General features: G+C 56.6%; 53 protein-coding genes and 1 tRNA gene (1 of these 54 running past the window's edge). 25 read left to right on the top strand and 29 right to left on the bottom strand.

The genetic code is table 11. The features are described from left to right. The 5 genes from clpS to HEQ34_RS09595 form a co-directional block, all read left to right on the top strand. Window positions 1-111: the final stretch of an ATP-dependent Clp protease adapter ClpS gene (clpS, locus tag HEQ34_RS09615; protein ID WP_296200004.1), read on the top strand. Its footprint begins 231 nt before the window's first position; the window shows 111 of its 342 coding nt (coding positions 232-342); its start codon lies off the left edge, out of view; it ends in the stop codon at window positions 109-111. Beyond that, window positions 108-836 (top strand): SDR family oxidoreductase, encoded by a 729-nt coding sequence (locus HEQ34_RS09610; protein WP_296199981.1) that lies wholly within the window; start codon window positions 108-110, stop codon window positions 834-836. Before clpS ends, HEQ34_RS09610 begins: the two co-directional genes overlap by 4 nt. Then, the gene (locus HEQ34_RS09605) at window positions 837-1,439 is read left to right on the top strand and encodes a 2-hydroxychromene-2-carboxylate isomerase (protein WP_296199980.1); all 603 of its coding nucleotides are present in this window, start codon (window positions 837-839) and stop codon (window positions 1,437-1,439) included. Between the two features lie 36 nt (window positions 1,440-1,475). Then, window positions 1,476-2,756: a UDP-N-acetylglucosamine 1-carboxyvinyltransferase gene (gene murA / locus HEQ34_RS09600; protein WP_296199979.1), complete on the top strand. Its 1,281-nt coding sequence runs from the start codon at window positions 1,476-1,478 to the stop codon at window positions 2,754-2,756. Between the two features lie 78 nt (window positions 2,757-2,834). Then, complete coding sequence (locus tag HEQ34_RS09595) at window positions 2,835-3,467, top strand: LuxR C-terminal-related transcriptional regulator (RefSeq protein WP_296199978.1); 633 nt, start codon at window positions 2,835-2,837, stop codon at window positions 3,465-3,467. A 102-nt stretch (window positions 3,468-3,569) separates the two neighbouring features. Here HEQ34_RS09595 and HEQ34_RS09590 read toward each other — a convergent pair whose 3' ends face one another. From HEQ34_RS09590 to HEQ34_RS09570, 5 genes are all read right to left on the bottom strand, one after another. Further along, window positions 3,570-3,797, bottom strand: a complete 228-nt coding sequence (locus tag HEQ34_RS09590; protein ID WP_296199977.1) for a ribbon-helix-helix domain-containing protein — start codon at window positions 3,795-3,797, stop codon at window positions 3,570-3,572. Between the two features lie 13 nt (window positions 3,798-3,810). After that, entirely contained in the window at window positions 3,811-4,533 is a 723-nt protein-coding gene (phbB, locus tag HEQ34_RS09585) for an acetoacetyl-CoA reductase (protein WP_296199976.1), read from the bottom strand. Window positions 4,534-4,658: 125 nt separating this feature from the next. Next, complete coding sequence (hemH, locus tag HEQ34_RS09580; RefSeq protein WP_296200003.1) at window positions 4,659-5,657, bottom strand: ferrochelatase; 999 nt, start codon at window positions 5,655-5,657, stop codon at window positions 4,659-4,661. Then, window positions 5,657-7,933, bottom strand: coding sequence for a molybdopterin cofactor-binding domain-containing protein (locus HEQ34_RS09575; RefSeq protein WP_296199975.1), 2,277 nt, complete (start codon window positions 7,931-7,933; stop codon window positions 5,657-5,659). Before HEQ34_RS09575 ends, hemH begins: the two co-directional genes overlap by 1 nt. After that, window positions 7,930-8,904, bottom strand: a complete 975-nt coding sequence (locus tag HEQ34_RS09570) for an Mrp/NBP35 family ATP-binding protein (protein ID WP_296199974.1) — start codon at window positions 8,902-8,904, stop codon at window positions 7,930-7,932. The genes HEQ34_RS09575 and HEQ34_RS09570 overlap by 4 nt, the downstream gene beginning before the upstream one ends. A gap of 71 nt (window positions 8,905-8,975) precedes the next feature. Here HEQ34_RS09570 and HEQ34_RS09565 point away from each other — a divergent pair, with 71 nt between their 5' ends. The 4 genes from HEQ34_RS09565 (at window position 8,976) to HEQ34_RS09550 (ending at window position 13,793) form a co-directional block, all read left to right on the top strand. Continuing rightward, complete coding sequence (locus HEQ34_RS09565) at window positions 8,976-10,094, top strand: protease modulator HflK (protein ID WP_296199973.1); 1,119 nt, start codon at window positions 8,976-8,978, stop codon at window positions 10,092-10,094. Continuing rightward, a complete protein-coding gene (locus HEQ34_RS09560; protein ID WP_296199972.1) occupies window positions 10,091-10,936 on the top strand; it encodes a protease modulator HflC in 846 nt (281 codons plus the stop codon). Before HEQ34_RS09565 ends, HEQ34_RS09560 begins: the two co-directional genes overlap by 4 nt. A 117-nt stretch (window positions 10,937-11,053) precedes the next feature. Further along, on the top strand, window positions 11,054-12,550 hold the full coding sequence (locus HEQ34_RS09555) for a trypsin-like peptidase domain-containing protein (protein ID WP_366934858.1): 1,497 nt from the start codon (window positions 11,054-11,056) through the stop codon (window positions 12,548-12,550). Between the two features lie 40 nt (window positions 12,551-12,590). Continuing rightward, window positions 12,591-13,793, top strand: a complete 1,203-nt coding sequence (locus HEQ34_RS09550) for a M20 family metallopeptidase (RefSeq protein ID WP_296199970.1) — start codon at window positions 12,591-12,593, stop codon at window positions 13,791-13,793. Between the two features lie 527 nt (window positions 13,794-14,320). Here HEQ34_RS09550 and HEQ34_RS09545 read toward each other — a convergent pair. The 5 genes from HEQ34_RS09545 to HEQ34_RS09525 form a co-directional block, all read right to left on the bottom strand. Then, window positions 14,321-14,716 (bottom strand): GxxExxY protein, encoded by a 396-nt coding sequence (locus HEQ34_RS09545; protein ID WP_296199969.1) that lies wholly within the window; start codon window positions 14,714-14,716, stop codon window positions 14,321-14,323. Window positions 14,717-14,754: 38 nt separating this feature from the next. Continuing rightward, window positions 14,755-16,002 carry a dipeptidase gene (locus HEQ34_RS09540; protein WP_296199968.1) on the bottom strand — a complete coding sequence of 416 codons (1,248 nt, stop codon included), beginning with the start codon at window positions 16,000-16,002 and terminating at the stop codon, window positions 14,755-14,757. 66 nt (window positions 16,003-16,068) lie between these two features. Further along, on the bottom strand, window positions 16,069-17,643 hold the full coding sequence (gene nadB / locus HEQ34_RS09535) for an L-aspartate oxidase (RefSeq protein ID WP_296199967.1): 1,575 nt from the start codon (window positions 17,641-17,643) through the stop codon (window positions 16,069-16,071). Beyond that, the gene (locus HEQ34_RS09530) at window positions 17,643-18,035 is read right to left on the bottom strand and encodes a DUF559 domain-containing protein (RefSeq protein WP_296199966.1); all 393 of its coding nucleotides are present in this window, start codon (window positions 18,033-18,035) and stop codon (window positions 17,643-17,645) included. The genes nadB and HEQ34_RS09530 overlap by 1 nt, the downstream gene beginning before the upstream one ends. Before the next feature lie 65 nt (window positions 18,036-18,100). Further along, window positions 18,101-19,018, bottom strand: a complete 918-nt coding sequence (locus HEQ34_RS09525; protein WP_296199965.1) for an ABC transporter ATP-binding protein — start codon at window positions 19,016-19,018, stop codon at window positions 18,101-18,103. A gap of 138 nt (window positions 19,019-19,156) precedes the next feature. Between HEQ34_RS09525 and HEQ34_RS09520 the strand changes: the two genes are divergently transcribed. Further along, window positions 19,157-19,351: a zinc-finger domain-containing protein gene (locus HEQ34_RS09520; RefSeq protein ID WP_296199964.1), complete on the top strand. Its 195-nt coding sequence runs from the start codon at window positions 19,157-19,159 to the stop codon at window positions 19,349-19,351. 30 nt (window positions 19,352-19,381) lie between these two features. Here the strand turns inward: HEQ34_RS09520 and HEQ34_RS09515 are convergent, their stop codons facing one another. The 7 genes from HEQ34_RS09515 to HEQ34_RS09485 all read right to left on the bottom strand — a co-directional run bounded on the left by HEQ34_RS09515 (window position 19,382) and on the right by HEQ34_RS09485 (window position 24,176). After that, window positions 19,382-20,083: a Crp/Fnr family transcriptional regulator gene (locus HEQ34_RS09515; protein WP_296199963.1), complete on the bottom strand. Its 702-nt coding sequence runs from the start codon at window positions 20,081-20,083 to the stop codon at window positions 19,382-19,384. Window positions 20,084-20,210: 127 nt separating this feature from the next. Further along, window positions 20,211-20,287 (bottom strand) — tRNA-Met (locus HEQ34_RS09510). Between the two features lie 76 nt (window positions 20,288-20,363). Further along, window positions 20,364-20,870, bottom strand: coding sequence for a 2'-5' RNA ligase family protein (locus HEQ34_RS09505; RefSeq protein ID WP_296199962.1), 507 nt, complete (start codon window positions 20,868-20,870; stop codon window positions 20,364-20,366). Between the two features lie 215 nt (window positions 20,871-21,085). Then, window positions 21,086-21,763: a 50S ribosomal protein L9 gene (gene rplI, locus HEQ34_RS09500; protein WP_296199961.1), complete on the bottom strand. Its 678-nt coding sequence runs from the start codon at window positions 21,761-21,763 to the stop codon at window positions 21,086-21,088. Between the two features lie 11 nt (window positions 21,764-21,774). Further along, entirely contained in the window at window positions 21,775-21,999 is a 225-nt protein-coding gene (gene rpsR, locus HEQ34_RS09495) for a 30S ribosomal protein S18 (RefSeq protein ID WP_125229746.1), read from the bottom strand. 3 nt (window positions 22,000-22,002) lie between these two features. Continuing rightward, a complete protein-coding gene (gene rpsF / locus HEQ34_RS09490) occupies window positions 22,003-22,452 on the bottom strand; it encodes a 30S ribosomal protein S6 (protein ID WP_296199960.1) in 450 nt (149 codons plus the stop codon). Between the two features lie 161 nt (window positions 22,453-22,613). Further along, window positions 22,614-24,176, bottom strand: coding sequence for a Mur ligase family protein (locus tag HEQ34_RS09485; RefSeq protein ID WP_296199959.1), 1,563 nt, complete (start codon window positions 24,174-24,176; stop codon window positions 22,614-22,616). A 168-nt stretch (window positions 24,177-24,344) separates the two neighbouring features. On the opposite strand from HEQ34_RS09485, the gene HEQ34_RS09480 reads away from it, so the two are divergent. From HEQ34_RS09480 to mltG, 7 genes are all read left to right on the top strand, one after another. Then, the gene (locus HEQ34_RS09480; RefSeq protein ID WP_296199958.1) at window positions 24,345-25,181 is read left to right on the top strand and encodes an LD-carboxypeptidase; all 837 of its coding nucleotides are present in this window, start codon (window positions 24,345-24,347) and stop codon (window positions 25,179-25,181) included. A gap of 35 nt (window positions 25,182-25,216) precedes the next feature. Beyond that, the gene (gene fabD, locus HEQ34_RS09475; protein WP_296199957.1) at window positions 25,217-26,155 is read left to right on the top strand and encodes an ACP S-malonyltransferase; all 939 of its coding nucleotides are present in this window, start codon (window positions 25,217-25,219) and stop codon (window positions 26,153-26,155) included. Continuing rightward, window positions 26,155-26,958 (top strand): crotonase/enoyl-CoA hydratase family protein, encoded by an 804-nt coding sequence (locus HEQ34_RS09470; protein ID WP_296199956.1) that lies wholly within the window; start codon window positions 26,155-26,157, stop codon window positions 26,956-26,958. Before fabD ends, HEQ34_RS09470 begins: the two co-directional genes overlap by 1 nt. Window position 26,959: 1 nt before the next feature. Next, window positions 26,960-27,697: a 3-oxoacyl-[acyl-carrier-protein] reductase gene (fabG, locus tag HEQ34_RS09465; protein WP_296199955.1), complete on the top strand. Its 738-nt coding sequence runs from the start codon at window positions 26,960-26,962 to the stop codon at window positions 27,695-27,697. Between the two features lie 92 nt (window positions 27,698-27,789). Then, complete coding sequence (locus tag HEQ34_RS09460) at window positions 27,790-28,023, top strand: acyl carrier protein (RefSeq protein WP_125229739.1); 234 nt, start codon at window positions 27,790-27,792, stop codon at window positions 28,021-28,023. A gap of 146 nt (window positions 28,024-28,169) precedes the next feature. Next, window positions 28,170-29,429, top strand: a complete 1,260-nt coding sequence (fabF, locus tag HEQ34_RS09455; RefSeq protein WP_296199954.1) for a beta-ketoacyl-ACP synthase II — start codon at window positions 28,170-28,172, stop codon at window positions 29,427-29,429. Between the two features lie 155 nt (window positions 29,430-29,584). Next, window positions 29,585-30,514 (top strand): endolytic transglycosylase MltG, encoded by a 930-nt coding sequence (gene mltG / locus HEQ34_RS09450; RefSeq protein WP_296200002.1) that lies wholly within the window; start codon window positions 29,585-29,587, stop codon window positions 30,512-30,514. Window positions 30,515-30,769: 255 nt separating this feature from the next. On the opposite strand, the gene HEQ34_RS09445 is transcribed toward mltG, so the two are convergent. Both HEQ34_RS09445 and HEQ34_RS09440 read right to left on the bottom strand, forming a co-directional pair. Further along, on the bottom strand, window positions 30,770-32,716 hold the full coding sequence (locus HEQ34_RS09445; protein ID WP_296199953.1) for an alkyl sulfatase dimerization domain-containing protein: 1,947 nt from the start codon (window positions 32,714-32,716) through the stop codon (window positions 30,770-30,772). Window positions 32,717-32,798: 82 nt separating this feature from the next. Then, window positions 32,799-34,976, bottom strand: coding sequence for a primosomal protein N' (locus HEQ34_RS09440; protein WP_296200001.1), 2,178 nt, complete (start codon window positions 34,974-34,976; stop codon window positions 32,799-32,801). Window positions 34,977-35,123: 147 nt separating this feature from the next. On the opposite strand from HEQ34_RS09440, the gene fsa reads away from it, so the two are divergent. From fsa to HEQ34_RS09420, 4 genes are all read left to right on the top strand, one after another. Further along, complete coding sequence (gene fsa / locus HEQ34_RS09435) at window positions 35,124-35,777, top strand: fructose-6-phosphate aldolase (RefSeq protein ID WP_296199952.1); 654 nt, start codon at window positions 35,124-35,126, stop codon at window positions 35,775-35,777. Between the two features lie 196 nt (window positions 35,778-35,973). Continuing rightward, window positions 35,974-36,582, top strand: coding sequence for a GTP cyclohydrolase I FolE (gene folE / locus HEQ34_RS09430; RefSeq protein WP_296200000.1), 609 nt, complete (start codon window positions 35,974-35,976; stop codon window positions 36,580-36,582). A 97-nt stretch (window positions 36,583-36,679) separates the two neighbouring features. Next, window positions 36,680-37,528, top strand: a complete 849-nt coding sequence (nadC, locus tag HEQ34_RS09425; RefSeq protein ID WP_296199951.1) for a carboxylating nicotinate-nucleotide diphosphorylase — start codon at window positions 36,680-36,682, stop codon at window positions 37,526-37,528. Window positions 37,529-37,679: 151 nt separating this feature from the next. Then, on the top strand, window positions 37,680-38,246 hold the full coding sequence (locus HEQ34_RS09420) for a ribonuclease T (protein ID WP_296199950.1): 567 nt from the start codon (window positions 37,680-37,682) through the stop codon (window positions 38,244-38,246). Between the two features lie 2 nt (window positions 38,247-38,248). Here the strand turns inward: HEQ34_RS09420 and HEQ34_RS09415 are convergent, their stop codons facing one another. The 9 genes from HEQ34_RS09415 to HEQ34_RS09375 all read right to left on the bottom strand — a co-directional run bounded on the left by HEQ34_RS09415 (window position 38,249) and on the right by HEQ34_RS09375 (window position 50,998). Next, window positions 38,249-38,671: a DUF4112 domain-containing protein gene (locus HEQ34_RS09415; RefSeq protein ID WP_296199949.1), complete on the bottom strand. Its 423-nt coding sequence runs from the start codon at window positions 38,669-38,671 to the stop codon at window positions 38,249-38,251. 19 nt (window positions 38,672-38,690) lie between these two features. Continuing rightward, window positions 38,691-40,151: an ABC transporter substrate-binding protein gene (locus HEQ34_RS09410; RefSeq protein WP_296199948.1), complete on the bottom strand. Its 1,461-nt coding sequence runs from the start codon at window positions 40,149-40,151 to the stop codon at window positions 38,691-38,693. A 42-nt stretch (window positions 40,152-40,193) separates the two neighbouring features. Then, the gene (locus HEQ34_RS09405) at window positions 40,194-41,762 is read right to left on the bottom strand and encodes a serine protease (RefSeq protein WP_296199947.1); all 1,569 of its coding nucleotides are present in this window, start codon (window positions 41,760-41,762) and stop codon (window positions 40,194-40,196) included. Further along, window positions 41,759-43,864 (bottom strand): transglycosylase domain-containing protein, encoded by a 2,106-nt coding sequence (locus HEQ34_RS09400; protein WP_296199946.1) that lies wholly within the window; start codon window positions 43,862-43,864, stop codon window positions 41,759-41,761. Before HEQ34_RS09400 ends, HEQ34_RS09405 begins: the two co-directional genes overlap by 4 nt. Before the next feature lie 70 nt (window positions 43,865-43,934). Continuing rightward, window positions 43,935-44,927: a quinolinate synthase NadA gene (gene nadA, locus HEQ34_RS09395; RefSeq protein WP_296199945.1), complete on the bottom strand. Its 993-nt coding sequence runs from the start codon at window positions 44,925-44,927 to the stop codon at window positions 43,935-43,937. A gap of 152 nt (window positions 44,928-45,079) precedes the next feature. Then, a complete protein-coding gene (locus HEQ34_RS09390) occupies window positions 45,080-45,994 on the bottom strand; it encodes an MBL fold metallo-hydrolase (protein ID WP_296199999.1) in 915 nt (304 codons plus the stop codon). A gap of 105 nt (window positions 45,995-46,099) precedes the next feature. Continuing rightward, a complete protein-coding gene (locus HEQ34_RS09385) occupies window positions 46,100-47,728 on the bottom strand; it encodes a M56 family metallopeptidase (protein WP_296199944.1) in 1,629 nt (542 codons plus the stop codon). Continuing rightward, window positions 47,725-48,096: a BlaI/MecI/CopY family transcriptional regulator gene (locus HEQ34_RS09380; RefSeq protein ID WP_296199943.1), complete on the bottom strand. Its 372-nt coding sequence runs from the start codon at window positions 48,094-48,096 to the stop codon at window positions 47,725-47,727. Before HEQ34_RS09380 ends, HEQ34_RS09385 begins: the two co-directional genes overlap by 4 nt. A gap of 508 nt (window positions 48,097-48,604) precedes the next feature. Then, the gene (locus HEQ34_RS09375; protein ID WP_296199942.1) at window positions 48,605-50,998 is read right to left on the bottom strand and encodes a TonB-dependent receptor; all 2,394 of its coding nucleotides are present in this window, start codon (window positions 50,996-50,998) and stop codon (window positions 48,605-48,607) included. A 212-nt stretch (window positions 50,999-51,210) separates the two neighbouring features. On the opposite strand from HEQ34_RS09375, the gene HEQ34_RS09370 reads away from it, so the two are divergent. The 4 genes from HEQ34_RS09370 to HEQ34_RS09355 are packed head-to-tail and all read left to right on the top strand — an operon-like array spanning window position 51,211 to window position 56,214. Further along, a complete protein-coding gene (locus tag HEQ34_RS09370) occupies window positions 51,211-53,223 on the top strand; it encodes an alpha-glucosidase (protein WP_296199941.1) in 2,013 nt (670 codons plus the stop codon). Next, window positions 53,220-54,251, top strand: coding sequence for a LacI family DNA-binding transcriptional regulator (locus HEQ34_RS09365; protein ID WP_296199940.1), 1,032 nt, complete (start codon window positions 53,220-53,222; stop codon window positions 54,249-54,251). The genes HEQ34_RS09370 and HEQ34_RS09365 overlap by 4 nt, the downstream gene beginning before the upstream one ends. After that, complete coding sequence (locus HEQ34_RS09360) at window positions 54,248-55,150, top strand: aldo/keto reductase (protein WP_296199939.1); 903 nt, start codon at window positions 54,248-54,250, stop codon at window positions 55,148-55,150. The genes HEQ34_RS09365 and HEQ34_RS09360 overlap by 4 nt, the downstream gene beginning before the upstream one ends. Next, window positions 55,147-56,214 carry an LLM class flavin-dependent oxidoreductase gene (locus tag HEQ34_RS09355; RefSeq protein WP_296199938.1) on the top strand — a complete coding sequence of 356 codons (1,068 nt, stop codon included), beginning with the start codon at window positions 55,147-55,149 and terminating at the stop codon, window positions 56,212-56,214. Before HEQ34_RS09360 ends, HEQ34_RS09355 begins: the two co-directional genes overlap by 4 nt. A 234-nt stretch (window positions 56,215-56,448) precedes the next feature. On the opposite strand, the gene prfA is transcribed toward HEQ34_RS09355, so the two are convergent. Next, window positions 56,449-57,525: a peptide chain release factor 1 gene (gene prfA / locus HEQ34_RS09350; RefSeq protein WP_296199937.1), complete on the bottom strand. Its 1,077-nt coding sequence runs from the start codon at window positions 57,523-57,525 to the stop codon at window positions 56,449-56,451. Window positions 57,526-57,671: the final 146 nt, after the last annotated feature.

Raw genomic sequence — 57,671 nt, 5'->3', positions numbered from 1 at the left:
GGCGTTTGTGGCATTTTCACCTATGAAGTGGCCGAAACCAAGGTCACGCAAGTCATGGACTTCGCGCAGAAGAATCAGCATCCGCTGCAATGCACGCTTGAGAAAGATTGAGTAAGGCAGCCCTGATCGTGGGCGCAGGTGACGCCACAGGCGGCGCCGTCGCCAAGGCCTTTGCGCGTGAAGGTTATGTGGCCTGCGTCAATCGCCGCCCGCGCCATGCGGATCAGTTGGAGGCGCTCGTGCAATCGATTCGCGCTGAGGGAAATGAAGCCCGCGCTTACCCTGCGGACGCCCGTATCGAAGACGAAGTCGTGGCGATAGTCGATGCGATTGAGCGCGACGTCGGGCCAATAGAGGTCGCAGTTTTTAACATCGGCGCGAACGTCAATTTTTCCATACTCGATATGACCGCGCAAGTGTACCGCAAGGTATGGGAAATGGCGGCATTCGCTGGCTTCCTTATGGGGCGTGAGGCCGCGCGCCGAATGGTCGCGCGCCAATCGGGTACCATCATCTTCACAGGCGCAACGGCAAGTATGCGCGGCGGCAAAGGCTTCTCCGCCTTTGCCAGTGCAAAGGGCGCGTTGCGGATGCTGGCGCAGTCTATGGCGCGCGAGCTGGGGCCGCAAAACATTCATGTCGCGCACGTCATCATCGACGGCGGCATCGATACGGCCTTCATCCGCGGTATCCGCCCGGATTTCGAGGCGGCAAAGGCAGCAGATGGCATATTGTCGCCCGACGCAATTGCGCTGCAATATGTTGCCTTGCACAAGCAACACCGAAGCGCGTGGACGCATGAAATGGATTTGCGCCCCTGGACGGAGCATTTTTAGATGGCCAAAATTTTCGAATTTCTCTTCGATTTTGGCGGACCGAATAGCTATTTGGCGCACAAAATGTTGCCGGACCTGTGTGCCCGAACTGGCGCGGAAGTTGTGTATGTACCGATCCTGCTCGGTGGCCTGTTCAAGCTGACAAACAACCAAGCGCCAATGATGCGCTATGCCGAAACGCCCGCTAAACAGAAATACGAAATGCTCGAATTTGACCGCTTCGTAAAAGCGCACGCGATACCGTTTAAGATGAACCCACGTTTTCCCCTCAACACACTTCACGTGATGCGCGGCGCAATTGCGGCCCAGCGCCTTGCTTGCCTCGCGTCTTATGCCGACGCGGTCATGGCGGCGATGTGGCATGACGGGGCGGACATAAGCGATCCGGATGTTGTGCGCGATGTCTTGGACAAGGCGAGCCTCGACAGCGCTGCTTTGCTTGCATTGGCCGATGATCCACAGGTGAAGGCAGAGTTGATAGCCAATACCGAAGCCGCCGCAAAACGGGGCGCATTTGGCGTACCGACCTTCTTTGTGGGTGAAGAGATGTTCTGGGGAAAGGAACGGCTTGGGCAGGTTGAGGCGGCGCTCACCAAATCCTAAGTTGCGCCGCATCCAATTCCCGCTAAATACGCTGCGATGGATAAGATAATCGTACGTGGCGGCAACGCACTCAAAGGCAAAATTCCGATTTCAGGTGCGAAGAACAGCGCATTGACGCTGATCCCCTGCGCGCTGTTGACGGATGAACCGCTGACGTTGCGTAATTTACCCCGCTTGGCCGACATTGACGGGTTTCAGCATTTGATGAACCAGTTCGGCATTTCGACAACGGTTGCAGGGTCGCGCCCCGAAGATTTCGGCCGCGTTATGACCTTGGAAGCTACGCGGATTACCAGCAACGTCGCGCCTTATGACCTTGTGCGTAAAATGCGCGCCTCCATCCTGGTACTTGGCCCAATGCTGGCACGCGCTGGTGAAGCGACCGTTTCGCTGCCCGGCGGATGCGCGATCGGCAACCGGCCGATTGACCTTCACCTAAAGGCGCTGGAGGCCTTTGGCGTCGAGATCGAGGTCGCTGCGGGCTATGTCAAAGCCATTGCCAAAAAGGGCATTCCGGGCGGCACATATACCTTCCCCGTCGTTTCCGTCGGTGCGACCGAAAACGCCCTGATGGCGGCCAGTCTGGCCAAAGGCACGTGCGTATTGCACAATGCCGCGCGGGAGCCGGAAATTGTTGATCTGTGTAATATGCTCGTGGCCATGGGCGCTCAGATCGAAGGCATCGGCACATCCGATCTCATCATTCAGGGTAAGGACCGCTTGCATGGCGCGACTTACCGCGTGATGAGCGACCGAATCGAGGCAGGTAGCTACGCCTGTGCCGCCGCTATCACTGGCGGTGATGTCGAGCTTGTAGGCGCAAAGGCCAGCGAGATGGACGCGACGCTTGATGCATTGCGTCAGGCGGGCGTGAAGGTCGAAGATACCGGAACCGGTATTCGCGTAGCTTCAGACGGCAAGCTTAAGCCGCTTACCATTTCCACCGCGCCTTATCCCGGCTTTGCCACCGATATGCAGGCGCAGTTCATGGCAATGCTCTGCATGGCAGATGGCGCTAGCGTGCTTACCGAGACCATATTTGAAAACCGCTATATGCATGTGCCCGAACTCAATCGGATGGGCGCGCATATCGAGACGAAGGGCCGCACGGCAATTGTCCATGGCGTCAAAAAACTTACTGGCGCGCCTGTCATGGCAACCGACCTGCGCGCGTCGATGAGCCTTGTGATCGCTGGATTGGTCGCAGAGGGCGAGACGCATGTCAGCCGACTCTATCACCTTGACCGTGGCTATGAACGGCTGGAGGAGAAGCTTCAGTTGGTCGGCGCGGACGTCGAACGCGTCGGAACCGAATGAGATATAATCGGCATATATTGGCGCATGTAACGCCGGAACAGTTGCCAACTGTCGATTTGTGCGACATCTTAAAGCCCAGTGAAATCTGAACTTTTCTCGAAGGCACATAAAGCCAGCAACCATCCGGTTTTGGATTCGATTCGTTTTAGCCCGATTGCAACAGTCGTCAGCGATCCCACTCGAACCGACAATCCCCTGATTGCTGTTAACGCTGCGTTCTGCGCACTTACGGGATATACTGAGTCAGAAGTGATTGGGCGAAACTGCCGGTTTTTGCGTGGTCCTGACACGGAAAATGGTCAGACCGAGAAATTGCGCTCGGCGGTCTATGAACAACGCCCTGCTTTGGCTGAGCTTATCAACTATCGCAAAGACGGGTCACCCTTTCGCAACGCGGTAATTATTGCGCCATTATTTGATGAAGACGGAAAGCTGGAGCTTTTCGTCGGATCGCAAATTGAGGTTCTGCCGGAAGAAGAAAGCATTGGCCTCGTGCGGCAGCAGAAAGCGGCACAAATTGTCGATCGCCTTTCACCACGCCAGCGCGAAATATTGCAGCAAATGGCGCGTGGTTTCCGCACAAAGGAAATAGCCTACCGTCTTTCACTCAGTGAAAAAACGGTTCAAATGCACCGCATGTTGATGTTTAAGAAGCTTGCAACTTCAAACGCCGCAGACGCGGTGAGAATTGCTGTCGAAGCAGGTCTTTGAACTGACCTTATTGGTCCAAACTACCAGCCATATTTGCGCTAACAACGCAGGCCCTAAGACGCAGTCTGTTTCAACCCGTCACATCACGCATGTGGCGGTTCTTTATGCCCGCGCCATAAGCCAGAGGCGGATGGCGCTTGCAAGACCACAGGGCGTTCGCGATTCAAGCCGCGCGACATCAATCCGCGCGACCAAAGCATTGACCGGCAGGCCATCGGCCTCCGCAACCGTCCGAAGCCGGTCCCAAAATAAGGGCTCAAGACTGATTGACGTCTGATGCCCGGCTACGGTCATGCTGCGTTTGACAGGTGGGTGATACAACTCGCTCAAGCTCAAATGGCCATCAATACATGTGCTGGCCACCATTGATCGACAAGGTCGATCCGGTGATAAACCCTGCATTGTCGCTGGTGAGAAATTCAACGCCACGCGCAATTTCTTCGGGTTGACCGAGGCGGCCAACGGGAATTTGCGCGACAATCTTCTCCATCACATTTTCAGGAATGGTCGACAGCATTTCCGTGCCAATATATCCCGGCGCGATGGCATTCGCGGTCACGCCATGTCGTGCGCCCTCCGCCGCAAGGGATTTTGTAAAGCCATGAATGCCCGATTTGGCCGCGGCATAGTTCACCTGGCCGATTTGCCCTCCTTGGCCGTTGACGGAGCCGATGTTGACGATGCGTCCCCATTTGCGCTCACGCATGCCCGCAAACACTGCCTTGGCCATGTTGAAGCAGCCAGTCAGGTCAACGCGGATAACCTCATCCCATTGTTCAAACGTCATTTTAACCATTGTCGCGTCCCGCGTAATGCCCGCATTGTTGACCATGATGTCAATCTGGCCATATTCGGCCTCAATAGCGGCGCAGGCATCAATGCAACTTTTATGGTCGCCTACGTCCCATTTTCGAACGGCGATACCATTACGCTCTGCAAAGGCGTGGGCTGCGGCATCATTGCCGCCGTAATTGGCTATGACCAAGCGGCCTTTTTCTTTCAACTTTAGGCTAATCGCCTCCCCAATGCCTCTGGTCCCCCCTGTAACCACTGCCACTCTTGTCATGTGCCGCTCTCCTCGTTCAATATTCTTGACGATGATTACCGCTCATGTCCGCAAGCGCAAGTTGCCGTTAACGTTAGTCAAAAGAATTCATAAGCCGCTGGATCAGATGTTAGGATCAGGACCACTTAAATCCAGCCAGCCAGTTCACGACGGATGATGCGTTCTACCATGTCCATGCCGACATCACTGTCGTTCAGGCATGGCAGATAAGCGTAATGCGTGCCGCCTGCTTCTTCGAACTGCTCATGGCCCTGCATGGCTAATTCTTCGAGCGTTTCGAGGCAATCGACGGAAAAACCGGGCGCGAAAATTGCGACCTTTTTGGTGCCTTCGCGCGCCAACCGCATCAGCGTGTCGTCGGTTGCGGGTTCAAGCCATTTTGCACGACCGAAACGTGACTGGAAACTGACGACCAATGCGCGCCCCATAGCCTCAGACAGCAAACGCGCCGTTTTCTGGCAATGGCAATGATAGGGGTCCCCCAATTGCAACGTGCGTTCGGGCATTCCGTGGAAGCTGATGACGATAGCGTCGGGTTCGAAATCAAGCCCGGCGAGCGAAGCCTCAATCGACGTTTTCAGTGCAATGATATAGGCCGCATCATCATGATAGGCCGGCAACGTCCGTATCGCCGGGTGCCAGCGCATAGCGGTCAGCGCGGCATAGGCCTCATCCAAAACAGTCCCCGTCGTTGCGCCGGAATATTGCGGATACATCGGCGCGATCAAGATGCGGTTGCAACCGGCTGCCTTCATGGCGGCAAGCTGATCAGAAACCGACGGGTTGCCATAGCGCATAGCGTAGCGGACATCGGCACTATCGCCCATGCGCGCCTGAAGCGCGTCAGCCTGTCCGGCGGTAAAAAACGCCAGAGGCGAACCCTTGTCAGTCCACACCTTTGCATAAGCCTTGGCAGATTTCTGGGGACGCGTATTCAAAATGATGCCGCGCAAGATCGGCTGCCAGATGATCGGCGGAATTTCGACGACGCGGCGGTCGGATAGAAACTGCTTAAGGTAGCGTTTCACAGCAGACGTCGTCGGCGCGTCCGGCGTCCCCAAATTTACAAGCAACACCCCTATTTTTGGCGTTGCCACAGGGGGGTGATCAATCGGTAATGTCATCATAGTCCTCTGGACAATAAGGGTAATTCACGCAGCCTGATACCGGCTGCGGAGAAAAGGGCATTGGCAATCGCGGGTGCCACGGCGGGAACGCCCAATTCGGAAACGCCGCCCGGCGCTTCATCATTGCGCGCAAGTTCCACCGTAATTTCGGGCACATCAGACAATTTGGGCAGGTCGATATCGCGCAACCGCCGCGCGGTGGGAAGCCCACTTTCAAAGTTCGTAGCAGATCCCAAGGCTTGCGCCAATCCAAACAGTATGCCGCCTTCAATCTGCTGGCGCGCAAGGTCTGGGTTAATCAAGCGGCCACAATCGGCCATCGCGTGAATGCGGTCAACACGCACGCCGGTCTCACTATTGCGCGCAGTCACAATGACGGCAATATGGCTGCCGCGCATGCTATGACAAGCGATGCCACGCCCGCTGCCCGACACGCCGCCATCCCAGCCAGCCATGGTTGCCACACCTGTTAAGCATCGCGCCAAGCGCGTCTGACCAACCAGCATCTGCATACGGAACGACAATGGTTCAACCCCTGCCTTATGCGCCAGTTCATCGATAAATCCTTCAACGAAGAAGCAGTTATAGCTGTTGGCAAGGCCGCGCCATGGGCCGGTCGGCATGGGCATGGACACTGGGAAATGGTCGATACTGATATTTGGTATGGCATAAGGAATTTGCGCGCCTTCCAGCGCAAGCACATCATATTGGCCGGATGCCGATTTACGCGCCTTGTCGGCCTTCTGTCCATCGATCCGGTAGGCCAACTCACGCATACTGGACGCTGCGGCGACACGAACCGCAAGGCCCGTCACCGCGCCATCCGCATTCATGGCCGCCGAAAGCCTGCCCAAAGCGGGGCTACGGACGTGATCGCGGACGAAATCTTCTGGCCGGGACCACGTCAATTGGACGGGTCTGCCAACTGTCTTGGCAATCACCGCCACTTGCGCGGATATGCTGTTGTCGAAATTGCGGTCAAAGCTGCCACCGGCCATCACGGGATAGTGAACAACATCATCCGCACTAATCCCAATGGCCTGCGCAGCAGCCAGTCGCGCGGCAGATGGCGCTTGGGTCGCGAGCCATAATTGCAAGCGCTGATCGTGAAAATATGCGGTTGCCGAGCGTGTCTCAATCGGTGCGTGCACGGCAGCGCCGACGGTATATTCCGCTTTGAATATGCGCGCGCCCGCCTCCGGTGCCATGGCGGCATCAACATCCCCCAATTTGGTCGCGCGAAAACCGGGACCTTCGGCAATTGCGTTGGACAAAGACTGCGCAATTTCGGTGCTGTCTGCCATCTGGCCCTTGGTGCGGAACACGGGTGCCATGGCATCAAGGGCATTGTTTGCCGCCCACCAATTGCTTGCGACCGCCGCGACCCAGCTATCGGTCTTCACCACCTGAACGACGCCACGCATGTTCAGCGCAGCCTTCTCATCCACAGACAACAGGCTGGTGTTACCGGCTGGACCGGCGCGAACCGACGCAAACAACATATCGGGCAAACGGACATCGCCTGCAAAACTCACACTGCCGTCAACCTTAGCCGAAAGGTCAAGGCGCGGTGCATCGCGTCCGGAAAGGCGGTTGCGCGCCGACGGGTTGAGTGGAATGGGCGACGGCGCATCAAGCGCCGATGCCTCAACCACCAATTCTGCAAAGGGCAAGCGCCGTTTGCCGGCAATGACAAAGCCACGTTCGGTCCGGCATTGCTCCCATGCAATGCCCCAGCGGGCTGCTGCTGCCTGACACAATATAGTCCGCGCCGCAGCGCCAGCTTCGCGGCACGGTCTTTCGAACTGCCGGATCGAGGACGACCCGCCAGTCACCACGAAGGTGTCGCGACGGGCGATTTCGTTTATGCTGCTGGCAACGGGACCAACATCCACATCGAGCGCGATATTTTCTGGCAAGAATGCAGTCGCCCACGCGCGCGCCAAAAGCGTATTGGCAAAGATCGGGCTAGCCGAAACCGGCTGCACCGCGACCGAGCGCCAGTCCGCCCCCAATTCACCAGCCACGATCTGCGCCAGCGCGGTGTATACCCCTTGGCCAGACTCGCTCTGCGGGATAGCGATAATGACTTTGCCATCCTCCGCAATTTTGAGCCATGGGCCGAAAAGATGCTCACCATCCGCCGCACGCATGTTTGGCGCATAGCGACGCGGCCACAGGCCCCATGCCACCAAAAGTCCCACGCCTGCGCCGCCGCCAACCAGCAGTTTCCGGCGGCTTAATCCGTCCTTTGCTGCTGGCGCTTCATTCATGCAGCGGTCTCTTTCGGCGAATCGATCCAAGTGGCGACCTGCCGCGCTATCGCAGCATAAGCGTTGCTGATCGGGCCTTCACCTAATGCAGGCGGCGTGCCAGCGTCGCTTTCGACGCGAATTTTGATGTCGAGTGGTATCCGCCCCAAGAACGGAATGCCCAATTCCTTCGCCGCCGCCTCTGCGCCACCCGAACCGAAAGGATCGCTCATCTCTCCGCAATGTGGACACAGATATCCGGCCATGTTTTCAACAAGTCCAATGATGGGCACTTTTGCGGTGTCGAAAAAGCTGATGGCGCGCATCGCGTCAATCAGGGCAAGGTCCTGCGGCGTGGAGATAATCACAGCACCGATGGGCTTGTGCTTTTGGACCATCGACAATTGAATGTCGCCTGTGCCGGGCGGCATATCGACGACGATGTCGCGGACATTGCCCCATTTGGCATCGACAAGTTGCGACAGCGCATTACCCGCCATTGGCCCGCGCCACGCAATGGCCTGGCCCGGATTAACCAATTGCCCCATCGACAGAAACGGCACGCCGCCTGCGCCCATGACAGGGATCATCATCTTGCCTTCCGCTTCGGGCTTCACCCCCTCCACACCCATCAACCTCGGCTGCGACGGGCCATAGATATCTGCGTCCACCAGACCAACCGAACGGCCAGCGCGCGCCATGGCAATGGCAAGGTTTGTCGACAGCGTAGATTTGCCCACCCCGCCTTTGCCGCTCGCAACCGCAATTAGGCGCGGCGTGATGCGTTCGGCGGTTAGCATGATACGCACCGATTGCGCGCCGGCCTGCGTGGCTGCCGTGCGGACATCGGCTTCGATCTCCACACGCTGCTCTGCATTTAGGCCGGACACGTCAAGCATCAGCGAAGTGGCTTTATCTGCGACCTTCAAACCGCTTGCGCGGCTTCCTACGACAGCAAAAATGGCATCGGAAATTATAGCAAAATCGGACATGACTTGCGGAATAGATTCAGAATTGCGGGATTGACACTGTTTTTCTGAAAAACCGTTCTTATAAAGGTTTTATGAGCACCAAATTTGACAAGCAGGGACCCGTAATTTTGGCAGCAGATGGCAAAGGACCGTGGGATTCGCCCGATACCGGGGAAACAAGCGGCACAAGCAACCCAACCGGACGTGGAGGCGGATCGAAGCCCGATCCCGTTAACCCGTGGGACCCAACACCCGAACCCGCCGGACGCACCCGTTCGCGCGGCCCATCGCTTGAGGATCTGCTGCGCAGAAAAGGCGGCGGATTTGGTGGCTTGCCGCAACGCCCCGATGGCAAAAGCTGGTTCCCGCTTATCATTGGCGCCTTGGTGGCGCTGTGGCTGGTGTGGACAAGTATTCATCGCATTGGCCCCGAACAAGAAGGCGTCGTGACGCAATTAGGTAAATATTCGCGTACATTGCCACCTGGAATCCAGTTCACTTTACCTGCGCCACTGCAAAGCGTGACGAAAATTGACACCCAACAGATTCAGACAACATCTGTAGGCTCGCCAAAGGCAAGCAGCGAGAATCTGGTTCTGACGAAGGACCAAAGCATCATCGACATGGCTTATGACGTCCGCTGGTCAATTAAAGAGCCGGAGCTGTACCTGTTCCAACTCGACAGCCCGCAGGAAACAGTCAAAGAAGTCGCCGAAAGCGCGATGCGCGCTGCGGTTGCCAATTATGATCTGACGCAGGCCATAGGCCCGGGCCGAGGTGCAATCGAGATTGAGGTGCGTCGCCGGATGCAGCAGGTGCTCGATGAATATCGGGCTGGTGTGCTGATCCAGAGTATCTCGATTCGCCAATCGGACCCACCAGCGGAGGTTAATGACGCCTTCCGTGAAGTGAACGCGGCGCAACAACGGCGCGAAAGCTATCTGAACGATGCCCGCGCTTATGCCAGCCGCGTGACCGAGCTTGCATTGGGTGAAACCGCCGAATTTGACAAAATTTATGTGCAATATCGTGAAGCGCCCGAAGTGACCAAAAGGCGGCTTTATTATGAAACGATGGAGCAAGTACTTGGGAAGGTCGACAAGACGATTGTCGAAACGGGCGGTGTCACGCCTTACCTTCCCATTCCCGAATTTCAGAAAAGAACGGCTCCAAAGGCCGAGCCCGTGACCGTGACAGGGACCAAGCAATGACCAGCAGCCTTCTTCGCAATCCGATTTATCTCGCGATTGGCGCGATCGGTGCGCTCATATTGATGAGCATGTCGGTGAACGTCGTACCCGAAACGCAACAGGCCATTATCAGCAGCTATGGTAAGGTCGACCGGATCGTAAACCCCTATAAACCCGGCGAAAAATTCGGCGAAACACGTGCTGGGCTTACCTTCCGCATACCCCTTGTCGAACAAATCCAGATGATCGACAAGCGCGTCTTGAGCGTTCAGATGGAGCAACAAGAAGTGCTCTCGACGGACCAATTGCGCCTTCAGGTTGATGCCTTTGCCCGTTTCCGTATCACCAAGCCCGCCGTGATGTACCGCACAATCCGCACCGAAGATCGCCTGCGTGACCAATTGCGGACGATTTTGGGTTCATCGCTGCGCAACGAACTTGGTAAGCGGACCTTTGTCGCCTTGCTGAGCGCGGAACGCGGCGAAGTCATGGAGAATATCCAAACAGCGCTTAATCGCGAAGCCAAAAAATATGGCGCAGAAGTCATTGACGTGCGCATCAAGCGTGCCGACTTGCCGGCTGCAACGTTGCAATCGGCGTATAACCGCATGCGCAGCGCCCGAAATCAGGAGGCGATCGCCATCGACGCCGAAGGCCAAAAGGAAGCACAAATTATCCGTGCTGACGCTGAGGCCGAGGCCGCCCGCATCTACGCCATAAGCTATGGCAAGGATCCGGCATTCTACGATTTCTACCGTGCGATGCAAAGCTATCGTCAGACGTTCCAGAATGGTGAAGGCGCAACCAATATCATCCTGTCGCCGCAAAACGCCTATCTGGAAAAATTCCGTAAAGGCATTTAATCGACGGATATATGATGTTGGTCGGTTGGATGGCGTCCATTCAATCGGCGTTCAGCTTTGCCACGCCAACGATGAACAGATTTTTAGGGCGCTTGCCCAGTTGAATAGACGAGAGGAATGTTATCCGTGCGTTACGCTTATGCAGTTACCACCGCGCTTTTGATGGCTGGCGGCACAGTTGCTTTAGTCAATGGCAACCCCGTCACCGCGCAAACCGGACTGGCGGTTTCCGAACAGATCAACCTCGCCCCCGGCGGCGCGCCATCGAGCTTTGCGGATCTTGCCGCGCAATTGCAGCCAGCGGTCGTCAACATCGCGACACGTCAAAAGGTGCAGGTTGCCACCAGCCTGAACCCGCTGACGGGCGAACGCCGCCCCGTCACGCAGGAACAAGCCAGTGGCGGTTCAGGCTTTCTTATTTCAAGCGACGGTTACATCGTGACGAACAATCATGTTGTGGCCGGTGGCCCGGCTGGCGAAGCCGTTGACCGTGTGACGGTGACGCTTTTCGACGGCAAAGAGTATCAAGCCGAAATCGTTGGCCGCGATCCATCATCGGATATTGCTTTGCTCAAGATCCGCGCTTCCGACCTGCCCTTTGTCAAAATGGCAGATTCCAAGAAAAGCCGCGTGGGTGACTGGGTCATCGCAATCGGCAACCCGCTTGGCCTTGGCAACACGGTGACTGCGGGAATCATCTCCGCGCTTCAGCGTAACATCGGCGCTGGCGGCGCCTATGACCGCTTCATTCAGACCGACACCGCAATTAACCCCGGCAATTCCGGTGGCCCTTTGTTTAACCTGAAGGGTGAAGTTGTTGGCATCAATAACCGCCTGATTTCGCCCGTCGGCGCGAATATTGGTGTCGGATTTGCAATTCCAGCCGATGAAGCCATCCCCGTTGTTGAGTCCTTGAAAAAAGGCGTTCGTCCAGAGCGTGGCTATCTTGGTATAAGCATCCAGCCGGTTAGCGAAGAAGTTGCCGATGCTCTTGGTCTTGAAAAGAACCGTGGCGAGTTTGTTGCACGTATTGTTGCGGGTGAGGCCGCAGACAAGGCTGGCCTGAAAGAAGGCGACATTGTGCTGCGCGTTAATGACCGTGAAGTGACGCCTGAAGCGACATTGTCCTACATCGTCGCCAACATCAAACCCGGCACGCGTATTCCGCTCGACATCTTGCGCGAAGGCAAGCCTATGAAGCTGACCGCTACGGTAGGCGCGCGTCCACCGGAAGAGAAGCTGGCGCAGGCGAACTTCAACCCAGAAGAAAATAAAGACTTCGATAAGCAAACCGATACGCCCGACGCCAAAGTCATTCGTGACGCGCTCGGCCTTAGCGTCATCCCGCTCGACGCCGAAATCGGACGTGCGCTTGGCATGACAGCCGACGTAAAGGGCGTTGTCATCGACGTTCCGGGCGCTGGCACTGGTGTGCAGGTTGGTTTGCGGCGCGGTGACGTGATCGTGTCCGCAAATTACCGGGCCTTGAGCACAGCGGCCGGACTCGCCGCTGCCGTTAAGGATGCAAAGGCAGCCGGTCGCAGCGCGATCCTGCTGGGCGTCAAACGGCGTGGAGCAGCCACGCAATATGTGGCGGTCCGTTTGGAAGACTAAAGACTGTTGTCGGGCGCGCCAGGCTGGTGCTAGTTAAGCTATGGACTTAATCAGCACCGACTGGCGCGCCGACGCCGAACATATCCTTCCCGACCTTATCGACCTACGCCGCGATATTCATCGCGAGCCTGAGCTTGGCCTGCAAAATCCCAAGACATTGGCAAAAATAAAGGCCGCGCTTGCTGGCCTTCCGCTGGAGCTGCGTGAGGGGCCATCGACCACGGGCCTCATTGCGACCCTCAAAGGCCCTGCAAATGGCCGCACGGTGTTGCTGCGCGGCGATATGGATGCACTGCCGCTGCATGAGGATACCGGCCTTGCATATAGCTCGCTGACCGAAGGCGCGATGCATGCGTGCGGGCATGACACCCATGTCGCGATGCTGGTGGGTGCAGCCAAAATGCTATGTGCCAAACGCGATCAACTGTCGGGTACGGTGCAGTTCATGTTCCAACCGGGCGAAGAAGGCCATCATGGCGCACGCTTCATGCTGGATGACGGCCTGATTGACCCCCTACCCGATGCCGCCTTTGCCTTGCACATCATGCCCAACGCGCCGCGCGGGGTGTTTAGTGGGCGAAGTGGTCCGTTACTGGCATCGTCCGATGTGCTGACCATCACCGTCAAGGGCGCTGGCGGTCACGCCTCCATGCCGCATGACGCCATCGACCCCATCCCCGTCGCTTGCGAAATCGTTTCGGCTATCCAGACAATGGTGACGCGCAAGATTTCGGTATTCAATCCTGCCGTTGTCACCATCGCCAAAATATCGGCGGGCACCACCGACAATATCATTCCCGAAACCGCAGTTTTGCTAGGCACCATCCGCACATTGTCGGCACAATCTCGCGCACGCGTGGCCGAGGAATTGCACCGCCTTGCCCCCGGCATCGCCGCCGCCCATGGTTGCAGCGCGCAGGTGCATATTGAACAGGGCTTCCCCGTCACCGTCTGCGACGACCGCGCCGTTCAGTTTGGCAAGGCGGTGGTCGAGGATATGTTCGGCCCCGAAAGCTGGATCACGCTCGACACGCCCATCATGGGTGCAGAGGATTTTGCCTATGTCCTCGAAAAAGTCCCCGGCGCGATGTTCTTCTTAGGCGCGTCACACGAAGGCGACGACTGGCGCACCTGCTGCGGCCTGCACTCCAACCGCATGGTCCTCGACGACAGCGTCATGGCCAAAGGCGCCGCCCTCCACGCCGCCATCGCGGAGCGGTACCTGGCCGACGGGTTTGCCTAGGTTTTTGCTTAGGGTCAGGACCTATTAAATCCACCTTCGCGGCGTCAAAATGGCAAAGATATCGAAGTAAAATGGCCGCCGCAGGCAGTTATTCTGCCTGCAAGGGCATTTTCCTTTGAGATCGAAGCCATTTTGACGTCCTTCGGATTTGACCCATTTTGTCCATTGCCACGTTGGCAAGCTTGGACTTAGAACCACTAAGTCCTACGCTTTGCCGCCTTGCACTGAACAAAATGGCCTCAAACCGCGAAGGTGGATTTAATAGGTCCTGACCCTAGAAAGTCGGCGTTGTCGCCTGACAATAAGATGGGGCATTTAAATAGTTTTTTATCACGCGAAGCCGCAAAGGCGCAAAGAAGAAGTCGTTACGGTCGACCTGTAATCTTGAACACAGCGGAAGCCGGTGCGTTTTTTCTTTTTTACTTCCTTTGCGCCTTTGCGGCTTTGCGTGATAAAAATTATGAATCTGCGCTTCGGTTTTTTGTCCGCACGAAGGGAATAGCAAGGACAGAAATACAAAGAAGGAGCTAAGCATCGGCTGGCCGGTAATTGTTAACAACGCGTTTTGCGCCTTCTTTGAAGGTTGCACCGCCGAAGTTCATGAGCAGCCCAAGAGGCAAGTCTAACAATTTGAGATAAGTCAAAACTTGGCGACCGTGAACCGCAAGCAATCGCTCAGTAGATTTCAACTCGATCAGCAGCCTATCCTCGACAAGCAAATCCGCCTTGAAACCTTCATCAAAATATCGACCGTTGAAATGAATTGCGATTGGCTTCTGCCGTTGCACCGAAAGACCACGCTCTGCCAGCGAGTCTGCTAAGATCACTTCATAAACGCTCTCAAGAAGTCCAGGGCCCAAGCTACTGTGGATTTGAAAGCCACAATCCACTGCAATGCGCGCCAAGTCCTCAAGATCACGCATTCTTATGTCCCTTCTTTGCGCCTTTGCGTCTTTGCGTGCTAAAATGACTTACCCGCCGCTTTCTCCACGCCGCGCATCACGCGCAGGACATTGCCTTGGGCAATTTTGGCGAGGTCCGTCTTCGCATAGCCACGGCGGACGAGTTCGGCGAATAAGGCGGGATAGGTTGAGACATTTTCTAGGCCAACCGGCAGTTCGTCCACGCCGCCAAAGTCACCGCCAATGCCGATATGGTCGATGCCTGCCACCTTGCGGATATGGTCGATATGGTCGGCCACTTGCGCCAGCGTAGCCTTGGGCTGCGGGTTGGCGGCAATCCATGCGTCAACAGCCGCCTTTTCGTCGGCGGGATTGCCGGAAAATTCGGTCTTGGCCCTCCCTGCAACGGCGGAACGTTCATATTCCCACTGACGCCGGGCCGCCGAGGTGAAGCCCGGCACGAAGGTGACCATCACCACGCCGCCATTTTGCGGCAGACGCTTCAGGATCGAATCGGGCACGTTGCGCGGGTGCGGTGTGATTGCGCGGGCGTTGCTGTGCGTGAACAAGACCGGCGCAGTGCTCTTATCCAACACATCGTGCATCGTTGCCTCTGACACATGGCTGATGTCGGCAATCATCCCCAGACGGTTCATTTCCGCGAGCACTTCAAAGCCAAAGGGCGACAATCCGTCATGCTTTGGCGCGTCCGTTGCGCTGTCCGCCCAATCGGTGGTCAGGCTGTGTGTGAGGGTCATGTAACGCGCGCCAAGCGCATAGGTCTGCCGCAGGATTTCCAGAGAACTGCCAATGGAATGCCCACCCTCCATACCAATAAGCGAGGCGATTTTGCCCTTTTTCATCGCCGCCTCAACCTCTGCAGCCGTTGCGGCATACGTGAATGTTTCGGGATATCGCGCCATCATTTGCCGGACGACATCGATCTGCTGAATATTGCGGGTCACCGCCTCATGCTTGGGCAAAGCGGCATCAACATAGACCGACCAATATTGCCCGCCCAAATATCCTGCGCGCGCATTTTTTATGTCGGTATGGGTTTTGGCGAGCACGTCCGCCGGCAATGCAGTCAGGTCGAATTTCGAAAAATCACGCGCAAACAGTTCGGCAATCTGGTGCGGTGTGTCATTATGGCCGTCGATGATGGGCGATTTGGCGAGCACTTCGCGCGCGGTTTCCTCTGGCGTTGCGGCGGCGGCAGGGACCGCCATTGCCGCCAGCAGCGCCAGGACAGACACATGCAAGAATTTACGGACGTGAAAAGCTGCGACTTGATTTCGAACGATCATAATAGCCTCCAAATAACAAGATGAGACACTGCCTGAAGTTTCTATCGGCAGGAAAGTGTTTTGTGCCTATGGCATCAAAATCGTGTCGACCGCTTCGTCTGCCATTTTGGGATAATCGAGCGTAAAGTGCAGCCCCCGGCTTTCATGCCGTGCCAGCGCAGACCGGATAATCAAGGCGGCAACCTCGACCAAGTTGCGCAGTTCAATCAGGTCCGGCGTGACGCGGAAATGGCTGTAATAATCCTCAACCTCACTGCGCAGCAAATCAATGCGATGCTGCGCGCGCTCCAACCTTTTTGTCGTACGGACGATGCCCACAAAGTTCCACATGAACTGCCGGATTTCGCGCCAGCATTGTGCAATCACGACCTCTTCGTCGCTGTCGGTAACGCGGCTTTCATCCCATTGCCGAATTTTTGGCGGGGGCGGCAGGCTGTCCCAATTGGCGTCGATATGGCGGGCGCAAGCATCACCGAAGACGAAGCATTCAAGTAAGGAGTTAGATGCCAGACGGTTTGCACCATGCAGGCCGCTTTGCGTCACTTCGCCTGCGGCATACAGACCCGGCGCGTCGGTTCGGCCATCCATATCCACAATCACACCGCCGCAGGTATAATGCTGCGCTGGCACCACCGGGATCGGCTCCCGCGTGATGTCGATGCCAAGGCCAAGCAACTTTTCATAAATGTTCGGGAAATGCGTTTTTACAAATTCGGGTGGCTTGTGGCTGATGTCCAGATGGACATAATCCAGACCGTCGCGCTTGATTTCGGCGTCATTGGCGCGGGCAACAATGTCACGTGGCGCTAGCTCTGCGCGATCATCATAATCGGGCATGTAACGATGCCCCGTTTTCGGATTTTTCAGGATTCCGCCCTCGCCGCGCACCGCCTCTGTTATCAGGAAATTCTTGACCTCAAGATTGTAAAGGCAGGTCGGGTGGAATTGCATGAACTCCATATTCGACACGCGGCATCCGGCGCGCCACGCCATGGCAATGCCGTCACCAGTCGCACCGCGCGGAGCCGTGGAGTATAGATAAGTCCGGCCAGCGCCGCCGCTCGCGAGAATGGTCGCGCGCGCAGTAAAGGTCTCGACCTGGCCCGTTTTGCGGTTGAGCGCATAAACGCCGTGGATACGGCCTGAGGTTGAAAAGCGTTCCTGATGCCGGCCCAAGATCAGGTCAACGGCGACCATGTCCGGAACCAAACTGATATTCGGATGCGCTCTGGCCGCCGCTTCCAACGCTTGCTGGACCGCCCAACCGGTGGCGTCGTCAACATGGACGATACGCCGGTGGCTATGTCCGCCTTCGCGGGTCAAGTGCCAGTCATTGCCCTCCAGATTGAACGGCACGCCCAGCTGTGCCAGTCGTTCAATCGCGAGCGGCGCATTCTCCACGACAAATTCAACCGTGGCGCGGTTATTCAGCCCCGCGCCTGCAACCATCGTATCCTCGATATGGTTCGCAAAATTGTCGCCGGGTTCAAGCACGGCGGCAATCCCACCCTGCGCCCAAGCAGTTGCGCCATCGGAAATGGAACCCTTGGCCAGCACCGCAACCTTGCGCGTTGCCGCCAGTTGCAACGCCGCCGTCAACCCCGCCGCGCCCGACCCAATGATCAGTACATCCGCTTCCATCAACTCCCCTCCCGCGTGCGGGAGGGGTTGGGGGAGGGTATCGCCGCCAAGCGCTCGCATATCATTACCAAGATCCCCTCCAAATTAAGCATTACTTGCTCATTCGTAAAACGTAGCACTTCAAAGCCTTTTGACCGAATAAATTTGTCGCGTTGGCCATCATATCCTTGCCGTGCGTCATGTGACCATCCGTCCACTTCAACAACCAACTTTTTCTCACGACAAACAAAATCGACGAAATAGCTGCCGACTTGAAATTGTTTGGTAAATCGGTGCCCGTTTAACTGACCAGCCCGTAATTGAGACCATAATTTGCGTTCAGCCGGTGGAGATGCCCGGCGTAGTTCCCGCGATCGTTCGGTGTTTCTGGTTCTGAAAATTGGATTGTCCAACTACCTGTCCTCCTGAACCGCTCTGGCCCTCCCCTAACCCCTCCCGCAGGCGGGAGGGGAACATGTTATGCGGCGCTTGTCAGGCGGAGGAAGACGTCTTCTAGGTCAGCCTCCTTGGTGGTTACGTCGACGATGCCCAACCCAAGGCCTTGGATCACTAAAAGCACTTCGCCTGCATTCATGCGGTCTTTATTGTAGGTAATCTCAACCGTGCGTTCGCCAAGCAGCTCTGTCTTTTCAAAGGCTTCATGCGTTGGCGCACTGGTTACATCGCGGTCCAGCGTTAAAACCACCGCCTTCTCACGCGCCATGCCGACCAGTTCGCGCGTCGGCTTGTTGGCAATCAACTGCCCATGGTTGATGATCGCAATACGGTCGCACAATTGCTCGGCTTCTTCGAGATAATGGGTGGTGAGCACAACCGTTACGCCTTGGCGGTTCAGTTCCTGCACATAATCCCATAATTGCTGACGCAGTTCGATATCAACACCCGCCGTCGGTTCATCAAGTACGATCACGGGCGGCGCATGAACCATGGCTTTGGCGACCAGCAAGCGACGCTTCATGCCGCCCGACAGGGTCCGCGCATAGGCATCGGCCTTGTCCTCCAACCTGACGGCTTTCAACAATTCCATCGTCCGCCGCTTTGACTTGGGCACACCATAAAGCCCCGCTTGCAATTCAAGCGCTTCTTTGGGTGTAAAGAACGGGTCGAACATAATTTCCTGTGGCACAATACCAATGGACGCCTTCGCGTTGCGCGGATGGGCGTCGATGTCGAACCCCCATATCGACGCGCTGCCCGATGTCTTCATCACCAGCCCGGCCAAGATGTTAATCAACGTAGATTTGCCAGCGCCATTGGGCCCAAGAAGGCCGAAAATCGACCCTTGCGCAACGTCAAAACTGACATCGCTTAACGCTTGTTTTCCCCCTGCATATTTTTTGGAAAGGTTATGGATTGAGATAGCTTGTTCAGACATGTCTGTTCGATAGCGAACGCATGGTGCCAGCGCAATCACATGGAACCCATCCGCTGGAATTTCGTGACCGCGCGATTATCGTTACTTCCCTATTTCTCAGCCGTTGCAGCCACGTTGCGGCTTTGCTAAGCGGCGCACATGAACAATTACGCCCCCGAAACAATCCGAGTCCGCGAATCGCGCGTCGCTTGCGACGGCAGTGGAGATATTCCCGCCGCATTGGGCCACCCCCGGGTCTGGCTTCAAATTGATGAAAAGGGCTATGTCGATTGCGGCTATTGCGACCGGCATTTTGTGCTTATCGGTGGCCCGGCGGATGATATTCCCGGTTAAACCCCACCCAAAGCGTTCTTAAACCGCCGTTCAGGCAGCATCCGAAAGATCCTGAAGCCGCGCACGGTCGCGTATGGAAACGGTCCGGCGGTCTGGCAGATGGATGACACCATCGGCTTTTAATCTGGAAAACTGACGGCTTACGGTTTCAATCCTTAGCCCTAGAACGTCGCCAATTTGCTGGCGATCAAGCGGCAATTCAAATGCGTCCAATGCACCTTTGTCAACCTTGCAGCCCGTTTCGCCGAGCCGAACAGACATTTCGAGCAACAAAGTCGCGATCCGTTCCGTCGCGGTTTTCTTGCCGAGCAGCAGCATCCATGCATGCGCACGATCAAGTTCATTCAACGTCCGGCGCAGCAACTTATGCTCCAGATCTGGATGCTGACGCGCGAAGCTGTCAAAGGTAGATCGCGAGAAAATGCACAATTCGGCGTCGGTTAGCGCGGTCACGCTATACGGGCTTTGCTGGCCAAAGGGCCGACCAATAAAGTCCGATGAAAAAACAATCCCTACAATCTGCTCGCGGCCATTGGACATGCTCATCGAAACCTTCAGCACGCCTTCGATGACATTGGCGACGACGACGGCGTCATCACCTTCCCAAAATATGGTTTGCCCCTTGGAAACTTTTTGCTTTCGGCCCAGTCGACCCAGTAGATCAAGCTCGTCTGTTTCGAGCCCGGCGCAAATTGCGCGGTTCCTTACAATACATTGGGAGCAATCTTCCATGCTCTTATCATAGCCAATGCTGCAAAGCGCGGCAACTGCTCAAAGCACGTCTGCTTAACGTCAGTCTGTTGCTCTTTTACGGATCGTGCTGCTGTCGGGGTTCGACCCCAATATCGCACAAGAAATATGGTAGCGAAGGAGGGACTTGAACCCCCGACCTATGGATTATGATTCCACCGCTCTAACCAGCTGAGCTACTTCGCCATCCTAGCGTGATTCCCAGCATTTGCGGGGAAGCACGCGGCGCTATAAGCGCGGGGGGTATATGGGTCAAGCATTGTCAGCCACGAAATGACCATCTTGCGATATGCTCCCATGGTCCATCGCGATAATAATGCGCGGATAGCCCCGAAATGGTGAGCGGACGCGGACGGAAGTTGTCCAACAGATGCGCGTGGAGTGCCTTTGCGACGGGCGGCTCCACCTTGTTCTGGACCGTGATGTGCAATCGGGGCTGCGCCTGATCTTGCGGGATCAACAGCCCGCGAAAACTGTCGGCCAACTCCTCCCGCAGGCTAAGCAATTCAGGACTATCGACACGAAATGCGACCGCCTTACCCAGCAGCATGATATCGCCCAGAAAGGCCACAGGCGCTGGATAATCCGCAACAAGCCCCGCCAAGCGCGATTTGATTTCGGGCAAATGGCTTGGCGGCAAATGGAGGAACAGGGTGATGTGCGCATCGACATGGTTGCGCTCTGCGGGAAAATGCGCGCGGCGTAGGCCGTTTGCCCATGCTTGATCGGCCTTGCCCATGTCGGCGGTGATGATGATGGGTGCGGTCATGGGGTGGCTGCTAGCACGTGTTCATAGCAATGAAACAGCACATTAAAACCAGACGTCACCCCGAACTTGTTTCAGGGTCCATCGTGCCCCCTAAGCCATCGGTTGAGGAGCATGAATGGATCCTGAAACAAGTTCAGAATGACGTGCAGTGGAGGCACAAAAAAGCCGCCCTGTCTTGCAACAAGGCGGCGTTTTGTATGCAGCAATCGCACGCTTTATGCGTCGTCGCTTGCCTCAGCCGAAAGGCCAGCAGCTTCTGCAGCAGCCTTGGCAGCCGCTTGCTCTTCGCGGCGCTTTGCGTTGGCAGCCGCTTCGGCAGCATCGGCTGCGTCAGAGGCAACTTCGGCTTCAACCTGCGCTTCAATGACTTCAGCAGCGATCTCGGCCTGTTCGGCTTCGAACATCTGGTCAAGAACGTTAACGCCGTCCTTCTGCAACTCGGCTTCGTCGTCCGAACGGGCCACATTGACCTGAACATTGACGGTAACTTCGGGGTGCAGAACAACCTTGACGCCAAATACGCCAAGCGTTTTGATTGGGCGTTCAAGCACGATCATGTTCTTGGAAACCTTGGCGTCCTGGGCGACCAGACCGTCCACGATATCCTTGACCGAGACCGAACCGTAAAGCTGGCCAGTTTGCGAAGCCGCACGGATCAGAACGATCTGCTTGCCTTCGACACTGCCCGACGCTTTTTGCGCTTCATCACGGCGGCTTGCGTTATCGCTTTCGATTTTCGCGCGATTGGCTTCGAAAACCTTGCGATTGGCTTCGTTTGCACGGAGCGCTTTTTTGTTTGGCAGCAAGAAGTTACGGGCATAGCCGTCCTTCACGGTGACAACGTCACCAATTGCACCCAGCTTTTCAACGCGTTCGAGAAGTATGATATCCATGTTTCGGCTCCTTACTTCACGATGTACGGCAGAAGGCCGATGTGACGGGCGCGCTTGATAGCTTGGCCCAGCTCACGCTGCTTCTTTGCCGAAACGGCGGTGATGCGCGATGGGACAATCTTGCCGCGCTCTGAAATATACCCCTGAAGCAGGCGTACATCTTTATAATCGATTTGCGGCGCGTCCTTACCCTGAAATGGGCAGGACTTGCGGCGACGGAAAAACGGACGTGCCATGATTTAAGCCTCCTGCTCTGCGCGCGGTGCGCGGTCTGGACGGTCGCCACGATCTGGACGAGGGGCACCGCGATCACGGTCGCCACCGCCAAAGCCGCCACGCTCACTGCGTTCGCTGCGCTCTGGACGGTCGCTCTTGCGCATCATGACCGACGGGCCGACTTCATGCTTGTCAACGCGGACAGTCATGTAACGAATGATATCTTCATTCATACGTGTCTGACGCTCAAGCTCAGCGATGGTATCGCCCGAAGCATCGATGTCGAGCATCACGAAATGCGCTTTGCGGTTTTTCTGAATTTTATAGGTCAATGTACGAAGACCCCAGGTTTCGGTCTTTACGACCTTGCCCTTATTGTCTTCTACAATCTTGGTGGCGTTTTCAGCCAGCGCATCAACTTGGGCCTGTGAAAGGTCCTGACGCGCCAAAAATACATGCTCGTACAGAGACATGGGCGTTTCCTTGTTCCTACCGATCGCTGACGCAGCACCATGCATACGCCCCTCCGGCCTTCTTCGATTTCATTCAGGCGAACCTGAGCGAAGTGGGGCGCTTAGGGGGGATTGGTGCGGAATGCAAGCGATTCGCCGGATTGCGAATAGGGGTGAACGCCCTAGCGCCCCAGCTCCTGCAATATGTCGACCGCAAACCCGCTCAACGTATCATCCCGTGCCCCCATGATCACAATCCGGTCGCCGGGCCTTGCGATTTCCAAAATACGCTCCCCGCAGTCTTCGCGCGAAGGGATATATTCGGCGTTACGGCCAGCTTTGGCCACTGCGTCGGTGATGCTTTGGCTGCCGATGCTTTTGTCCACGGTGCCGCCAAAATAGACGGGGTCGCAGAGGAGCAGATGGTCGTCCGCGCCAAGCATGTCCGCAAACACGCCAGCAAGTTCCGCGCCCATGACGCGGATGGGGCCGTAGCCATGCGGTTGGAAGAAGGCGATGATGCGGCCTGGAAACGCCCTCAACGTTGCCAGTGTCGCGGCAATTTTGTCCGGGTTATGGCCAAAATCGTCGATGACGGTGATGTCATTGGCCGAGCCGACAATGTCGAAACGGCGGGCAAGGCCGCAGAAGCTCTCTACGCTGCGCACGGCTTGCGCAACGGACACGCCAAGTGCGACGCTTGCGGCAATCGCGGCAAGCGCGTTAGCGATATTGTGTCTGCCCGGCACGATCAACGTCACGGCATGTGTTTCGCCCTCTGCGTGGAGGTTGAAGCGGCTGCCGAGCGGGAGGTCGGTGATGTCTGTTGCACGGAAGTCGGCGTGAGGGGAAAAACCGAAGCTTACTCCCCTCCCCTTCAGGGGAGGGGGGCTCGCCAGCTCTGTCCCCCGGACAGAGCAAAAGGGCGAGCCGGGTGGGGTGTTCCAGTCGGGCACGGTGCCTGACGGACAAACCCCACCCCCGTCCCCGTGGAGCCTCTCGGACCAGTCCGGGGGACTGGTCCCTCCACGCCTGAAGGGGAGGGGCGATAGCAGGGTCATCAACGCCAAAGTCTCCGCATCATCGGCGTTCCAGACACAGACTTTCGCCTTGCGCGCAAAGTCGCCGAACAACTGCCGCAATTCTTCTAAGCTTTTGTGATCAAGGCTGACATTGTTGAGGACCGCGACCTCGGGCGTGAACAAAGCGATGGAGCCATCGCTTTCGTCGACCTCCGAAACAAAGACACCGCCCTGCCCCACGCGCGCGCTGGCGAAGGGCGCATCATCGGCGACGAAATTTTTCATCACCGCGCCGTTCATGATCGTCGGGTCACGTCCAGCATCGGTCAATATCCAGCCGATCATGCCTGTCACCGTCGATTTGCCGCTGGTTCCGCCAACCGCAACGCTGCGCGGGGCGGCGTTGAACAGGTCGGCGAGCAATTGCGCGCGCGTCATGCGGGTGCAGCCAAGCGCCTTGGCCTTTGCAATATCGGGCACGCTGTCTTCAATTGCGGCGGAGGCAATGAGGATATGGTCGCCGCCAACAAGGCCGCTGCCGTCTTGCGGAAACAGGTCAATGCCCAAGCTTTGTAACCATTTGAACTTCGGTCCCAATCGGCCTTGGTCCAGCGCGCGATCGGAACCGGCGACACTTGCGCCCGCATCACGGACGATATTGGCCAAGGGCAACATGCCCGAACCACCAATGCCGCAGAAGAAATAGGATTTGTTTTTGTGCATCAGTGGCGGTTATGGCCGGAAGATGATTTTGGCAATGGTCCTATATATACAAAACTGCGTCACCCCCGCGAAGGCGGGGGACCAATGCCCGACCCGTCGAAACGTAACAGCCCGGCGTTGGATTCCCGCCGATGCGGGAATGACGCGTATTAGAGAGGCACGTAATATATGCGGATAGCTATCTGCGCGCCATCAACGCCATTTACGCGGGAGGACGCGGCGCGCGTTATTGCGCTTGCCGCAACCACGCACCCGACCGCTGAACTCAACTTTCACGACCAAAGTTTTGCAGAGGCTGGCCATTTCGCCGGTCCAGACGATATGCGCTGCGCCGCGTTTGTGGACCTTGCCAATGACACCAGCTTTGATGCGGTCTGGTTCGCGCGCGGTGGCTATGGGGCGTGCCGAATCGCCCAAGACGCCGTCGCGGCGCTAACATCGGCGGCGGCGGATAAAATCTATATGGGCTATAGCGACGCCGGCAATCTGCTTGGCGCATTGTACGCCGCAAAAATCGGCCATGTCTGCCATGGGCCAATGCCAGCCGATATCAGGCGCGTTGGCGGTGAGGCCGCCGTCCTGCGCGCACTCGACTGGATGCTGCACGCGTCGCCGCAGGCGCTTGAACCGCAACTGCAAGCAGGCACAAAATATGCGGCTTTCAATCTGATGACCTTGGCGATGATGGTCGGCACGCCGTTAATGCCCGACCTGAAAGACCATGTGTTGATGGTCGAGGAAATCAGCGAATATCTTTATGGCTATGATCGCGCGTTTTTCCATGTCACCAGCCATTTGCAAAACGCCCGATTGGCCGGATTGCGGCTTGGCCGCGTCAGCGATGTGCCTGTCAATGACCGCCCCTTTGGCGAAGATACCGAGGAAATCGCCAGGCGCTGGTGCGCAAAAACGGGGATCGATTATCTGGGCCGCGCGGATATTGGTCATGATGCTGACAATCGCATCGTGCCGTTCGGGCTTGCAACATTCAACGCCGCGCCATAGGCGAATTGCCGGAACACGGACGAACAGGAGCAGCTATGCGCGCATTTATTTTCCCCGGACAAGGCAGCCAAGCCGTTGGCATGGGCAAAGCGCTCGCCGAAGCCAGCCCAATTGCGCGCGCCGTGTTTGAGGAAGTCGATGAGGCGTTGGGCCAGCATCTTTTCCGCCTGATGTGCGAAGGACCAGAGAGCGACCTCATACTGACCGAGAATGCGCAGCCCGCGATCATGGCCAATGCCATCGCCACCTTGCGCGTTTTGGAAAAGGAAGGCGGCGTTCGCCTATCGGAAAAATGTAATTTCGTCGCTGGCCATTCCTTGGGCGAATATACCGCACTCTGCGCCGCTGGCGCATTGCCTTTGTCGGTGACCGCTGCGCTGCTGAAGCTGCGCGGGCGCGCGATGCAGGCGGCTGTGCCCGTCGGCGTCGGTGCGATGGCCGCTTTGCTCGGCGCGGATATACAAAAAGCCGAAAGCCTTGCCCTTGCGGCTGCCGAAGGGGAAACCTGCACCGTCGCCAATGACAATGACCCGTCGCAAGTCGTTATTTCCGGCCACAAAGGCGCGATTGACCGGGCGATTGCATTGGCGAAGGACCATGGCATCAAACGCGGCATATTGTTGCCCGTATCTGCACCCTTTCACTGTCCGTTGATGCAACCCGCCGCCGATGACATGGCAAGCGCACTTGCGACGACGACCATCCACGCGCCATTGGTGCCGTTATTCGCTAACGTCACCGCTGCGCCGGTATCCGACCCCGACACCATATCCCGGCAATTGGTGCAGCAGGTCACTGGCCGGGTCCGCTGGCGCGAGTCGGCGATTGCCATGGCGGAGGCCGGCGTTACCCATTTTGCAGAGTTTGGCGGGAAGATACTGTCGCCCATGGTAAAGCGCAGCGCGGGCGAAGACATCACCACATCAAGCGTCATCAGCATGGATGACATCGAAGCCTTATTGAAAGCGATTTAATGAACGACCAAATTCTCCAGTCGCGCGATGGTGGCATATTGACCATCACGCTGAATATGCCCGAAAAGCGTAACCCGATTTCGGATGTGTCTGTCGTCGAACAGTTGTGCGATGCATTCATGGCAGCGGATCAGGACATGTCCGTGCGCTGCGTCATCCTGACAGGCGCAGGAACGGTGTTTTCCTCCGGCGGTGACTTAAAACAAATGCGTCCGGATAGCGGTGGCTTGCGTGCAGGATTGCCCGCAGAAACCCGGCGCAACTACAAATATGGTATCCAGCGTCTGCCGCTGATGCTCCAAGCGCTTGAGGTTCCGGTCATCGCGGCGGTCAACGGCGCGGCCATTGGTGCAGGGCTTGACCTTAGCACGATGTGCGACATCCGGATTGCCGCGTCTTCGGCCAAATTTGCCGAAAGCTTTGTGCGGTTGGGCATTACGCCGGGCGACGGTGGCGCATGGCTGTTGCCGCGCATCGTCGGTTTTTCAAAAGCGACAGAACTTGCCTTGACCGGCGAAACCATCGACGCTGCCGAAGCGTTGCGTATCGGGCTGGTTACGCAAGTGGTGGATGATGCCGACCTGATGACCGCCGCGCGCGCCATTGCGGACAAAATTGCCGCAAACCCGCCACATGCCGTCCGCATGACGAAGCGCCTGTTGCGCGAAGGGCAGACGGCGGACCTTAAAAATATCCTCGAAATGTCCGCCGCGATGCAAAGCCTTGCCCACGCCACCGCGGACAATGACGAAGCGATCACCGCGTTTCTGGAAAAGCGCGCACCCGAATTTAAGGGAGAATGATATGTTTGATCTAACCGGCATGACTGCGCTTGTTACTGGCGCTTCGGGCGGGATTGGCAGTGCCATCTGTCACGCGCTGGCGGCGCAAGGCGCGCGGCTTGCGGTGTCCGGCTCCAACGTGGAAAAGCTTGAAGCATTCCGAGCATCCTTAGGTGGCGATCATGTTGCGGTTCCCTGCGACTTGGGTGACAAGGACAGCGTTGAGGCGTTGGTTCCCGCTGCGCTCCAGAAACTCGGCCAGATCGACATTCTTGTGAACAACGCCGGCGTTACACGCGACAATTTGACGATGCGTATGAAGGATGAGGAATGGGAAGACGTCATCCGCATCAACCTTGAGGCAACATTTCGTCTGATACGCGCCGCTTCGAAACCAATGATGAAAGCGCGCTTTGGCCGTATCATTAGCATCACCAGCGTCGTCGGCACCACGGGCAACCCTGGCCAGGCCAATTACGCCGCGTCCAAAGGCGGCCTTACGGCGATGACAAAAGCAATCGCGCAGGAACTCGCCAGCCGCAATGTGACGGCCAACTGCGTCGCACCAGGCTTCATCGCCACCGCAATGACCGAAAGCCTACCTGAAGCGCAAAAAGAGGCGCTGAATGCGCGTATTCCGATGGGCCGTATGGGCGAAGGCGCAGACATTGGTACCGCCGTTGCTTATCTCGCGTCAAGAGAAGCGGGTTATGTTACGGGCCAGACAATCCATGTAAATGGCGGCATGGCGATGCTTTAATGCATAAGCGTCGCTTGCCACTTGCCAGCGGCTATTCTGCACATTAGGGCGATATCTGAAATTCATCCTCCCAACCAATAAGGGGCACAAAAATGAGCGATACCGCAGAACGGGTCAAAAAAATCGTCGTCGAACATCTGGGCGTTGAAGCCGATAAGGTCACAGAAGCTGCAAGCTTCATTGATGATCTGGGCGCAGATAGCCTTGATATCGTTGAATTGGTTATGGCGTTTGAAGAAGAATTCAACGTCGAAATCCCCGACGATGCTGCTGAAAAGATTGCGACCGTCAAGGACGCGATCGATTTCATCAACAGCAACGGCTAAGCCGTTACGCGCGATGATGCGCGGTCAGATAAAAAATCAAACGGCTTTCCGACCGGCGTTAAGTGCGCTTCTGTCGGAAAGCCGTTTGCTTTTTGGCCCCTGTTCGCAGTAATGGGCCGTAAAGATTAGCTTTTGGAGATAACGCAATGCGTCGTGTCGTGGTCACTGGATTAGGTCTGGTTACACCCTTGGGTGCAGATGTTGAAACCACTTGGTCCAACCTCATTGCCGGAAAATCCGGTGCTGGCATGATTACGCATTTCGACGCCAGCAACCAGAAATGCCTGATCGCATGCGAGGTGAAGGGCAAGGACCATCCATGGGGCTTTGACCCCGATAAGCGCGTGGACCACAAGGTCCAACGTCAGGTCGACCCCTTTATCATTTATGGCATTGATGCCGCTGGCCAAGCATTGGAAGATGCTGGCCTCACCGAATTGACCGAAGAACAAAAAGTGCGCGCTGGCTGCTCCATCGGGTCCGGGATCGGCGGTCTACCCGGCATTGAAAGCGAAGCATTGCTGCTGGCGGAAAAAGGCCCTGGCCGCGTGAGCCCGCATTTCGTGCATGGCCGCTTGATCAACCTGATCTCGGGCCAAGTCAGCATAAAATATGGCCTAAAAGGCCCCAATCACGCAGTCGTCACCGCTTGCTCCACAGGCGCACACTCGATTGGTGATGCCGCCCGCATGATCCGCGATGATGATGCCGACATCATGGTCGCTGGCGGTTCAGAAGGCACCATCAACCCGCTGGGCATCGCAGGCTTTGCACAGGCTCGCGCTCTCAATATGAGCTATAACGACCGTCCAGAGGCCGCCAGCCGCCCTTATGACAAGGACCGCGACGGTTTCGTGATGGGTGAAGGCGCAGGCGTCGTTGTTTTGGAAGAATATGAACATGCCAAGGCGCGCGGCGCGAAGATCTACGCCGAAGTCGTCGGCTATGGCTTGTCGGGCGATGCCTATCACGTAACTGCGCCGCATCCCGAAGGTGACGGCGCGTTTCGATCCATGCAGATGGCGCTGAAAAAAGCCGGCATGACGCCCGCTGATATTGATTATATCAACGCGCATGGCACATCGACCATGGCCGATACAATCGAGCTAGGCGCGGTAAAGCGCTTATTTGGTGACGCCATGGCAAATGTGTCGATGAGCTCGACCAAATCCGCCATCGGCCATTTGCTGGGCGGCGCTGGCGCGGTGGAGAGCATTTTCTGCATCCTCGCGCTGCGTGACCAAATTGTGCCGCCGACGCTCAATCTCGACAACCCAGATGAAGGCACAGAAGGCGTTGACCTTGTCCCACATGTCGCCAAGAAACGCGAAGTGAAGGCGGTTTTGAACAACAGCTTCGGCTTTGGCGGGACGAACGCCAGCCTCATCATGAAATTGGCTGAATAAACGAACGTGATAGCCCAATCGCATATCTCTCATTTTGTCATTCCCGCGCACGCGGGCACTGACGGCGGGAATGAGAAGGGTTAATTGTGGCGAAACGGTATGGGAAACAGGCCAATCACCGCCTCGCCAAATGGGCGGTCGTTGCGGCGGCGCTGCTGCTGGCGGTAATCGCTGGTAACTTTATTTACGGATGGACTGCGCCCGGGCCGCTGGAGCGCGCGGCGACTGTAATCATTAAGCCGGGGTCAAGCATGATGTCGGCTGCACGGCAGCTTGAGAAAAGCGGTGCGGTCAAATCCGCGGACGCATTTGTGAGCCGGGCAAAGATATTTGGCGCGTCTAACACCATCAAGGCAGGCGAATTTGTCATTCCGGCAAAGGCCTCCAATTCCGATATATTGTCCATCCTGACAGATGGGAAAACCGTGCAACGCATGGTCACCATTCCCGAAGGCATGCCTTCGATCATGGTGTACGAACGCCTTATGGCCAATGACCAGCTCACCGGGAACATTTCCATACCCGCCGAGGGTTCGGTTTTGCCCGATAGCTACGCCTTTGACAAAAACGAACCGCGCGCTGCTGTCCTGAAACGCATGCAGGACGCCATGACAAAAACAATGGCCGAGTTGTGGCCAGAGCGCAGCCCGAACACGATGGTTAAAACGCCATTAGAGGCGCTTACGCTTGCGTCGATTGTCGAAAAGGAAACGGCGCTCAAATCCGAATTGCGCATTGTCTCCGGTGTCTATTCCAATCGTTTACGTATTGGGATGCGGCTGCAGGCCGACCCGACTATTATTTACCCGATCACAAAGGGCAAGTCGCTTGGCCGACGCATTCGCAAATCCGAAATCCGGGACGTGAACGACTATAACACTTACGCTATGGCTGGCCTGCCGAAAGGGCCAATCGCCAACCCGTCACGCGCCGCCATTGCCGCCGTTCTAAACCCGCAAAGGACGACCGCTTTATACTTCGTTGCCGATGGCAAGGGCGGACATATTTTCGCCGACACGTTGCAAGAACATAATGCCAATGTCGCAAAATGGTATGCCCTGCGCCGCCAGCGTGGGGAAATGTAAAGCTTCAATTGAAAGGCAAAATATTTCGTCTTTGACCCCGCTTTACACCAATATGACGAAACGTTCCGCGCATTTTGACTTGCAATGTAGGATTTGGCGAGTCACCTTATCCCACAGATATCGTGAACCGCCCAGAGGCTGCAAGGGCATGCAATCAGCCACTTTAGCCTGCTTTTGCATGCGTTTTAGGTGAGACCTTAGTGTGACTTTTGGCGCTGCCCTTGTTGCCTTCACTGCCTAGGGTCAGGACCTAGATTAAGGCTCCACAATGTTGAATGCACCCGGCATCGGGTCAAGCGCCGCCTGAAGCTTTTCAATCGCCGCCCTGTCGCCGTCGATTTTCAGACCAGCGGCCTGCAACTGCGCTGCCGGCATTTTCAGGAACAATAAGGCCAGAAACAATTGGCGCGGGCCAGTGACCGTCACATTAGGCGCAGCGTGGACCTTACCCATTTCACTGAACATCACCGAATTGCCAACGGTTACTTTCGCGGTCTCTTTTCGGTCCGAAATCACGAAATTCAGGGTCAGCGCGGCATTGCCAATGACATTCGGGTCCAGCCGGGTCGACACCGAATCCAACAACAACCCAGTTGGTATCGCCGAAATCATGTCGATGCTTTGCGCGTTAATGCCTGCCTTCATGCCTGCACGCAGTTCGCGCGCGCCCGTCAGGAACATGTTGCGCCAGATCGCGGATTCCGACTGATAGCCTTGCTGTTCATAGCTGTCGGCAAGCAAAGCCCGCCCCTCGGCATTTTTGGGTTCGGCAAAGACGAGTTGGTTCAACAGGTCGGATGACCAGCGATAGTCCCCCGCTTTCATCGCCTTTTTCGCCTCTGCCAAAACCTTCTTCGCGCCGCCCATAGCCGCGACCATTTTGCCCGCGCGAATCTCCGGCGGATGCGGGTTAAGATTGGCGGGGACGGCATCATACCAACCCAGATAATATTGATAGATCGCCTTCGAATTATGGCTGTAGGTGCCGTAATAGCCCTTGTTAAACCATTGGTCGCCAATCGCTGGCGGTGCCTTTAAAACTTCCGCGATCTCGGCTTGAGTCATGCCCTTGTTCATCATGCGCACCGTTTGGTCGTGCATATACCGATAATTGTCGCGCTGCCCCGCCAGCCAGCCCTTGACCTCCGACTGGCCAAAGCGCGGCCAGCAATGGCTTGAGGCAATAACGTCGCTCCGCTCGCCATATAGGTTGACAGCTTCGTTCAGAAACCCGGACCAGCTCAACGTATCACGCACTTTCGCGCCGCGCGGGGTCAGGATGTTGTGCAGGGTGCATGTTGCGATTTCAGCGGCCAGAAACGTACGCGCCGCTGGCAGATAGACGTTCATTTCGGCCGGTGCTTCCGTGTTCGGCACCATTTGGAACTCCAACGTCACGCCGTCGACTTCGCGTTGTTCGCCAGTTTTGCGAATGTCGATTGTGGGCGGGATCAGCGTGATGTCACCCCCGCCAATGCCTTTGCCGATGCCACTGCCCATTTGCCCTTGCGGACCAGGCGTCAGGTTACTGCCAAATTGAAACGTCGCGCGCCTGCCCATTGCAGGACCGGCCATGACATTTTCAGACGCCGTCTCGGCAAGGAAATGCTCCGGCGCAAGGATCGCAACCTTACCCGCCTTTACGTCGGCCTCATTGATGATCCCGCGCACACCGCCGAAATGGTCGCCATGGCTGTGGCTATAGATGACCGCAGTGACTGGCCGCACGCCCAGCTTTTCATTCACCAGTTTCAGCGCCGCCGCCGCAGTATCCCGGCTGGTCAGCGGATCGATGATGATCCAACCCGTTTGGCCTTTGATCACCGTCATGTTCGACACGTCAAAGCCGCGCACTTGCCAGACATTGTCCGTCAGCGCATACAACCCATGTTTACGCAACAGGCCCATATGCCGCCACAGGCTTGGGTTCACCGTATCGGGTGATTGGCCATCCACCATCCAGTCATAAGCGCCAAGGTTCCAGACAGGCTTGCCGTCTTTGTTGGTGATGACGGGGTCGGACAAAGTGCCGATAAAACCCCTGTCCGCAAAATCGAGATCACGGCCATCTTCGGTAGGAAGCTGCGCCGCGACGCTGCGTTGCGCGGCGACCGTCGCATCAGATGCTGGCTTTGCGTCTTGTGCCCACGCGCCTGTTGCCGACGCCGTGCTCAATAACGCTGCCCATAAAATCTTGTGCATCTTGTTCTCCCCCATATTTTGACGGCACGATGCAGCATTAGACGCTGCGGGTAAATCCGCTATTTAAGTTTCAAACATCCCATCACAGGAAACTGTAAGGATCGACATCGACCCCAACCCGCACGCCGCGTGGGAATTGTAAGCCGCCAAGCCATTCACGGATGATATTCTGCACCTCGACCGAGCGCTGGGCATGCACCAAAAGGCGCTGTCGATAACGACCACGCAACATGGCGAGCGGTGCTGGCGCAGGGCCGTAGACATGCATTCCGTCCACCTGCGGTGCAGCCCCACCCACGGCGCGCGCCGCCTCAATGGCTTCGCGTTCATCTTCGGACGAAATAATGATCGCCGCAAAACGCCCGAACGGTGGCGCACCAGCGGATTTGCGTTGCTCGGTTTCGGCATCATAAAATGCATCGCGGTCACCGGCGACCAAGGCGGCGATGACGGGATGATTGGGATTGCGTGTCTGGATGAACACCTCGCCCGGCTTTTCGCCGCGCCCTGCCCGGCCAGCGGCCTGCGCAATTTGCTGGAAGGTGCGTTCGGCGGCCCGCAAATCCCCGCCCTCAAGCCCTAGATCGGCGTCGATCACCCCGACCAAAGTCAGTTCGGGAAAATGATAGCCCTTCGTCACCAATTGCGTGCCGATGATGATGTCCACCGCCTTATTCTCGACACGTGACACAAACTCCGCCGCCTTCTCCGGCGACCATAAAGTGTCCGATGTCGCAACGATGGTCCGCGCATTCGGCAGCAGGCGGTTCACCTCGTCACTGATGCGTTCAACGCCCGGGCCACAGGCAACCAGAGTATCGCTTTCGCCGCATTCAGGACATTCCTCCGGCGGCGGCATGACATGGCCGCAATGGTGGCAGGCAAGCCGTCGCACGAGGCGGTGTTCGACCATCCAGCTTGTGCAGTTGGGGCATTGGAACCGGTGGCCACAGGTCCGACACAAGGTCAAAGGCGCATAGCCACGACGGTTCAGGAACAACAGGCTCTGTTCGCCGCGTTCGACGCGTTCTTCCAATGCCTTTAGCAAAGTCGGCGCGATCCAATGCTGTGATTCGGGCGCGTCGAGCGTCAGGTCGATGGCCTTGATCTCGGGCATCTTGGCCGCGCCAAAGCGCGACGGAATTTCGAGGGCTTTGTAGCGGCCAATGGCCACCATATGCCGCGATTCCAACGCTGGCGTTGCCGATGCCAGCACCACCGGAAATCCTTCAAAATGGCCCCGCATGACGGCAACATCGCGGGCATGATAGCGCACGCCATCTTCCTGTTTAAAACTGGTCTCATGCGCCTCATCAACGATAATCAGGCGCAAATTGGCAAAGGGAAGGAAAAGCGCCGAGCGGGCGCCCACCAGCACCTTTGCGCTGCCATCGGCGACAGCACGCCAGACACGGCGGCGCTGGGTGGATCGCAAATTGCTGTGCCAGACCGCTGGCTCGACGCCAAAGCGGGCCTCGAAGCGGGCAAGGAATGGCGCGGTTAGCGCGATTTCGGGAAGAAGCACCAGAACCTGTTTGCCTAGCCGTAACGCCTCGGCCACCGCCTCAAAATAGGTTTCGGTTTTGCCTGATCCTGTGACGCCATCGAGGACGAATGTGTCAAAGCCGCCTTTGCGAACCGCATCGACCATGCTGTTTGCTGCCAATTGCTGCGCATCGTTCAATTTTGGCGTGTCAAAGTCTGCCAGTGGTTCGGGCAGCGGCGAATCGACGCTGATGGTAACCGTTTCAAACGCGCCGGCTTTGATCAGCCCGCGAATGACGGCGTCGCTGACGCCAGCTTCTGCCGCTAGCTCGCGCACAAGACCTTGCGCGCCCTCCAAAGCGTCGAGCGCAGCCGCGCGTTGTGGTGTCAGCCGCGCAGGCTCAAACCCGGTACGGCGATATTCGGTAATGGTTCCCGTCGCCGTGAACGCAGCCGAAGACGACAATACCATGCGCAAGACCGCCGCATGGCTCGTGAGATAATAATCCGCTACCCAGTTGACCAGGCGACGCAAGCCCAGCGCAACCGGCGGACAATCAACAATTTCAAGTACCGCGCGAAGTCTGCTGGCATCTACCGCCGCATCGCCGAAAACATCATCATCCCAGATCACGCCAGGCAATTTGCGAGGGCCAAGTGGCACCATCACAACGCTGCCCGGCCCTGCGATCATATCATCGGGCAGCCGATAATCGAGCGGACCAATCGCTTGCGTCAACAAGACAACACGGACGCGGTTATTGGGCAAGCTCATGACGCGGGTATAGGCAATGATGCGGCGAACGTCACCATCTGGATGATCATCTCGCACCATCGCAGTTCTGGTTCCAATAGGTCTGTTGTTTTGGCCGATATTTTGCCAAGAGACATGAAACCGAATCTCCAATCAGGAAACAGTCCCATGAAATTCTTTGCCGATACCGCTGACATTGCCGATATAAAGGATCTGGCGGCGACTGGTTTGCTCGACGGCGTGACCACCAACCCATCGTTGATCGCCAAATCCGGCAGGGATTTCATTGAAGTCACGCGTGAAATCTGCGCCTTGACCGATGGCCCGGTGTCGGCAGAAGTCGTTGCGCTCGATCATGCGACAATGATGAAGGAAGCCGAAATCCTGCGGAAGATTGCCGACAATGTCTGCATCAAGGTGCCATTGACCATCGACGGCCTAAAGACGTGCAAGGCACTTACGTCTGAAGGCACACTGGTCAATGTGACCTTATGTTTCTCTGCCAATCAGGCGCTATTGGCCGCAAAGGCTGGTGCGACATTCGTATCGCCCTTTGTTGGCCGCCATGACGACAATGGCTTTGATGGTATGCAGCTTATCAGCGACATTCGCCTGATCTATGACAATTACGCTTTTGGTACCGAAATCCTAGTCGCCAGCGTCCGTCACGGTATCCACGTACTTGAAGCCGCAAAAATTGGTGCTGACGTGATGACTGCACCGCCGTCGGTTATCAAGGGCCTGTTCAAGCATATCCTGACGGAGAAGGGCATTGAGGGCTTTTTGGCTGATTGGGCCAAAACTGGTCAGGCGATTGGCTAATTTTTTGAGCAATAAATTAGGGCCAGGACCTAGCATTTCAGCGTCGGGGGCTATATCACCATAGTTTGCGATGCAGTCCCTATGGGCTATTGTCCGTATAGTTTTTAAAGACGGGTAGACATATCTTTACGTTTGAAGAAGCGGGCACTTCGCCTGCCGGAGCCTAAAGATGAACAAGCCCGAGAAGGTATTTCCCATGGCCCAGATCCATTATGAAGACGAAATCGGTGAGAACGGCAAAATTGTCGTTCCTGATGACGTTCAAGACGCCATTCGCACCCTAATCCGTTGGTCAGGCGATAATCCGGAGCGGGAGGGCCTGCTCGATACGCCCGCGCGCGTTGGCCGCGCATGGCGCGAATATTGCGCTGGCTATGCCGAAAATCCCGCGGCGCATTTGTCGCGCACCTTTCAGGAGGTTGGCGGTTATCATGAGCTCGTCTTGCTCAAGGACATTCCGTTCCAGTCGCATTGTGAGCATCACATGGCACCCATCATCGGCAAGGCGTCGATTGCTTATATGCCAACCGACAAGGTTGTGGGCATTTCGAAACTTGCGCGCGTTTTGCATGGCTTTGCCCAGCGGCTTCAGGTGCAGGAACGCCTGACGGCCGAAGTTGCAAACTGCATCTGGGAAAATCTCAAGCCAGAGGGCGTTGCGGTTGTTATTGAGGCGCAGCATGGTTGTATGACTGGACGCGGTGTGAAGGTGCACGGCGTTGGCATGGTAACGTCAAAACTCATTGGCTGTTTCCTGGACGATCAATCGAGCCGCAAGGAAGTCATGAGCCTGATGGGCTATTGATCACTCGATAAAAGGTTTTCAGTTATTGTTGGCGATAGCGAACTTACCCATATTTGGGGCATAGTCGCCAATCATGTTCAGGCCGGATAACAGCAATATGCCTTTTCACATTCCCTCATTTGATATGGACGCTTTCGTCCGTGCGACGCTTGCCGAAGATTTGGGTCCGACTGGCAAAGATGTCACGTCTGAAAGCGTCATTCCGGTTGATGTCCGTTTCAACGGGGTCATGGACAGTCGCGATGCCATAACCGTGGCAGGCTTACCCATCGCAGTCGCGTTTTTTCATGCGCTCGATCCGTCGATGGAGATAGAGCTGTTAGTCGAGGAGGGCGCGCAAGTGCCCGCTGACACTGACCTCATGCGCTTAAAGGGTCATGCACGGGCCATGCTCACCGCGGAACGCTCGGCGCTGAATACTGTGCAGCATCTGTCGGGCATTGCGACAATGACACGGCAATATGTCGATGCTATCGCAGGAACGGGTTGCATCCTTTTGGACACAAGAAAAACGATTCCCGGCCTTCGGCTGCTTGAAAAATACGCGACGCGCATAGGCGGTGCTACAAACCATCGCATGGGCCTTTGGGATGCAGCCATGATCAAGGACAATCATGTTGCCGTTGCAGGCGGCGTAGCTGAAGCTGTCGCCCGCGCGAAAAATGCAGGGGTTGAACGCATCATCCTTGAAGTAGACAGCATTGCGCAGATTGAACCCGGCCTGGCGGCAGGGGCAAGCCATTTGCTGCTCGACAATATGGACGCAGATATGTTGCGCGCGGCGGTAAAGCTGATCGCTGGCCGGGTGCCGACTGAGGCATCGGGCGGGGTGACGTTGGAAACGATCCGCGCCAAAGCGGAAACTGGCGTCACCTATATCTCGGTTGGCCGCCTGACCCAAAGCGCGCCTGCTGCCGACATCGGGCTGGACTTTGCGCAGGCTTAAGCTTTTCATATTTTTAGGTGTCGTGGCAGCTTTCCAGCCTGCACCGACCATGGCGCAAGCTTGGCAATGCCAACCACCCCGATTTCTTCCGCGCCCGGCCTTGGAATTGCCGCCGTCCGGTCAAATAAGGCGTACGGCCATAGATGGCTATATGCTGGCACTCAGTTGGAGCCCGGAATATTGCCGCGGGCGGATGCGCGATCCTGCGGCGCGGTTCCAATGTTCGGGTGAAATTGGGGACTTCGGTTTTGTCCTGCATGGACTGTGGCCTGAGGCCAAAGGGGCCAATTACCCGCAATATTGCCGCGCGGTTGGCGTTCTGCCCCGGCGGTCGGTCTCAGATAATATCTGCCTCAGCCCGTCCCCCCAATTGCTGCAGCATCAATGGGCAAAGCATGGCAGTTGCATGGCGGCAACGCCCGACGCCTATTTCGCGGCAGCTCGGTTGCTGTTCGAAGCGATTGAATTTCCCGACATGGCGCGGCTGTCCCGCGAACCCGAACGCGGGACACACCTGACGGCAGCAACACTGGCCGAAAGATTTGCTGATCTCAATGATGGCCTGCCCGCATATGCCATTGCCGTGCAGACCAACAGCAAAGGCTGGCTACAAGAAGTGCGCATGTGTCTTGGCAAGGATTTCAAGCCCCGGCGATGTCCGGCATTTACGCGCCGCGCCCCGGCCACAGCGCAGATAAAAATCTGGCGCGGGCGTTAGACCTAGCCCTCAATAATCCGCGTCGCAGGATGATGTTTGTCGAGATGTTTCTTGATAATCCGCAAATTCTTGCTGTTCGAACGCCAGACAAGGTCGAACGCGTCGCCGACAAAAGGAATTGCGCCAATGGCGGTATCAATACCGATATTGGCAGTCATGCGAATTAACTGCCATTTGGACATGCCCAGATTGCGGGCTTCCCATACCATATAAGCGCCCATGGCCGCGGTAACGAGGTCACCCAGCACAGGGACAAGGCCAATCACACTATCCAGCCCAAATGGAATTTTCGTGCCCGGAATAAAGAAGGCACGCTCCAATATCTTCTCAAGCGCTTCGACACGGGCGCGCACGGCATGCGGGTCATTACCCATGCCCGGCAAATCCTTGGCAATACGCGCAAATTCTTCCTGCGAAATCGGCACTGAAGCTACTCCTTTGTGCCTATGTCGGGTCACGTCCAAGATATTGCAACAGGTGCCACCCACGACCATTGGCAAAATGCCCCAGTAGGCCGGGCCGGACGACCGACCAACGCAAAGGATTTGCAATAGGGATGAAGGCAACGGTGGTCTGCAACTCGGCCTCTGCCTCCCCCAATAACTGCGCGCGCTTCGCGCTATCGGTCGTTCGGCGCGCTTCGGCCACAATCTCGTCCGCCCGTGCGCTACAGATCGTAGCAAATGTGCACGATAGCTGATCCAGATACCATGCCGGACTCGATTGTTGCGCGGTACGGTCAACGAGCAGCAAGTCATGCGGTCGGTCCATTGTCACCCGTTCAATATCAATGCCGATTGTTGCAAGGTCAGCCCGCAAACGCGCAAAGAATATCCGGCTGCCATAACCACGCGGTAAAGCAACCCGTAATGCGCGGAGCGCGCCATTCGCATTTTTCCAATTGGCGACCGTCGCAGCTGCCATCGCCCTGCGTTCTTCCATTGATGGCGCTGACCAAGCAGGCCGGGCTATACGCGCACGATTTGGTAAGCTTTCGGGAACCAAGGTAACCGTTTCCTGCCACGCCACAATATCAAACGCCGTCAATAATTTGGGGCGATCAATAGCCATAGCAATCGCCGTTCGATTTGCCGTGTCGGACAGAAAGGGTCCGTCATTAACCACCTGCAAACCGAATAATCCCGGGACCGCGTCAAATTGGATTTGATCAGCCCGTATGTTTGCCGCATCGAGCAAGGGAAAGCTGTCAAACCGTCCGCCTTCGACAAGGTCGCTTTGTCCAAGTGCATAACGGGCAAGCACCGTTGAGGCCGCGCCGCGTTGTAATGTTACCATTGCATTGCCCTGGAATTGCGCGCCTTCATCGTCGATTTCATTGCGCCGCAACTGCATAACCGGTCCAAATTTCTTGGCCTGCATCGGACCCGATCCAGCGCCCTTGCTGAGTAACCCGAACTCCGGCAAAGCGAGCAATTCCAACAGATAGGGCATAGGGGCCTTCAGCCTGATTTCCACCACCTTACCCGTCATCGCGACGACACGGTCAATGACACCCAGTTCGGCACCAAGGCGCCCCTTGCGCAATTCCCGGATGCGGGCAGTCAGAAGACGTGCAACCTCCCTTGACTCTACCTCACGCCCGTCATTCCAGAGCGCTTTATTCAGGCGAAAGATATAACTCATGCCGTCTTCGGTCACGATCCAGCGATTGGCGAGGCCGGGCGCAACGCGTCCTTTTTCATCGAAAGTGACTAGTCCTTGGGCCGTGGCAGCGCGCAGATAAGCAGACGCCAACGGCAGCGGCGTTGCGGATACATTCAAAGGCCGGGGACGATCTTCGATAACGTCAACCCGGACGCGTTCATTGTCGACGCCTTCGGAGCATCCGGCAAGTGTTGCGGACAATAACAATAACAACAACAACATCGACAGCGAGCGGATCATGCCGCCACCATAAGCCCTAAGTCCCGACGCACAATCCAAGATTCAGCGGTCAGAGCATGAGAACAGCAATATCTCGTTCGGCGCGGGCGGTAATTGCATGGCAATCGTCTTATTCATATTCTCAATGTTGGTTAGCTGGCTCTGGTCCGCGGTGCAGGTTTTTACGTCGTAGAGTTGCCGTGCCTCACGTGCAGATTGCATGGCATCATTGCCCGGCAAGAAACGCTCAATACGGTAAATATCGGTTTCTGGTGTGTAGCTTATGACGGAAATTTGCGCGTCATTGTTGGGCACAAAGCTTCGGACCCACCGGCCGCCGCTTTCGAGATATTGCGTGCGCCCGTTGATGCAACCATTGGGCTGCCACGTAAATTCAACGTCCGCAGTATCAGACATCGTGACGCGGCTACGTTCGGGTTGCAATACGCAGATTTTCGACCGCGGTTCGGCAGCAGCGGTCTTCTTTTCGGCAATCGCATCGTCTGGCATATCGGCAGTCAATGCAGCCCGGACCCGATCATCGACTTCATCGAAAGACGGGCGGGCCGCAAAAATCCCTACTGCCATTACAAAAAGCACGGCGCCGGCGGCGGTTGCGCCTTTAAAGCGGTCGCGCTGGCCACGTTCGGAAAACTGCCACGCAGCGCCACCTGCGACCGCGCTTAACACCAGCAACAGCCCGGCCAGTGCCAGATGGTTTTCCCGCTCTCCAATGACGGCATGTTCGGCGTCGCTGCGTACTTTGCCTTCACGGCTGCGTTGCAGTTCGGAGGCAACACGCGCCTCTTGCTCCATCTTGGCGCGTGTGGATGCCTCAAGTTCCGCCTCGGCGCGCGTCAATTCGGCGACGGACCGGCAATCACCCCGCACAGAACGGAACGTGACACCGCGATTGACAAGAAATGCCGACAATTCGCGCGCCGATATGGCGAAGTAAAATTCAGCGCCGCCGTCGGTGGGCACGGAACCGAAACTGTTGATACCCAGCACCCGTCCGCAGGCATCAACGATGGGCCCGCCGCTATTACCCGGAGCAATGGGTGCCGTATGCAAAAGCGATTCTACGGACTTCGACGTCCGTCCGGATGAGACCGTTCCCCGCGTTTTGACGGGTTGCTGCGGGCGGAGCACATCGGCTTCGCTCTGCTCCAAGGCCACATCGACGCTAGCGGGATAACCAATGGCAAAGACGTCCGCGCCATCCTCTGGCGTTCCTGCGAAAATGCTTGCAGGGACAAGCGCGCCAGATGTCAGTTGCAACAAGGCAAGGTCTTTACCCGGCATGCTGGCAGAAACTCTTGCGCGATAGCTTTGCGTGCCATCGGAGGGTACGATGACGATCTGCACGCTGTCGTCCACGCTGGCCATTTCAACGACATGGGCATTGGTAACGATTTTGTCGCGCGCAACAGCCACGCCAGACCCGATGCTGACGATGCTCTGCTGTCCTTCGGCAGAACTGTATACGATGACCCGCACCACGCTGCGTGATGCGGCGCTGATGTCACTTGCATCGGCAAGTGCGGGAGCAACCAATAACGGAGACAGAAAGAGGCACAACGCCGCAAGATATCGCATGAAGCTAACCATGGAAAAAAATGTGTGCATCATCTGGGTTCCGGCGCGGGGCGTTCCGCAGATGGGGTAGTCTGAATATTGGCACCATCGCGATCAAGTGTAATTTCAAACGGAACGCCGTTGACATCTGTGTTCACGGTGACGCCCTGTTTTTGGTCAATGCGAATGTCCGAATTGCCGATGTCGATCGGCAATTCCTGCAATTCAGGCAGGTCAAGCTGTTCAATCGGACCTTCTGGGTCTGGCGTCTGAGGGGTTTTTTGTCTGTTCACCGGCGCTGCATTGCGGATAGACTGCGACATGAAATCCCGCCAGATCCGCGCTGGCAACCCGCCGCCGTTAATGCCCTTTAGCGGCCTGTTGTCGTCATTACCGATCCACACCCCAACCACCAAATCGCCAGCAAAGCCGACAAATAAGGCATCGCGATTATCCTGACTGGTACCGGTTTTCCCATAGGCCGGAATCGAAAGCCGCGCGGCCCTTCCCGTGCCTTGCTTCACCGATGCCTCCAATAAATCCAGCAGCATCCCGTGCATTCGCCCACTGAAAGAACGCGGTCCGGAGAACAACCACTCAATCCAGCCTTGTTCCTCTTGTTTAAAGGCGTGCGGTTCAACAGGCCATTGGTTGCCCGCCACGCCCGCATAAGCCGCCGTCAATTCTAGCAAGGTAACGCCTGAACTGCCAAGCGCAAGGCTGGGGTCCAAAGTGAGCGGACTAAGGATGCCAAGGTCTTGCGCAGCTTTCTCCACCTGTTTGCCGTCTACTTTTTGGTACAGCCGCACGGCAGCGACGTTGCTCGATTGGGCAAAGGCTTGCTCCAACGTGATATCGCCCCGGTAGCGCAACCCGGCGTTTTTCGGGCGATAACTGCCTTCGTTAATGGGCGTATCGGCAATCATCGACTGCGGCGTCATGCCCGAACGAAGTGCCGCCAGATACACAAACAGTTTGAAGGTCGATCCGGGCTGCCGTTTGGCCTGCGTTGCACGGTTAAAGGCGGATTGTTTGTAGCTTTTGCCACCAACCATCGCGACGACCTCACCATTTGGACGCATCGCGACCAACGCGATTTGCGCATCACCAACGCCCGCGCGGGCGACAACCTTTCGGGCAATATTCTGCAAGCGGGCATCAAGGGTCGTGGTTATCCGCACGTCGGAATATCCGCTTTCGGTTAGAAGCCGCGCCTGCGGAATGGCCCAGTCGGCGAAATACGTACCGGTTGGCAATGTCTCGCGGACACGCACGTCCAGCCGCGCTACGCGGGTGGCATCAGCTTTGGCTTGGGTAATGGCCTTATTGGCCACCATGGCCCTGAGCACGAGCCCAGCCCGCTTTGCGGCACGTTCGGGGTTCTTGGTCGGGGCCAGACGTGACGGTGCCTGCACAAGGCCAGCCAGCATGACTGATTGGCTAAGCGTTAAACGCTCCGGCTGGCGATAAAAATAATGCAGGGATGCGGCGCGCAAACCGTAGACATTGTCACCAAAATAGACGTTCGACAGATACCGTCCGAGGATTTCGTCCTTTGTAAGGCGCCCCTCAAGCCAAAAGGCAATGAGCATTTCACGCGCCTTGCGGGTAAGGCTACGTTCGGGCGTGAGAAAGGTGAATTTGGCAAGCTGCTGCGTAATCGTACTGCCGCCTTGAGTCATGCCGCTGCCGAAGGCGTTCGACCATGCGGCCCGCGCCAGGCCGCGCGGATCGATGCCCCAATGCGAATAGAAACGGCGATCCTCGATCGACAAAAAAGCCTGCACCACATGCGGGGGCAATTGGGTGACGTCGACGGGTCTATCAACGATTGCCCCGTTGCGCGCGATGGGTGTGCCGTCTGACGCAAGCAATGTAATGCGCGGCGGCGCAATCGGCTGAAGCGATTTTGACAATGGTGCGGTGACCGCTAGCCAAAGCAACAGGAGAACGAACATTGCGATCATGCCCGCGATCGTTCGTCCGAACCACCACCAGCGCGTCTTGCCTAAAAACAGTCGCTTGGCCGGGGCGGGGGTAGCTTCATTCCATGGCTGCGGATCGTCGGGAAAACGCTGCGCATAGCTATCATCGAAAGCGGCAAGCCGACTGTCGATATCCGTATTTTTATCGGAAGAAGAGCGCCGGAAAAGCATCGCGTGGCTGTATTATATCGATGTAACGGTTAAGGCGAGTATATATTTGATAGTCCTCGTCATCAGCCAATCATGCCCGACCGAGATCGCCCTTGCCGACGGTTCCGCTCGCCATCTCCAACATCCGGTCGAGGCTCTTTTTCGCGGCCAAACGTACTGTTTCATCAAGCTCAATCTGCGGCGTCAGATCGCGCAAAGCGAGGTAGAGTTTCTCCATCGTATTGAGCGCCATATAAGGGCAGATATTGCACGCGCAGTTGCCGTCTGCACCGGGCGCGCCGATAAATGTCTTGCTCGGCTCCGCCTTTTCCATCTGGTGGATGATGTGCGGCTCAGTAGCGACGATCAAGGTATCGCCCTCCATCGTCTGCGCATATTGCAATATGCCACTCGTGCTGCCGACATAATCCGCATGGTCGATAATATGCGGCGGACATTCGGGGTGGGCGGCAACGGGAACACCGGAATATTGGGCCTTAAGCTTCAAAAGTTCGGTTTCCGAAAATGCCTCATGCACAATACATACGCCCGGCCACAAGAGCATGTCGCGGTTGAACTTGCGGGCAAGATAGCCGCCCAAATGCCGGTCAGGACCAAAAATGATTTTCTGCTCTGGCGGAATTTGGTTCAGGATCGTTTCGGCGCTGCTGCTGGTCACGATGATATCGGACAGCGCCTTCACTTCGGCGGAACAATTGATGTAGGTCAGCGCGATATGGTCAGGGTGGGCCTCCCGAAACGCCTTGAACTTACCGGGCGGGCACGCATCTTCCAATGAACAGCCAGCGGCCATGTCCGGCAGTATGACGGTTTTTTGCGGACTTAAAATCTTTGCGGTTTCCGCCATGAATTTCACGCCGCAAAAGGCGATTACGTCGGCGTCGGTCTCTGCCGCGCGCTTGCTCAACTCAAGGCTATCGCCCACGAAGTCTGCCAAGTCTTGAATCTCGGGCTTTTGATAATAATGCGCGAGAATGACGGCATTGCGTTCTTTTTTCAGCCGTGTGATTTCTGCGAGCAGATCAAGGCCTTGCAAGTTTTCGCGGGGCGTTGGGGCGTTCATGCGGTACTACCTTTGCCATGCCGGACCTGTTCCGGCATCTTTACTGAATGCCTATGTGGTCGATTTGGGTTCGCGAAACAAGGCTAGCTTCGGGCTCTTATCGGTTTTTTCGCGTTGGGTGCGCAAGGCCATGCCATATCATTATGATGGCTTCACTTCTCCGTTACGAGATGCCAGCCATCGCCTTGCGCCGCCACACGCCCCTGATTTTGCAAATCGATAAGGTGCGCAAGAACCGAGCGACCTGCGGCGCCAATAAGGCGTGGGTCTAAGCCTTTATACATCACGGCCACCATATTGGGAATGTGTCCCTCGCCGCCCTCCAGCAAGGTCACAATCTGGCGTTCGCGCTGGCGGCGATGACCGATCATCCCGCGCACCAATTGACGCGGGTTGTTTACCGCCGGGCCATGGGCCGGGTAATAAATGCGGTCATCGCGTTCATATAGCTTTTGCAAGCTCGCCAGATAATCGCGCATATCGCCGTCTGGCGGGCTGACAACGCTTGTCGACCATTTCATCACATGGTCGCCGGTGAACAAAGCGCCGCTTTCACGTAAAGCAAAGCAGAGATGGTTACTTGTGTGTCCCGGCGTCGCCACGGCCTCAATGGTCCAGCCATCGCCTGAAATGGCCTCTGCGTCCTGCAGGATGCGATCTGGGTGGTAATCAGGGTCAAAGGCGCTATCGGCGCGCGGACCATCATCGCGCAGCACCAAGGGCGCACAGCCAATGATCGGCGCGCCCGTTGCGGCTTTCAATGGCGCGGCGGCGGGCGAATGGTCGCGGTGGGTATGCGTACATAGGATGGCAGTTACCTTGGCATCGCCCACTGCGCGCAAGATCGCCTCCACATGGCCCTCGCCATGAATGTCTGCCGGGTCACCCATGCTTTGGCCACTCCCGACAGGTCCCGGGTCGATAACGGCGACGTCTGTCCTATTGCCGACAATCCACGTCTGCGTGCCCGTATAGGTATAAGGCGAAGCATTGGGTGCCAGAACGCGCCGCACGAGCGGCTCATGCTGCTCAATCTCGCCTGCTGTGATGGTGTCGGGCCATTTCATCCCGGCGATATGGCGCATAACGTACAAAAGAAAAAGGGGCGGCCCGTAAAAACCGCCCCGGCAGAACCGAAAAGGGATGCTGGGGGTTCTGCTATAGTTTCCCTGTTAGTTGATATTGTCCGTTTGCGTTTCGAGCTTGCGGATCTCGTTATCAAGCCTTCCCATCACATCTTTGCGCACGGCTTTGGGCATTTCTGTTGCCGAAACAATGTCACGGCGTGCCGCGCGCAAGTCCGTTAGAGCTTTGACCATGGCAATCTTGGCCTGCCGCTTCCCGCACACATCACACGGCTCGCCGCACGTCACACGGCGAACGCGCGCCTTGCTCGTGCCATCAATGCTTTTAACATCGGTGGATAGGTATTGCCCGGCGGTGCAGTTTTGGGTCATGTCCTGAATGTCGATCTTCGCTATATCGACGGCGGCATTTACGATGACTCGATTGGCCTGTGCCATTCCGCGCGTGGCCTGTGCCATTCCGCGCCCGAACTCGGCGGATGCCATGGCCGTGTCGGCCTCAATTTGTGCAATATCGGCTTCGCTCACGGCCTCGTCCGCCTCTTTGGCATAGGTTTCTGCCTCCTTGGCATCCGTTTCAGCCTCTTCGATCATCTTTTCGACTTCGCCCCGCGTCGGCGTCTTGTCGGTCCGGAAGATGAAGACCGTTCCGTCACGTTCGACCCTGGTGACCTTTTGGCCATCGCCATCATGGCCGACGATATCAACGGTTTTGCCGTCGCGCTTGACCGTTTCGGCTTTGCCATCGGCAACAGTTTCATCCTGCGCGACCACCGCAGGCACGACCGTTGCGGTTAGTGGCAGGACCAAAGCAGCGGCAGCAATTATGCCGATTTTACCAAGCAAGCGCCTTTTTGTGCTGGCATTCTTCATATTGAGCCGCCGCAATCGTTCGATAATAGTTTTTGGGGAATTTAGCGCAGTGGCAAAGGCCGGCACGCCATCAAACGCCGTGCGCGCCAATACCCTTCCATATATGACGCGGTCCTGCGTATCCTTCCCCGCCAAGACGCGCGCGTCGCATGCCGCTTCTTGGTCAATACGAAAGGCGTTCCAGCTCAGCCATGCGACCGGATTGAACCATGAAAGGCACAATAAGATGAACGCCGCCAAATTGGCAAACAGGTCGCCCGAACGGTGATGCGCCATTTCGTGCGCAATGGCGAGTTCGCGCTCCTCAGCAGAATAGCTTTTGGTAAAATCCTGCGGCACCGCAATATAGCGTTTGAACAGGCCGAAGGCGAGCGGTCCGGCCACCTGATCCGAGGCAACAACGCTGATGCCGTTGATATTTGCGATTTCAGTCGCCTCAGACAAAAGCTCGTCGCGCATAGAGGTGTAGCGGATCATCTGTATGATAAAAAACAACGTTGCGCCGCCAAGCCATAATGTCAAACCAAGCACGGTATAATCGACCGATGGCATGTTCGCCATTTGGCTCGTTGCGGAGGCCGTATTTTCCGGCGTAGCTATACCCGCAAAGATCGCGTCCCGCACATTGTCCTGTAATGCTGTCCCGCTCTCCAAATTGGGTGCAGGCGCGCCCTCCAGCGAAGGCATAAAAACGCGAGCAGCCGGAATACACCAAAGTGCATAGGCGACGCTTGGGCCAAAATGCCGCGCCACAGGCCGCCGCAGGAGCAAAACCAGCAGCATCAGCATACTGGTCACCACAAATGTGTCGAACAGCCATGCCCCCATGAAGTCCGTGCTCATGATTTCATCTCCTGCAACAATCTTTCCATTTCGGATATGTCGGCAGCGCTGAGATTTTCTTGCTCCGCCAGATGCGCGAACAATGGCATAAACTTGCCGCCAAAAAGTCGGTTCACCAGCCGCTTCGATTCATGCGCCACATAATCCTCACGACCGATGAGCGGCGAATACAGAAAGCGTCGTCCGTCGACGTGGTGCTCGACCGCTGCTTTACCGAGCAGTCGCGACAGCAAGGTTTTGACCGTGGGTAAGGACCATTCACGGTCATCCGGCAGCCGCACGGCCACGTCGGTCGCAGTCAGCGGTGCACGTTCCCACAATATTTCCATGATCGTTAATTCAGCGTCGCTGATACGTTCCGATGACATTCTTCATCCTCCGACTACACCTGTAATTGATTCGATTACAGTTGTAAACGTCCTTAGGGTCAGGACCTATTAAATCCACCTTCGCGGCGTCAAAATGGCAAAGATATCGAAGGAAAATGTCCGCCGCAGGCAGTTATTCTGCCTGCAAGGGCATTTTGCTTTGAGATCGAAGCCATTTTGGCGTCCTTCGGATTTGACCCATACTGTCCATTGCCACGTTGGCAAGCTTGGACTTAGAACCACTAAGTCCTGCGCTTGCCGCCTTGCACTGAACAGTATGGCCTCAAACCGCGAAGGTGGATTTAATAGGTCCTGACCCTAGTCAACATGCGTGAGACAATCGCCGAACTGGTTGCGACATGTCGCTTGAAAACCATCGCTGCGAAGATGCGGACTTCTCCGATTATCTCGCGTTCCCACATTTTTTCGTCCGCAAAAAAATCGCAAAAAAAAAGGCCGGAACCCGATGTGGATTCCAGCCTTTTCATTTTAATGTGTCGCGTTCAGATTAATTCGCGCCGAAGTTGATCTTCGCAGTTACGCCAAAATAACGATCGGCCTCGCGGGGGATGATGAAGCGATATGCACCGCCAGGGCCACCCGATACAATCGAAGAGGCAAAGCTTTTATCGAACAGGTTCTTAACCTGAAACGCAAGGCGCCAACCATCATTGGGATCTACCAAAGCTGCGGACAAATCGACAATCGCGTAGCCATCAACGGTTGAACCAAGGCGTACCGCTGGGTTCGCACTCGCTTCGTAAATCTGGTCTGACTGCATCGCAATCTGGCTTCCCAATTCGATATTCGCAAAGCCCGAAGTTTCGATGTCATATTGCGCGCCAAGCGACATTTTCCATTTTGGTGCATTCGCCAACGGCGTGCCCTTGGCAACCAATTGTGATGCATCCGCGCCCGGCGGCAATCGGAAAGTCTCAACCTGTGCCTTGTTGTAAGCAACGCCCCCCGAAAGGGTGAAGTTACGCGAGGGGGTAGCGACAAAGTCGAGTTCGAAGCCCTTGGTGGAGACCGAACCTGCATTTGTCAGGCGCGTGGTACGCACACCGGCCACGAAATCGGGGCCGTTCGCCTGATAATTGTTATATTTTGCATAATATGCCGCGAGGTTAACAATCAGATCGCCGTCAAGGAACGTATTTTTCAAACCCACTTCATACGCGTTGACTGTTTCTGGTGCGATAACACCCGCGCCCAGCGTCGTTAGGTTGTAGAAGATGTTATAGGCTGGCCCCTTGTAACCGCGGGTATAGCTTGCATAAGCCATGTTATTCGCAGTGAGATCGGCCTGCACGGCTGCCTTACCCGAGAGGTTATTGTTGCTAGTGCTGGTGGTGAAGGGAACGCCGTTTGACGTGCCGGCCACAAAGCCTGTCGCTGGCGCTGTTGCCACAAGACCATTATTGTAAACGCCAGCGTCGAAGTTTCCTTGCACACCTGGACCTGCGAGCGAGGTACGGCGGATATGGTTTACGTCCAGCTCGTCATGTGTGTAGCGCAAGCCACCAATCAAACGCAGGCTGTCCGATAGGTTGAACGTCGCTTGACCAAATACCGACATATTTTTGAATATCGAACCAAAGTCTGCCGTTCCAGCAGGGGTTGTGATCGTCGATGCACCCGCAGTGGTTGAGCAAGGCACGAGACCCGGTACAACCGCAGCGAGCGTTGATGCCGAACAGGTAATCACATTACGCGTGAATGTACGGTCCGATTCCGCCCTCGAATAATATGCCCCGACAACATATTCGAGGAATTCGCCAGTGGGCGAAGCAATCCGAATTTCCTGGCTAAAGGTGTTCGATGTTTGCGGACCATTATCGTGCAACTGGTTCAAACCAACATAGGGCCGGTCGAGCCAGTCACCATCGCGGATTTCAGTATTATCCCAACCACGATAGCTGGTGATCGAAGTCAGGCTATGTTCGCCCAATTCAACGTCTGCTTGCAGCGCAATGCCCCAGCTTTCTTCCTTCGTCGCGGTGACGAGGTTCTGCCGAATGTTACGTGAATCCGAACCATCAAAGCCAGTTCCAACCAGCGCCAGAGCAGCAGCATTGGTTGGCGTGTTACCAATAATTTCGGCACAGCAATCATCATCGGCTTTGCGGTAATCGGCGCGCAACGTCAGCATGACATTTTCGCCGACATCGGCCTCAATCGCGCCACGAACACTGTAATGTTCATAGCCATTGACCTTTTTGCCGGTGGTCAGATTGTTAATGTTGCCATCATAGCTTCCGTAAAATCCGGTGAAGCGCGAACGCACATTAGCACCGAGTGGCAAGTTCACCGTCGCACGGCCGCGATATTCGGATTTGGTGAAGAATGAACCTTCAACCGTCGCGCCATATTCAGCCGTTGGACGCTTCGTCACGATGCTTACAACACCGGCAGATGCATTCTTTCCGAACAATGTGCCCTGCGGTCCGCGCAACACTTCGATACGCTCAACGTCGAACAAATCTGTAAAGCCTTCGCCCGCGCGGCTCAAAACAACGCCGTCGAGAACGGCAGCGACCGAAGGTTCAGCGGCAATCGAGAAGTTGATGGTGCCAACGCCGCGCAGGAACAATGCCTGATTCAGCGACGTTCCCGCCTTACGGAAGTTCAGGCTTGGAACAAGATACTGCGCATTTTCAAGCGTAATGCCGCCATTATTGGCAACAGCCTCTCCGCCAACAACAGAAACGGCAAGCGGAATATCCTGCAAACGCTCTTCACGCTTCTGCGCGGTTACGATGATTTCTGCATTGGCCGTATCATCTTCTGCCGGGGCGGTTTGTGCCATTACGGGCAGGCTGACACCGGCCATAATTGCGGCGCTCGCGAACAACGAAGCGCGGATGAAAGACGTTTTCTTAAATTCAGAACTGAACATCATATACCTCCCTAAAAATGGCCATCCGTTTCTCAACCAAATCACTTGAGTTCGTTCAAGCAATAAAAGCTACATTGGGATATGCCTTATCAATGGCCGGGTTGTTACCAGATTGACTCAATATGTCTAGCGGTGTCATATGGCGACGATTTTTAAGTCGGGACTGTTGCAATGTTGTCATAGCGGTCACCCTGACAAGATTAAAGGAGCAAACATTGCCATTCACGGTCATGATGCGATCAGAGGGTTTTGACCTACTGCGCGATGACGTCTGCATGATGTCTCATCGCAATAAGGCGCCTGCGATTGAAGTGGGAATTGGATCACCGGACCTTGAAATGGTTCGTGGCAATTTTCGCATCGACGACATCGTTGAAACACGATTAGTGCTGGATTGCTGTGCCGAAGCAGGTGGCATCATCCGCCTTTGGAATGCGGCGCGCCCTGATGTGGTGGTTACGCTCAAGCTGACGCAGCGGGCCCAGCAATCGGCACTTGAACTGCGTTGCAGTGACCCCGCCTTCAACCGTCTTTGGATAAATATGCAATCCGAAGCGTCCGAAGCATTTTGGGGCGGCGGGGAGCAAATGTCTTATTTGCGGCTTAACGGGCGTCGCTTTCCGTTCTGGACGTCGGAGCCTGGGGTTGGCCGCGATAAGTCGACCGCGCTTACGCAGACCATGGATACCAATGGCTTGGCGGGCGGTGATTATTGGACGACCAATTATCCGCAGCCGACATGGGTGAGCAGTGCGCTGCATGCGGTGCACCTCGAAACGGCAGCCTATACTGTCCTAGATCTGACCGAAGCGGGCCGTGTTGGTGTCGAATGCTGGTCGGCCAATATGGATTTGGAGCTATTCGACGCGCCATCGCTGCCCGATCTGGTGACAAAGTTGTCCAACCGTTTCGGGCGTCAACCGCCCTTGCCAGATTGGGCGATTTCTGGGGCAATTGTCGGCCTTAAGGACGGCGCAGACACATTTGACCGCTTCGAGACTATAGCTGCCTCTGGCGCGGCGATTACGGGGCTGTGGTGCGAGGATTGGGTTGGCATCCGTCAAACAAGTTTTGGTAAGCGCCTGTTCTGGGACTGGAAATGGAATGCCGCGCGCTATCCCGACCTGCCCGCGCACATCGCTTCGCTGGCCAAACGTGGCATTCGCTTTTTGGGCTATGTGAACCCCTATCTGGCAGTGGATGGCGCGCTGTATCAAGAGGCGCTGGCCAACAATTATCTCGCATTGCGGCAGGACAGCGACACAGCCTATGCCGTCGACTTCGGAGAATTTGACGCAGGCATAGTGGATTTCACCAATCCCGACGCCGCGAACTGGTTTGCCGATCGCATCATCGGCCAAGAAATGCTCGATTTCGGGCTGTCAGGATGGATGGCCGATTTTGGCGAATATCTGCCAACCGATGTGCGCTTGTTCGACGGATCCGACCCGATGGAGGCGCATAATCGCTGGCCCGTCTTATGGGCGAAGGTGAACGCCGATGCCATCGCCTCGCGCGGCAAAACGCATGACGCGACCTTTTTCATGCGTGCAGGTTTTTCCGGCGTTCAGGCCTATTGCCCCTTATTATGGGCGGGCGACCAATGTGTCGATTTCACGCGGCATGACGGCATCAACACGGTCATAACAGCAGCCTTGTCGTCCGGCTTGTTGGGCAATGCCTATCACCATAGCGACTTGGGCGGATACACCAGCCTGCACGGCGTTGTGCGGACGGCAGAGCTCATGCACCGCTGGATCGACCTTGCCGCATTTGCCCCAGTGATGCGCAGCCATGAAGGCAATCGCCCGGCGGACAATCTGCAACTCGACAGTAGCCCGGAAATCCTCAGCCATTTTGCACGGATGAGCCAAGTCCATGCGCAGCTTGCGCCTTATGTTCGTGCGCTTTGCGACGAAGCGGCGGCAACTGGCCTGCCGCTGCAACGGCCTATGTTTCTGCATTATGACGACCCGGCATATTACGACATTCAGGACCAATATCTCTATGGTGCAGACATGATCGTGGCACCGGTCGTTGCGGAAGGCCAAGACAGCCGCTCGGTGGTGATACCCGATGGCGACTGGGTCCATCTGTGGTCGGGCAAGACCTATGGCAAAGGCACGCACGACATTGCCGCGCCGAACGGCCAACCCCCGGTCTTCACCCGCATCGACAGCAATTATGCTGACCTATTTGCGTCCATCCACATGGCGTACGCTGCATGAACCCGCGCGCCAATATACGTGATGTCGCAAAGCTAGCCGGCGTGGCGGTAAAAACCGTCAGCCGCGTGCTCAACGACCATCCTTATGTGAGCGCGTCCACCAAGGCCAAAGTGGACGCCGCCATGTCGGAGCTTGGCTTTAGCCCTAGCATCGCCGCGCGCATATTAGCAGGTACCAAATCCGGACAGATCGCTTTGATCTACGACAATCACAGCCCTTATTATATGCACCAGATCATGCAAGGATGCTGGGACCGTTGCCATCAAGAGGGCATGCGCTTAATCGCGCAGCCGGTCGATGTTGCAGACCCAGACGTCGGTGAACAGGTGCGCGGCATGGTGCGGCAAACGCATGTGGACGGCGCGATACTCTCCTCCCCCGTCACTGATTGCGTGCCTGTGCTCAACGCGCTTGAGGCGCTCAACATTCCGTTTGTGCGCATTTCGCCGGGGACCAACCATGCGTTGACCAGTTCAGTCTTCATGGATGACATGCAGGCCGCCGACGACATGACGACGAAGCTCATCAACATCGGCCATCGGCGGATCGGCTTTATCAAGGGCCACCCAAACCATAAGGCGAGTACGGAACGACAAGCGGGTTATGAACGTGCATTGGGACGCGTCGGCATATCGGTTGATTCTGACCTGATTGCCGAAGGACGGTTTGATTTTGAAAGCGGCGTATCTGCCACCGAGCAGTTCTTGTCGCTTAAGCACCCGCCAACCGCGATTTTCGCATCGAACGACGACATGGCATCGGGCGTGCTTGCGGTCGCGCATCGGCGCGGCATTCAAATCCCAGAGCAGCTTTCGGTTGTGGGCTTTGACGATACCACGCTGGCGCGTGTTGTCTGGCCGCCCTTGACGACCGTGCGCCAGCCGGTTCGCGACCTTGCTTCGACCGCCGCCGACCTGTTGTTTGGTGAAGGCGGGATTGAGCATCGTCGCCTGCCTCATGAACTTATCAGCCGCGAATCCGTGGCACCACCCTATTCCCCTTATCCAAAAAAGAGCAAAAAATCATGACGCTTCCCCTCCCTCCGCACACGCGCCCGTTGGGCAAAAGTGGTATAGAAATCTCGTCCCTAGCATGGGGCATGTGGCGCTTTGCCGGGCTTGAATTGTCCGCTGCTAGAGCCGCCATTGATGCCGCGTTTGAAGCTGGCATCACCCTGTTTGACACCGCCGATATTTACGGTTTTGGCGACCAAGGTTTTGGCAAGGCCGAAGAACTGCTTGGCCACATATTTGCGCAAGCCCCTGAATATCGCGACCGCATGATACTGGCGACCAAAGGCGGCATCACCCCGCCAACGCCTTATGACAGCAGCGTGGAATATCTGACCAAAGCGATCAATGACAGCCTGACGCGTTTGCGCACTGACCGCATCGACCTGTGGCAAATTCACCGGCCAGACGTGTTAACGCATCCCCAGGAAATCGCCCGCGCCATTGAGGATGCACATACAGCAGGCAAGATCCGCGCGTTCGGCGTGTCCAACTTTACGCAAGCGCAGATTTCGACACTGGCGCAATTTAGCCCGGTTCCCATCGTTTCGACACAACCCGAATTATCGCCCTTGCGGATCGACACCGTCGAAAATGGCGAGCTAGATCAAGCGATAGCGATGGACCTTGCGGTGATGGCATGGTCGCCATTGGGCGGCGGACGGATTGGCGACCCGCAAAATGCGCGTGAGCAAAATGTTGCTACTGCCCTTTCGGCGGTTGCGACGGCGCATGGTGTATCGCGCACGGCGGCGGCCTATAGCTGGATTATGGCGCACCCCGCCCGGCCCATCCCGATTGTCGGCTCGCAAAACCCGGCGCGCATAACCGAAGCTGCTGATGCGTTCAAAATTCAATGGACACGCGCCGATTGGTACAGCGTCCTTGTTGCCGCAAGGGGAGTGCCGCTGCCATGAACACGCCTGTCGAAGTAAGCTGGTTCTCCGCGCTTTGCGATGACGACTATGAATTTCTGGGCGTCCCCGACCCCAATTTGGCCTCCAGCTGGGAACATTGCCGCAATATCGTTTTGGCCGCCGAAAAAGGCGGGTTTGACAACATCTTGCTGCCATCGGGCTATACCCTTGGCCTGGACACCACCGCCTTTGCCAGCGCGATTGCGGCGCTAACCACGCGGATCAAATTGCTGATGGCTGTGCGTATCGGCGAAAGCTGGCCACCCCAGCTTGCGCGGCAGATCGCTACGCTGGATCAGATTTCGGGCGGGCGGTTGAACGTGAATATCATCTCGTCGGACTTGCCCGGTGACAAGATGGATTCCGAACCGCGCTATCGCCGCACGGTTGAGGCAATGCACATATTGAAGACGCTGCTGAACGGCGAACATCTGTCGATTGACGGCGAGCATTACAAGATCGACATCGACCCTCCGCGCATGAAAACAGTCAGCGGTAAATGCCCGCCGCTCTATTTTGGCGGCCTGTCACCAGCCGCCAAGGACGCCGCCGCCGAAGGTTGCGACGTATACCTCATGTGGCCCGAAACATTGCAGGGTGCCAAGGACTTGGTCGACGACATGACCGCGCGCGCAGCCAAATTCGGTCGCACGCTGAAATATGGCTTCCGCGCCCATGTCATCGTCCGCGAAACCGAGGCCGAGGCGCGCGCTTACGCCAACCGCTTGCTGTCCAAGCTTGATGCCGATCAGGGCGAGGCCATCCGGAACAAATCGCTCGACACCCAAACCTTCGGCGTTGCGCATCAGGCCGAACTGCGCGCACAAGCTGCGGCGAATGATGGTTATCTGGAGGATAATCTGTGGACCGGCATTGGCCGGGCCCGTTCAGGCTGCGGCGCGGCAATCGTTGGCGACCCAGACCAAGTGCTCGCCAAAATCAACGCCTACCGCGCGGTGGGTATCGAGGCATTCATTCTGTCCGGCTACCCCCATATCAACGAATGCGACATGTTCGCGCGCCATGTGTTGCCCCGGTTGGAACATGGACGGTTGGCGGTTTAGTAAGTCTTACCTCTTTTCTCACTTGGTCATGCTGAACTTGTTTCAGCATCCATCGTGCCACATCAACCAAAGGGTGCAGAGGCGAAATGGACCCTGGAGCCGCAGGCCTGCTTGCACAAACAAGTTCAGGGTGACGATAAGGAGGTAAAACCCACTCCCAAAAAACACCGTCGCATCCTCGCCTTCGGCTCGCCCCACCCCCGGCCCCTCCCGCCTGCGGGAGGGGAGAAGTGGTTACTCCCCCAATCCCGCCATACGTTCGGCCTGATCCTCGGCGATTAACGCGGTGATCAATTCACTTAATCCACCGCCTTCCAATATCTCGGGCAGCTTATGCAACGTCAGGTTGATCCGATGGTCCGTCACGCGGCCTTGGGGAAAGTTATAGGTGCGGATGCGCTCGGATCGGTCGCCTGAGCCAACCATCGCCTTGCGTGCCTCTGCTTCGGCCCCCTGCGCCTCCTCACGCTCTTTTTCATACATTCGGGCACGCAAGACCTGCATGGCCTGTTCCTTGTTCTTGTGCTGACTGCGTCCGTCCTGACAGGTGACGACTATTCCGGTCGGCAGGTGGGTAATGCGTACGGCAGAATCCGTCGTGTTCACATGCTGTCCACCCGCACCCGACGCACGGTAAACGTCGATTTTCAGGTCGCGCGCCTCGATCTGGATATCCACTTCCGTCGGCTCAGGCAGAACCGCCACCGTTGCCGCGCTGGTGTGAATCCGCCCGCCGCTTTCGGTCACGGGCACGCGCTGCACACGGTGGACGCCGCTTTCATATTTCAGCTTGGCAAATACGCCCGTGCCTTTGATCGCGACGACCACTTCTTTATAGCCACCCACATCGGAGGCGCTGACCGAAATCGGCTCAATCTTCCACCCCTGCCCCGCGGCATAGCGTTCATACATGCGGTACAGATCACCTGCGAATAACGCAGCCTCATCGCCGCCCGTGCCCGCACGAATTTCCAGCATCGCAGGGCGGTCATCGGCAGAATCGCGCGGCAGCAACGAAATAGCGAGCGACGTCTCCGCGTTCGACAACTGCTGCGTTACAACGTCCAGCTCCTCAACCGCCATCGCATGCAAATCAGGGTCGGAATTATCCTGCGCCATAGCGCCAAGCGTTTCGATTTCCGTGCGCAAGCGCCGGACTTCGGCTGCGGCCTTGGCCACAGGCTCCAACTCGGCATATTCGCGCGAGGCGGCGACAAACGCGTCGCCCTCCAACTGCCCAGAAGCCATCCGCGCCTCAAGTTCGGAAAAGCGCGATTCAATCATCGCGATGCGGTGTGGGGAGATTTTCAAGTCACGCCCCCAATACCCAAAAATTGTCATTCCCGCGAAAGCGGGAACCCATGGTCTCATATTTCCGCACGCTATACGATTTTAGTTCGCACGAAGACACGAAGACCCGAAGCAACTTCTTTATGCCTTCGTGCCTTTGTGCGAAC

The sequence above is a fragment of the Sphingorhabdus sp. genome, from assembly GCF_023910635.1.
Classification (GTDB): domain Bacteria; phylum Pseudomonadota; class Alphaproteobacteria; order Sphingomonadales; family Sphingomonadaceae; genus Sphingorhabdus_B.
Note: the sequence above shows the minus strand (reverse complement) of the source record. Positions and strands in the feature narration are given on the sequence as shown.

What these genes read in the sequence shown, in the direction of transcription:
- fabG (WP_296199955.1), top strand. Translation starts at nt 26,960, where the DNA reads ATGTTTGATCTAACCGGCATGACTGCGCTTGTTACTGGCGCTTCGGGC.
- HEQ34_RS09470 (WP_296199956.1), top strand. Translation starts at nt 26,155, where the DNA reads ATGAACGACCAAATTCTCCAGTCGCGCGATGGTGGCATATTGACCATC.
- HEQ34_RS09540 (WP_296199968.1), bottom strand. Translation starts at nt 16,002, where the DNA reads ATGATCGTTCGAAATCAAGTCGCAGCTTTTCACGTCCGTAAATTCTTG.
- rpsF (WP_296199960.1), bottom strand. Translation starts at nt 22,452, where the DNA reads ATGTCTCTGTACGAGCATGTATTTTTGGCGCGTCAGGACCTTTCACAG.
- hemH (WP_296200003.1), bottom strand. Translation starts at nt 5,657, where the DNA reads ATGACATTACCGATTGATCACCCCCCTGTGGCAACGCCAAAAATAGGG.
- HEQ34_RS09560 (WP_296199972.1), top strand. Translation starts at nt 10,091, where the DNA reads ATGACCAGCAGCCTTCTTCGCAATCCGATTTATCTCGCGATTGGCGCG.
- HEQ34_RS09480 (WP_296199958.1), top strand. Translation starts at nt 24,345, where the DNA reads ATGCGGATAGCTATCTGCGCGCCATCAACGCCATTTACGCGGGAGGAC.
- HEQ34_RS09410 (WP_296199948.1), bottom strand. Translation starts at nt 40,151, where the DNA reads ATGATCCGCTCGCTGTCGATGTTGTTGTTGTTATTGTTATTGTCCGCA.
- HEQ34_RS09385 (WP_296199944.1), bottom strand. Translation starts at nt 47,728, where the DNA reads ATGAGCACGGACTTCATGGGGGCATGGCTGTTCGACACATTTGTGGTG.
- rpsR (WP_125229746.1), bottom strand. Translation starts at nt 21,999, where the DNA reads ATGGCACGTCCGTTTTTCCGTCGCCGCAAGTCCTGCCCATTTCAGGGT.
- nadB (WP_296199967.1), bottom strand. Translation starts at nt 17,643, where the DNA reads ATGGAAGCGGATGTACTGATCATTGGGTCGGGCGCGGCGGGGTTGACG.
- fsa (WP_296199952.1), top strand. Translation starts at nt 35,124, where the DNA reads ATGAAATTCTTTGCCGATACCGCTGACATTGCCGATATAAAGGATCTG.
- HEQ34_RS09365 (WP_296199940.1), top strand. Translation starts at nt 53,220, where the DNA reads ATGAACCCGCGCGCCAATATACGTGATGTCGCAAAGCTAGCCGGCGTG.
- HEQ34_RS09380 (WP_296199943.1), bottom strand. Translation starts at nt 48,096, where the DNA reads ATGTCATCGGAACGTATCAGCGACGCTGAATTAACGATCATGGAAATA.
- nadA (WP_296199945.1), bottom strand. Translation starts at nt 44,927, where the DNA reads ATGAACGCCCCAACGCCCCGCGAAAACTTGCAAGGCCTTGATCTGCTC.
- HEQ34_RS09420 (WP_296199950.1), top strand. Translation starts at nt 37,680, where the DNA reads ATGCTGGCACTCAGTTGGAGCCCGGAATATTGCCGCGGGCGGATGCGC.
- fabF (WP_296199954.1), top strand. Translation starts at nt 28,170, where the DNA reads ATGCGTCGTGTCGTGGTCACTGGATTAGGTCTGGTTACACCCTTGGGT.
- HEQ34_RS09460 (WP_125229739.1), top strand. Translation starts at nt 27,790, where the DNA reads ATGAGCGATACCGCAGAACGGGTCAAAAAAATCGTCGTCGAACATCTG.
- phbB (WP_296199976.1), bottom strand. Translation starts at nt 4,533, where the DNA reads ATGACAAGAGTGGCAGTGGTTACAGGGGGGACCAGAGGCATTGGGGAG.
- HEQ34_RS09515 (WP_296199963.1), bottom strand. Translation starts at nt 20,083, where the DNA reads ATGGAAGATTGCTCCCAATGTATTGTAAGGAACCGCGCAATTTGCGCC.
- HEQ34_RS09405 (WP_296199947.1), bottom strand. Translation starts at nt 41,762, where the DNA reads ATGATGCACACATTTTTTTCCATGGTTAGCTTCATGCGATATCTTGCG.
- HEQ34_RS09605 (WP_296199980.1), top strand. Translation starts at nt 837, where the DNA reads ATGGCCAAAATTTTCGAATTTCTCTTCGATTTTGGCGGACCGAATAGC.
- folE (WP_296200000.1), top strand. Translation starts at nt 35,974, where the DNA reads ATGGCCCAGATCCATTATGAAGACGAAATCGGTGAGAACGGCAAAATT.
- HEQ34_RS09550 (WP_296199970.1), top strand. Translation starts at nt 12,591, where the DNA reads ATGGACTTAATCAGCACCGACTGGCGCGCCGACGCCGAACATATCCTT.
- HEQ34_RS09505 (WP_296199962.1), bottom strand. Translation starts at nt 20,870, where the DNA reads ATGACCGCACCCATCATCATCACCGCCGACATGGGCAAGGCCGATCAA.
- HEQ34_RS09485 (WP_296199959.1), bottom strand. Translation starts at nt 24,176, where the DNA reads ATGCACAAAAACAAATCCTATTTCTTCTGCGGCATTGGTGGTTCGGGC.
- HEQ34_RS09525 (WP_296199965.1), bottom strand. Translation starts at nt 19,018, where the DNA reads ATGTCTGAACAAGCTATCTCAATCCATAACCTTTCCAAAAAATATGCA.
- HEQ34_RS09400 (WP_296199946.1), bottom strand. Translation starts at nt 43,864, where the DNA reads ATGCTTTTCCGGCGCTCTTCTTCCGATAAAAATACGGATATCGACAGT.
- HEQ34_RS09575 (WP_296199975.1), bottom strand. Translation starts at nt 7,933, where the DNA reads ATGAATGAAGCGCCAGCAGCAAAGGACGGATTAAGCCGCCGGAAACTG.
- HEQ34_RS09440 (WP_296200001.1), bottom strand. Translation starts at nt 34,976, where the DNA reads ATGAGCTTGCCCAATAACCGCGTCCGTGTTGTCTTGTTGACGCAAGCG.
- HEQ34_RS09545 (WP_296199969.1), bottom strand. Translation starts at nt 14,716, where the DNA reads ATGCGTGATCTTGAGGACTTGGCGCGCATTGCAGTGGATTGTGGCTTT.
- nadC (WP_296199951.1), top strand. Translation starts at nt 36,680, where the DNA reads ATGCCTTTTCACATTCCCTCATTTGATATGGACGCTTTCGTCCGTGCG.
- HEQ34_RS09570 (WP_296199974.1), bottom strand. Translation starts at nt 8,904, where the DNA reads ATGTCCGATTTTGCTATAATTTCCGATGCCATTTTTGCTGTCGTAGGA.
- HEQ34_RS09375 (WP_296199942.1), bottom strand. Translation starts at nt 50,998, where the DNA reads ATGATGTTCAGTTCTGAATTTAAGAAAACGTCTTTCATCCGCGCTTCG.
- HEQ34_RS09390 (WP_296199999.1), bottom strand. Translation starts at nt 45,994, where the DNA reads ATGAAATGGCCCGACACCATCACAGCAGGCGAGATTGAGCAGCATGAG.
- HEQ34_RS09360 (WP_296199939.1), top strand. Translation starts at nt 54,248, where the DNA reads ATGACGCTTCCCCTCCCTCCGCACACGCGCCCGTTGGGCAAAAGTGGT.
- HEQ34_RS09520 (WP_296199964.1), top strand. Translation starts at nt 19,157, where the DNA reads ATGAACAATTACGCCCCCGAAACAATCCGAGTCCGCGAATCGCGCGTC.
- HEQ34_RS09565 (WP_296199973.1), top strand. Translation starts at nt 8,976, where the DNA reads ATGAGCACCAAATTTGACAAGCAGGGACCCGTAATTTTGGCAGCAGAT.
- HEQ34_RS09555 (WP_366934858.1), top strand. Translation starts at nt 11,054, where the DNA reads ATGTTATCCGTGCGTTACGCTTATGCAGTTACCACCGCGCTTTTGATG.
- HEQ34_RS09355 (WP_296199938.1), top strand. Translation starts at nt 55,147, where the DNA reads ATGAACACGCCTGTCGAAGTAAGCTGGTTCTCCGCGCTTTGCGATGAC.
- fabD (WP_296199957.1), top strand. Translation starts at nt 25,217, where the DNA reads ATGCGCGCATTTATTTTCCCCGGACAAGGCAGCCAAGCCGTTGGCATG.
- murA (WP_296199979.1), top strand. Translation starts at nt 1,476, where the DNA reads ATGGATAAGATAATCGTACGTGGCGGCAACGCACTCAAAGGCAAAATT.
- rplI (WP_296199961.1), bottom strand. Translation starts at nt 21,763, where the DNA reads ATGGATATCATACTTCTCGAACGCGTTGAAAAGCTGGGTGCAATTGGT.
- HEQ34_RS09445 (WP_296199953.1), bottom strand. Translation starts at nt 32,716, where the DNA reads ATGCACAAGATTTTATGGGCAGCGTTATTGAGCACGGCGTCGGCAACA.